44 protein-coding genes, 1 tRNA gene and 1 pseudogene are annotated in these 57,671 nt (G+C 57.2%); 24 read left to right on the forward strand and 22 right to left on the reverse strand.

Features of this window, described 5'->3' with window-relative positions:
- Nucleotides 1-232: 232 nt before the first annotated feature.
- The gene (gene tsaD, locus B3759_RS01200; RefSeq protein ID WP_291362868.1) at nt 233-1,363 is read right to left on the reverse strand and encodes a tRNA (adenosine(37)-N6)-threonylcarbamoyltransferase complex transferase subunit TsaD; all 1,131 of its coding nucleotides are present in this window, start codon (nt 1,361-1,363) and stop codon (nt 233-235) included.
- A 41-nt stretch (nt 1,364-1,404) separates the two neighbouring features.
- On the opposite strand from tsaD, the gene hemC reads away from it, so the two are divergent.
- The 7 genes from hemC to B3759_RS01235 all read left to right on the forward strand — a co-directional run bounded on the left by hemC (nt 1,405) and on the right by B3759_RS01235 (nt 11,888).
- Nucleotides 1,405-2,475 (forward strand): hydroxymethylbilane synthase, encoded by a 1,071-nt coding sequence (hemC, locus tag B3759_RS01205; protein WP_291362870.1) that lies wholly within the window; start codon nt 1,405-1,407, stop codon nt 2,473-2,475.
- Between the two features lie 10 nt (nt 2,476-2,485).
- Entirely contained in the window at nt 2,486-3,220 is a 735-nt protein-coding gene (locus B3759_RS01210) for a uroporphyrinogen-III synthase (protein WP_291362873.1), read from the forward strand.
- Nucleotides 3,221-3,251: 31 nt separating this feature from the next.
- On the forward strand, nt 3,252-4,499 hold the full coding sequence (locus B3759_RS01215; RefSeq protein ID WP_291362875.1) for a class I SAM-dependent methyltransferase: 1,248 nt from the start codon (nt 3,252-3,254) through the stop codon (nt 4,497-4,499).
- A gap of 487 nt (nt 4,500-4,986) precedes the next feature.
- The gene (locus B3759_RS01220) at nt 4,987-6,066 is read left to right on the forward strand and encodes a TolC family protein (RefSeq protein ID WP_291362877.1); all 1,080 of its coding nucleotides are present in this window, start codon (nt 4,987-4,989) and stop codon (nt 6,064-6,066) included.
- Nucleotides 6,063-7,244, forward strand: a complete 1,182-nt coding sequence (locus tag B3759_RS01225; RefSeq protein WP_291362879.1) for an efflux RND transporter periplasmic adaptor subunit — start codon at nt 6,063-6,065, stop codon at nt 7,242-7,244. Before B3759_RS01220 ends, B3759_RS01225 begins: the two co-directional genes overlap by 4 nt.
- Nucleotides 7,245-7,248: 4 nt before the next feature.
- A complete protein-coding gene (locus tag B3759_RS01230) occupies nt 7,249-10,329 on the forward strand; it encodes an efflux RND transporter permease subunit (protein ID WP_291362881.1) in 3,081 nt (1,026 codons plus the stop codon).
- 371 nt (nt 10,330-10,700) lie between these two features.
- Entirely contained in the window at nt 10,701-11,888 is a 1,188-nt protein-coding gene (locus B3759_RS01235; protein WP_291362883.1) for a Fic family protein, read from the forward strand.
- 180 nt (nt 11,889-12,068) lie between these two features.
- On the opposite strand, the gene B3759_RS01240 is transcribed toward B3759_RS01235, so the two are convergent.
- Nucleotides 12,069-14,012 (reverse strand): hypothetical protein, encoded by a 1,944-nt coding sequence (locus tag B3759_RS01240; protein ID WP_291362884.1) that lies wholly within the window; start codon nt 14,010-14,012, stop codon nt 12,069-12,071.
- Nucleotides 14,013-14,613: 601 nt separating this feature from the next.
- On the opposite strand from B3759_RS01240, the gene B3759_RS01245 reads away from it, so the two are divergent.
- The 12 genes from B3759_RS01245 to B3759_RS01300 all read left to right on the forward strand — a co-directional run bounded on the left by B3759_RS01245 (nt 14,614) and on the right by B3759_RS01300 (nt 27,043).
- Complete coding sequence (locus tag B3759_RS01245) at nt 14,614-15,354, forward strand: tetratricopeptide repeat protein (RefSeq protein ID WP_291362885.1); 741 nt, start codon at nt 14,614-14,616, stop codon at nt 15,352-15,354.
- Between the two features lie 141 nt (nt 15,355-15,495).
- The gene (locus B3759_RS01250) at nt 15,496-16,818 is read left to right on the forward strand and encodes an ammonium transporter (protein WP_291362886.1); all 1,323 of its coding nucleotides are present in this window, start codon (nt 15,496-15,498) and stop codon (nt 16,816-16,818) included.
- 226 nt (nt 16,819-17,044) lie between these two features.
- Entirely contained in the window at nt 17,045-18,640 is a 1,596-nt protein-coding gene (locus B3759_RS01255) for a gamma-glutamyltransferase family protein (protein WP_291362887.1), read from the forward strand.
- Between the two features lie 5 nt (nt 18,641-18,645).
- Nucleotides 18,646-19,950: an allantoate amidohydrolase gene (locus B3759_RS01260; RefSeq protein ID WP_291362888.1), complete on the forward strand. Its 1,305-nt coding sequence runs from the start codon at nt 18,646-18,648 to the stop codon at nt 19,948-19,950.
- Nucleotides 19,947-21,209 (forward strand): pyridoxal-phosphate-dependent aminotransferase family protein, encoded by a 1,263-nt coding sequence (locus B3759_RS01265; protein WP_291362889.1) that lies wholly within the window; start codon nt 19,947-19,949, stop codon nt 21,207-21,209. The genes B3759_RS01260 and B3759_RS01265 overlap by 4 nt, the downstream gene beginning before the upstream one ends.
- Nucleotides 21,206-22,120 (forward strand): allantoinase PuuE, encoded by a 915-nt coding sequence (gene puuE, locus B3759_RS01270; RefSeq protein WP_291362890.1) that lies wholly within the window; start codon nt 21,206-21,208, stop codon nt 22,118-22,120. The genes B3759_RS01265 and puuE overlap by 4 nt, the downstream gene beginning before the upstream one ends.
- A complete protein-coding gene (uraD, locus tag B3759_RS01275; protein WP_291362891.1) occupies nt 22,117-22,644 on the forward strand; it encodes a 2-oxo-4-hydroxy-4-carboxy-5-ureidoimidazoline decarboxylase in 528 nt (175 codons plus the stop codon). The genes puuE and uraD overlap by 4 nt, the downstream gene beginning before the upstream one ends.
- The gene (gene uraH, locus B3759_RS01280; RefSeq protein ID WP_291362892.1) at nt 22,641-22,994 is read left to right on the forward strand and encodes a hydroxyisourate hydrolase; all 354 of its coding nucleotides are present in this window, start codon (nt 22,641-22,643) and stop codon (nt 22,992-22,994) included. Before uraD ends, uraH begins: the two co-directional genes overlap by 4 nt.
- A gap of 199 nt (nt 22,995-23,193) precedes the next feature.
- Nucleotides 23,194-23,976: a hypothetical protein gene (locus tag B3759_RS01285; RefSeq protein WP_291362893.1), complete on the forward strand. Its 783-nt coding sequence runs from the start codon at nt 23,194-23,196 to the stop codon at nt 23,974-23,976.
- A 94-nt stretch (nt 23,977-24,070) separates the two neighbouring features.
- Complete coding sequence (locus B3759_RS01290; RefSeq protein WP_291362894.1) at nt 24,071-24,784, forward strand: nucleoside triphosphate hydrolase; 714 nt, start codon at nt 24,071-24,073, stop codon at nt 24,782-24,784.
- On the forward strand, nt 24,781-25,536 hold the full coding sequence (locus B3759_RS01295; protein WP_291362895.1) for a hypothetical protein: 756 nt from the start codon (nt 24,781-24,783) through the stop codon (nt 25,534-25,536). Before B3759_RS01290 ends, B3759_RS01295 begins: the two co-directional genes overlap by 4 nt.
- 133 nt (nt 25,537-25,669) lie before the next feature.
- Nucleotides 25,670-27,043: a lipopolysaccharide biosynthesis protein gene (locus B3759_RS01300; RefSeq protein WP_291362896.1), complete on the forward strand. Its 1,374-nt coding sequence runs from the start codon at nt 25,670-25,672 to the stop codon at nt 27,041-27,043.
- Nucleotides 27,044-27,128: 85 nt separating this feature from the next.
- On the opposite strand, the gene B3759_RS01305 is transcribed toward B3759_RS01300, so the two are convergent.
- The 9 genes from B3759_RS01305 to B3759_RS01345 all read right to left on the reverse strand — a co-directional run bounded on the left by B3759_RS01305 (nt 27,129) and on the right by B3759_RS01345 (nt 37,699).
- On the reverse strand, nt 27,129-27,506 hold the full coding sequence (locus B3759_RS01305; protein WP_291362897.1) for a hypothetical protein: 378 nt from the start codon (nt 27,504-27,506) through the stop codon (nt 27,129-27,131).
- A 150-nt stretch (nt 27,507-27,656) separates the two neighbouring features.
- Nucleotides 27,657-28,658 carry a ribonucleotide-diphosphate reductase subunit beta gene (locus tag B3759_RS01310; RefSeq protein ID WP_291362898.1) on the reverse strand — a complete coding sequence of 334 codons (1,002 nt, stop codon included), beginning with the start codon at nt 28,656-28,658 and terminating at the stop codon, nt 27,657-27,659.
- A 213-nt stretch (nt 28,659-28,871) separates the two neighbouring features.
- Nucleotides 28,872-30,773 carry a ribonucleoside-diphosphate reductase subunit alpha gene (locus B3759_RS01315; RefSeq protein ID WP_291363235.1) on the reverse strand — a complete coding sequence of 634 codons (1,902 nt, stop codon included), beginning with the start codon at nt 30,771-30,773 and terminating at the stop codon, nt 28,872-28,874.
- Nucleotides 30,774-31,097: 324 nt separating this feature from the next.
- Nucleotides 31,098-32,099, reverse strand: coding sequence for a Gfo/Idh/MocA family protein (locus tag B3759_RS01320; RefSeq protein WP_291362899.1), 1,002 nt, complete (start codon nt 32,097-32,099; stop codon nt 31,098-31,100).
- Between the two features lie 214 nt (nt 32,100-32,313).
- Nucleotides 32,314-33,252 carry an ABC transporter permease gene (locus tag B3759_RS01325; RefSeq protein ID WP_291362900.1) on the reverse strand — a complete coding sequence of 313 codons (939 nt, stop codon included), beginning with the start codon at nt 33,250-33,252 and terminating at the stop codon, nt 32,314-32,316.
- Complete coding sequence (locus B3759_RS01330) at nt 33,249-34,316, reverse strand: ABC transporter permease (protein WP_291362901.1); 1,068 nt, start codon at nt 34,314-34,316, stop codon at nt 33,249-33,251. Before B3759_RS01330 ends, B3759_RS01325 begins: the two co-directional genes overlap by 4 nt.
- The gene (locus tag B3759_RS01335; protein ID WP_291362902.1) at nt 34,313-35,890 is read right to left on the reverse strand and encodes an ABC transporter ATP-binding protein; all 1,578 of its coding nucleotides are present in this window, start codon (nt 35,888-35,890) and stop codon (nt 34,313-34,315) included. The genes B3759_RS01330 and B3759_RS01335 overlap by 4 nt, the downstream gene beginning before the upstream one ends.
- Nucleotides 35,883-37,025: a BMP family ABC transporter substrate-binding protein gene (locus tag B3759_RS01340; RefSeq protein WP_408736432.1), complete on the reverse strand. Its 1,143-nt coding sequence runs from the start codon at nt 37,023-37,025 to the stop codon at nt 35,883-35,885. The genes B3759_RS01335 and B3759_RS01340 overlap by 8 nt, the downstream gene beginning before the upstream one ends.
- A 98-nt stretch (nt 37,026-37,123) precedes the next feature.
- A complete protein-coding gene (locus B3759_RS01345; RefSeq protein WP_291362903.1) occupies nt 37,124-37,699 on the reverse strand; it encodes a nicotinamidase in 576 nt (191 codons plus the stop codon).
- Nucleotides 37,700-37,829: 130 nt separating this feature from the next.
- On the opposite strand from B3759_RS01345, the gene B3759_RS01350 reads away from it, so the two are divergent.
- Complete coding sequence (locus B3759_RS01350) at nt 37,830-38,618, forward strand: YdcF family protein (protein ID WP_291362905.1); 789 nt, start codon at nt 37,830-37,832, stop codon at nt 38,616-38,618.
- Nucleotides 38,618-39,856, forward strand: a complete 1,239-nt coding sequence (locus B3759_RS01355) for a DUF2075 domain-containing protein (protein ID WP_291362907.1) — start codon at nt 38,618-38,620, stop codon at nt 39,854-39,856. Before B3759_RS01350 ends, B3759_RS01355 begins: the two co-directional genes overlap by 1 nt.
- A 15-nt stretch (nt 39,857-39,871) precedes the next feature.
- On the opposite strand, the gene B3759_RS01360 is transcribed toward B3759_RS01355, so the two are convergent.
- Nucleotides 39,872-40,885: an ABC transporter substrate-binding protein gene (locus B3759_RS01360; RefSeq protein ID WP_291362909.1), complete on the reverse strand. Its 1,014-nt coding sequence runs from the start codon at nt 40,883-40,885 to the stop codon at nt 39,872-39,874.
- A gap of 176 nt (nt 40,886-41,061) precedes the next feature.
- On the opposite strand from B3759_RS01360, the gene B3759_RS01365 reads away from it, so the two are divergent.
- A tRNA-Asn gene (locus B3759_RS01365) sits at nt 41,062-41,137 on the forward strand.
- Between the two features lie 120 nt (nt 41,138-41,257).
- On the opposite strand, the gene B3759_RS01370 is transcribed toward B3759_RS01365, so the two are convergent.
- On the reverse strand, nt 41,258-41,440 hold the full coding sequence (locus tag B3759_RS01370; protein WP_291362911.1) for a hypothetical protein: 183 nt from the start codon (nt 41,438-41,440) through the stop codon (nt 41,258-41,260).
- A gap of 211 nt (nt 41,441-41,651) precedes the next feature.
- Here B3759_RS01370 and B3759_RS01375 point away from each other — a divergent pair, with 211 nt between their 5' ends.
- Entirely contained in the window at nt 41,652-42,062 is a 411-nt protein-coding gene (locus B3759_RS01375) for a hypothetical protein (protein ID WP_291362913.1), read from the forward strand.
- A 129-nt stretch (nt 42,063-42,191) separates the two neighbouring features.
- Here B3759_RS01375 and B3759_RS01380 read toward each other — a convergent pair whose 3' ends face one another.
- The 5 genes and pseudogenes from B3759_RS01380 to B3759_RS01400 form a co-directional block, all read right to left on the reverse strand.
- A complete protein-coding gene (locus B3759_RS01380) occupies nt 42,192-42,971 on the reverse strand; it encodes a hypothetical protein (RefSeq protein ID WP_291362915.1) in 780 nt (259 codons plus the stop codon).
- A 9-nt stretch (nt 42,972-42,980) separates the two neighbouring features.
- Nucleotides 42,981-43,511, reverse strand: coding sequence for a Panacea domain-containing protein (locus B3759_RS01385; protein WP_291362917.1), 531 nt, complete (start codon nt 43,509-43,511; stop codon nt 42,981-42,983).
- 172 nt (nt 43,512-43,683) lie between these two features.
- Nucleotides 43,684-43,941: pseudogene (locus tag B3759_RS01390) on the reverse strand (integrase); the annotation flags it as partial.
- Nucleotides 43,942-43,983: 42 nt separating this feature from the next.
- Nucleotides 43,984-44,202, reverse strand: coding sequence for a hypothetical protein (locus tag B3759_RS01395; protein ID WP_291362919.1), 219 nt, complete (start codon nt 44,200-44,202; stop codon nt 43,984-43,986).
- 363 nt (nt 44,203-44,565) lie between these two features.
- Nucleotides 44,566-45,768, reverse strand: a complete 1,203-nt coding sequence (locus B3759_RS01400; RefSeq protein ID WP_291362921.1) for a glycosyl transferase family 2 — start codon at nt 45,766-45,768, stop codon at nt 44,566-44,568.
- A 421-nt stretch (nt 45,769-46,189) separates the two neighbouring features.
- Here B3759_RS01400 and B3759_RS01405 point away from each other — a divergent pair, with 421 nt between their 5' ends.
- Nucleotides 46,190-48,085, forward strand: coding sequence for a superinfection immunity protein (locus tag B3759_RS01405; protein WP_291362922.1), 1,896 nt, complete (start codon nt 46,190-46,192; stop codon nt 48,083-48,085).
- Between the two features lie 88 nt (nt 48,086-48,173).
- Here B3759_RS01405 and B3759_RS01410 read toward each other — a convergent pair whose 3' ends face one another.
- The 4 genes from B3759_RS01410 to B3759_RS01425 all read right to left on the reverse strand — a co-directional run bounded on the left by B3759_RS01410 (nt 48,174) and on the right by B3759_RS01425 (nt 57,525).
- Nucleotides 48,174-50,351: a beta-N-acetylhexosaminidase gene (locus B3759_RS01410; protein WP_349679281.1), complete on the reverse strand. Its 2,178-nt coding sequence runs from the start codon at nt 50,349-50,351 to the stop codon at nt 48,174-48,176.
- 69 nt (nt 50,352-50,420) lie between these two features.
- Nucleotides 50,421-51,431, reverse strand: coding sequence for an aldo/keto reductase (locus tag B3759_RS01415; RefSeq protein WP_291362925.1), 1,011 nt, complete (start codon nt 51,429-51,431; stop codon nt 50,421-50,423).
- 101 nt (nt 51,432-51,532) lie between these two features.
- Nucleotides 51,533-56,086 (reverse strand): glutamate synthase large subunit, encoded by a 4,554-nt coding sequence (gene gltB, locus B3759_RS01420; RefSeq protein ID WP_291362927.1) that lies wholly within the window; start codon nt 56,084-56,086, stop codon nt 51,533-51,535.
- Between the two features lie 5 nt (nt 56,087-56,091).
- Nucleotides 56,092-57,525: an NAD(P)-dependent oxidoreductase gene (locus tag B3759_RS01425; RefSeq protein WP_291362929.1), complete on the reverse strand. Its 1,434-nt coding sequence runs from the start codon at nt 57,523-57,525 to the stop codon at nt 56,092-56,094.
- Between the last annotated feature and the right edge of the window lie 146 nt (nt 57,526-57,671).

Consider the following 57,671-nt stretch of genomic DNA (forward strand, 5'->3'; position numbering starts at 1 on the left):
CGGTCTGGGCCCGTGCAGGAGCCAGACCGGCAGCGCCAAGCAGTACAACCACCGCGGCGCCTGTCAGAAATCGATTTTTCGTCATTTTTGCGTCCGTTAACCTCGGCAAGGCGTCGGACATAGCACACGACACCATAGCGACAAGCGATCTGCGTCAATTCTGTCGTGCTTATCGCCATTTATCAGAAGGAGCCTCTAAACAGTCATATTGAATGCACGGTTTAGAGACCCTTCAAACAGCTTCCCCCAGCACCGCAAATCGTTCCTGCATTTCAGACAGGGGCCAGCGTGGTCGCGGTCGCACAGCGCGGTCATCCGGCATGGGCAGACCGCGACGCGCCGCTTCATGACAGACTTCCAGCGCGGCCCACCCCACCATCACGGCATTATCCGTGCACAACCGCAGGGGCGGCGCTACAAACGGCACATCATGCTCAGCCGCGATACGGGTCAGAGACTTCCGCAGCACGCCGTTGGCCGCCACCCCGCCTGCCGCCACCAGCGTGGTCGGTGGCTTCATCATGGCGAAGGCGTGACGGACCCGATCCTCAATTACATCCGCGACGGCCTGCTGGAAGCTGGCAGACAGATCCGCCGCTACCGGGCGAGGAAGCGCTGTGTTGCCATAGGGTTCGATCTGACGGGCCAGCGCAGTTTTCAGGCCGGAGAAGGAGAAATCGCACCCTGCCCTGCCTTTTAGTGGACGTGGAAAAGCAAAGGCAGCCGGGTTGCCCTCTTTCGCCAGCGCTTCCAGTTGCGGGCCGCCCGGCCAGCCAAGACCGAGCATCTTGGCCACCTTGTCGAAAGCTTCTCCCGCCGCATCATCAATCGTGCCGCCGAGACGACGATACTGTCCGATCCCCTCCACCGCGAGACACTGGCAGTGGCCGCCGGAAACCAGAAGCAGCAGAAACGGGAAAGAAATATTTTTTTTCGAGACGCCGGGCAGCCTTGCTGACAGCGCATGGGCTTCGATGTGGTTGACCGCGATGAACGGTTTGTCGAGTGCGATCGCCAGCCCTTTGCCGAAGTTTGCGCCGACGATCAGCCCCCCGATCAGGCCGGGTCCGGTGCTGGCGGCGATGGCTCCCAGATCATGCAGGGCGAGGCCTGACGCCTGCACGGTTTTCCGCGCAAGATCGGGCAAAAGCGCCAGATGCGCGCGGGCCGCGATCTCGGGCACTACCCCCCCGAAAGCGGCGTGCGCCTCCTGCGAAATCACCTTCTCGGCCAGCACCTCACCCTCCGGTGAAAGAATGGCACACGCGGTCTCATCGCATGACGACTCGATGGCAAGAATTGGCCCTCTGGGATATAGAGCCTGTCCATCGGAAGCGTTTCTGTCGGTCCTGTCTGGCGTCACGTCACCTTTCCTTCATCCGGTGCTGGTAATAAACACGCCCAATGGTCTCCGCACAGCCATCACAAACGTCCCCGTCGCCGACCCTGCAGAAAATTGCAGCCGAGGCAGCCGCTCGCCAGAAGGCAGCGCCCCCGCAACATCGGCGGCAGCTTCCGCTGCGTGTCGGCACGCGTGGGTCGCCGCTCGCACTGTGGCAGACGCGCGCGTTCCTGACACGCCTGACGCGATTCTGTCCCGTCCTGCGCGACATGAACGCGTTTCAGGAGCACCTGATCAACACGACAGGCGATCAGGTCCAGAATCGCGCTCTGGCCGAAATTGGCGGCAAGGGGCTGTTCGCCAAGGAAATCCATGAAGCCCTGCTGGATGGGCGGATCGACTTCGCCGTGCACAGCCTCAAGGATCTTGAGACCACCCTTCCCCCCGGTCTCGTGCTGGCCTGCACCATGCGCCGCGAGGACGCCCGTGACGCGCTGATTCTGCGCCCCGGCTTCACGCCCGGCAACGATCCGAACGACCCCTATTCCGCTCTGCCTGAAGGTGCGCTGGTCGGCTGCGCCTCCGTCCGCCGTCAGGCGCAGATGCTGCATGTGCGCCCGGACCTGCGATTCGGCTTGCTACGCGGCAATGTGCAGACCCGCCTCGACAAGCTGGCGGCCCGTCAGTGCGATGCGACACTGCTGGCGCTCGCCGGACTGCGTCGTCTCGGCATGGAAGACCGCGCTTCCATCGTGCTGGAACCGTCCGTCATGGTGCCGTCAGCCGGACAGGGAATTGTCGGCGTTACGGTTCGTGAAAGCGATATCGAGCTGCGCGAACTGCTCTCGGCCATTGAAGACTATGAAGCCCGCGCGGTTTCGACAGCCGAACGCGCCCTGCTGGCCGAGTTGGATGGGTCCTGCCGCACGCCGATCGGCGGTTATGCCCGCCTGCTCTCGCCTTCAATCGGGGCAAAGAGCGAACTGCATCTCACCGGACTGGTCGCTTCTGAAGACGGCACGTTTCTGCTGCGTCGCGACATTGTCGGTCAGGCGTCGGATGCGGAACGGATGGGCCATGAACTCGGTCGCAGTCTCCGTGCGGACAGCCCCGCGTCGATCTTCACGGACTGACTCCACTGACATGAACAGGGACACGCCTCTCCCTCGCGGCGTCCTTGTGGTGCGTCCTGAGCCGGGTCTGACCGAGACATGCGAAATGCTGGAGCAGCTTGGCTGGCATTGCTGGGGGATGGAGTCGCTCGTGATCGCTCCCCGCACGCTCCCCACCCAGAGAGGGATTGCCGGTGTGCTCATCACCAGCAGCCAGTCGATTCCCGCTCTTTGCTCTGCTGTGGCCCACGACATTACGGTGTATGCCGTGGGCGACGCCACAGCAGACCGCGTCAAAAAACAGGGCTTCCAGACCGTCATCAGCGCCAGCGGCAATGCCGCGAAACTGGCGGAACTTGTCACGGAACGGCTTTCTCCGGCATCCGGCCCTCTTTTGCTGTTGTCTGGCGAGCATCAGGGCGTTGACCTTGCCGGAACGCTCCGCACCAGTGGATTTCGTATCCGTCGTCGTGTCGCCTACACCACCGCACCAGCGACAACATTGCCGTCCGATGCTCTTTCAGCCCTGCGCGAAGGGCAGATTGCAACAGTCATGGTATTTTCCGCCGCCAGCGCACGGGCTTTCTGCGCCGCCCTTGCCCAGACTGGCTGTGCCGCAGGCTCTCTGCGAGCCATTGCGATTTCACAAAACACGATGAAAGAACTGCGCAAAGCCGGCATCCAGACCGTTCTCACAGCGCAGTCGCCGGATATGGCCGCCATGCTCGACAGGCTGGGGCCTGCCCCCTCGCCTTCCTCTCATTGACCCGACAATCCGTGTCTCAGGAGACTTCATCATGACCAGCACCGATGCCCGTGATACGGAACTTGCCGCTCAATATGAGGCCTATCCTTATCCGGAACGCGATCCACGCGAGGAGACAAAGCGGCTGCTAATCGGCAGCCCCAGTCATCTGCGGGAAATCGATTACTGGGTTTTCGGCGCGCGTCGCCCCCGCTCGCAGCCTCTGCGTGCTCTTGTCGCCGGATGCGGCACCGGGGATGGCGCGATCATGCTCGCCACACAGATGGCCCGCAGCAATCGTCCAGGCGAAGTTGTCTGCGTGGACCGGTCCGAACATGCGTTGAAAATTGCAAAATCCCGCGCTGAAGCCCGCAACCTGAGCAATATCAGCTTCATTCAGGGCTCCCTCACCGATCCGGAAACACTGCCGAGCCAGTTTGATTACATCGACTGCTGCGGTGTTCTGCATCACCTACCTGCCCCACTGGAAACGCTGAAAGTCCTTGAACAGGCGCTGCTTCCCGGTGGTGGCATGGGACTGATGGTCTATGCGCCCTATGGTCGAACCGGCGTGTATATGGTTCAGGAAGCGCTCGAACGCCTCACGCCCTTTTCTGAATCACCATCGACACGGCTCGATATCGCCAAGCGGGTCATGCGCACACTTCCCGCCACGGCATGGCTGCGACAGAACGGCAATTTCGGTGATCACCTGACTGGCGGTGATGCTGGACTTTACGATCTGCTGCTCAATCCCCGCGACCGAGCCTATACGATCGGCGCATTTCTTGATCTGCTGACGGAAGCCGGTCTTGAACCATCCTGCCTGATGGAACCTGCCCGTTACGATCCCGCGCTGTTTCTGCCGGATCCGAAGTTGCGTGCCCGCGTGGAGAACCTGTCATGGCGGGAAAAAGCCGAGGTCGCGGAATCCCTGACAGGCAATATGGCGACGCATGTGGCCTATGTCGTACGAAACGGATCGCGCCCCACACCTCCGGATTTCTGTGATCCGGCGAGTGTGCCTGTCATGCGGGAAATACCGGGAGATGAGCTGGCAAAACAGATTCTCCCCAACAGCACGCTACCTTTTGCGTTCGGCACGCTAACGGTTCCCGTTCCGCTTCCCACTCAGGCACGAAGCATTCTCCCTCTGATTGATGGTGAGCGGACTGTGGGAGATATTGCCGCCATCATGCAGGAACGCGGTCTTTCAGAGCGGAAATTCTTCACGGTATGGGCAGAGCTTTTCTCAAGACTGGAAAGTCTGAACCGCGTTCTGCTGCTTCCTCCGCTCTGACAAACAGATACTTTTAACATCTGTTTACTCAGACTGAGGTATCAGAAAAACTGCCCACGGAACTCCTCTTCCCATCAGCATTTCCCGGGCGTGAAGCCAGAAGCCAACCGGGCCGGTCGCGGTTTTCAGGGGCAGCAAAATATAGAGATGGACACCCTGATCTGATTGCTTTTTTATATTGATTGCGCAATGTTCATCCTGTTTCTATAAAATATTTTTAATCTTTTAACCATTCCGTCGTGGGTGGCTGCACTCTATGCCTGTTTCAGTATCTTTGCTGTTCTGTGAGGGACTTTTTTTGTTTCCAGAGTGTGTCAGGCGTCTTTCGTTTTGTCTCTCGCTGATCCGCGTTCCTCGCGTTCGAACAGCGACGATATGCGGACTGTTTCTTGCCTCCGGTGTCCCTGCGCACGCAGAAACCCTGCGCGAAGCCATCCAGTCGGCCTGGACGATAGATCCGTCCCGCAAATCCATCTCGACGGACGCGATGTCCGCACACAAGCGCGCCTCGGCCGCACGGTCCTGGTTCCCTGACGGCCCGACCGTCTCCGGCCTGTACATGGACGATCATTTCATCGGCAGTCATGTCGGCTACACGACCTATCAGGGACAGATCAGCGTGCCCCTCTGGCTGCCGGGACAGGGTTCAGCCACGGAAGAAGCCGCGCTCGCCGATGAAAAGGTCGCCGCCCATCAGCAGCAGGTGCAAAGACTGGCCGTCGCCGTGCATGTGCTGGACCTCACCAGCGAAGGCTCCGTTCTCAGCGCCCGCATCAACAATCAGGAAATCGTCAGCGACGTGCTCGGCAGGACCATGTCGGACGTCGAGCGCGCCCTTCATGCAGGAGAAGTCTCCAACACGGATTACGAGGCAACGGTCACCGAAAAGGAAGACGTGGACGGTACGCTGGCGGAATCCCGACAGAGGCTTGAGAATATTCGCGCCGAACTGGAATCCCTGACCGGCACAGACACCCTTCCCGATCTTTCCGGCATTGACGGCCGGGGGCTGGGTCCAGTCGGCTCGCAACTTGACCCCGAGCATGATCCCCGTGTTCAGCTTGCGGAATCCGCCCTGAAACAGGCGCAGGCTTCCTATTCCGTCGCCCGCCACTCCTACATGCCCAACCCGTCGCTTGGGGTCATTCTCAGCCGACAGGAACAGTATCAGAGCCCTTGGGACACACAAATCGGCGTTGAATTTCAGGTGCCGCTGCCAAGCGAAGCCAGAAATGTTCCCATGGTCATGAAAGAGGTCCAGGCCGTCGGTCGGGCGGAGCGCGACGTCACGCAGGCGCATCGCCAGATCAAGGCCGAATATCGCCAGTTGCATAACCAGTTGACGACCTCCACCCAGATTCTTCAACATGCACGTCAGTTACGCGTCCACTCGGATCGTCGCGCCGCAGATCTTGCCGAAGCATGGCAGGTCGGCGAGATCCCGGTGATCGAGTATCTGCGTGCCAGACGAACTGCTCTTACAGCCGCTGAACGCTATGCCCAGGCAGACATTGTCATGCGAGCCACGATAGCCCGGATGATTCTTATGAGCGGAAATATTCCATGATCGAAACGAACAGGGTTTTCTCCCCTTCTTTTGTGTCAGTTCTGCTCAGCACCCTGCTCGCCTGTTCCGCATTTCTGCCTTCCGCCCATGCCGCGCCGCCTCTCCCAACAGTCACGATTTCCGATGAAGCGCTTGCCGCAGAGGATATCCACACGGCAGTCGCCCATCCAGGAGCCCTGCCGCATCACATGGATGTTCCGGCCTATATCGTCGCCGACGCCCGGAAGGTGGCGCATATCCGCCCCGTCGGCGGCGGACGTGTTCTTGATGTGGCGGTGGTCGCCGGACAGATGGTGACCAAGGGCCAGCCCCTGCTCACTTATGAGAACTTTACGCTGAACGACGACACGCAACAGCGCCTGTCTGCGGAGGCCGCCCTCCAGGAAGCCCGCGCCAGACGTGAGAATGCCCGCCAGCTTTATGATCGCGCCCGCACCCTGAAGGGGGGCGCGGTTTCGGTAGGAGAACTGGAGCGACGGGGCGCTGCCTTGCGGGAGGCGGATGCGCTCGTGCATGGCCGGGAAGCCGTACTTCGGAGTATGGCCGAACATCTCCGCCGCTATCAGTCCAGTATGGAACATCCCGATGAAGGGAAATCAGTCGTCGTGTCTCCAATCAGCGGCATTGTCACGAGCATTAATGTCGCCACCGGACAGGAAATGACTGCCAGCGGTGTCGCGCCGGTGGAAATCGAAAACCTGTCTCACGTCTGGATCGTCTCACAGGTCGATGAGGAGTCAGCGCCCCGTATCCGTCCCGGCGACCGCCAACTCACATGGCTTTCACCCGGTGAAGCCCCTCTTTCGTCACGCATTGACGTCATCGAAGGCCACGTCGATACAAAAACCCAGCACATTCTCGCTCGCAGCCTTGTTGAAAATCCGCAACAGCAGTTGCGCCCCGGCATGCTGGTAAAAACGCGTCTGTTCTCCTCCGACAAGGTCGAAGGCGTTCTGATCCCAAGCACGGCTCTTCAGACCTTCGCGGGATCGCCCTGCGTTTTCGTGCTGACTGCTCCCCATCGCTACAGTTTGCGCATTGTGAAGACCGGTCTCTCTCTTGAAGGACAGACCGTCATCACCGCAGGCCTGCAGGGTGGCGAAACCGTGGTGACACAGGGCAGCTTCACCCTGAAATCACAGGCCATCCTTGCTCCTTCCGCCGAGGCCAACGGCTGACCTTATGAAGCTTCTGCACTGGCTGATCGAAAAGCGCCTTTTCCTTTTCTGTATCGTCACACTTCTTATGGTGGCCGGACTGGCAGACATCAGGAGTCTGCCGGTGGAACCGGTTCCGGATATCTCGCCGCGTCAGGTGCTGGTGTCCGTGCAAGCGCCCGGCCTGCCGACGGAGGAGGTTGAAAAACTCGTCACCTCGCCTGTGGAGAAAGCCCTGTCCGGCGTTGTCGGCCTGACCAGCATGCGCTCCGTATCGCGCACCGGCGTGGCCGTTCTCTATCTCCAGTTCGACGATTCCACCGACATCTACCGCGCCCGTGAACTGGTCTCGCAGCGCCTGCCTGAAGCCCGCGACAGCGTGTCCGTGCATGGTCTGTCCATCGACATGGGACCGATGTCCACCGGCATGGGCGAAATCCTCCACTTACAGATTCGCGGTCGGGACCAGTCGCTTGAAGATCTGAACCGCCTAATGGTCTGGAACGTGGTGCCGCGCCTGCGCCTCGTTCCGGGTGTGGTGGACGTCAACATCAACGGCGGCGCTTCGGAAACCTACGAAGTCGCGCTCAATCCAATGGCCATGCGGCGTTATGGCGTATCTGTTTCGGACGCTTTCGACGCCGTCGATACCGGCAATGAAGCTGCCGGTGGCGCTTGGATCGAGCATAATGACGAACAGCACATCATTGTCGGCCGTTCGCTGATCGATGATCTGGCGGAACTGGGTGAGGTACAGGTCCGCAGCGGCCCGAATGGTGAAGTCGTTCATCTGCGCGACATCGGCATCGTGCGGAAGGGCAGCCGTCCGCGCATGGGCGGCGTCACCCGCGACGGACAGGGCGAGATTGTCAGCGCCGTCGTGCTGCTCCGTGAAGGTGCGAGTGCGCGGGCGACATTGAGCGATCTGAAGACCGAACTGCCGAAAATTCAGGCGTCCCTGCCCATTGGCGTCACGCTGGAACCCTATTACGGGCGGGAAAGTCTGACAGAGAAAACAATTGATACGGTCAGGGAAAACCTCTCACTCGGCGCCATTCTGGTTCTGGTTGTCCTGCTGCTGGTGATCGGAGACTGGCGGGCCTCTCTGGTTATCATCTCCGTGATCCCCTTCTCGCTTGTCGCAGCCATGGTGGGCATGCGGCATCTGGGCATCTCCGCCAACCTGCTCTCCCTCGGCGCGATCGACTTCGGCATGGTTGTCGATAGTTCGCTCGTCATTGTCGAGAACGTGCTGCACCGACGCCGTTACGACACGCCACTCCCGACGACCATCCTGTCCACCGTACGCTCCGTCATCCGCCCGGTCACCTTCGCTGTACTCATCATCGCCATGGTGTATCTGCCGGTCCTCACGCTTCAGGGCGTGGAAGGGCGGATGTTCACCCCGATGGCGGAAACGGTCATTCTGGCGCTGATCGCCTCCCTTGTTTATTCGCTGGTCTGCATTCCGGCTCTCTGTGTTTTTCTGGGACGCGGCAAAAAGCCCGACGCGCACGCACAGGACACACACGGAGACCATCACACCCGCTTCATCGCCTTCATGTGGCGTCTTTTCCAGCCTGCCTCCCGCTACTGCATGACGCATACGAAACAGGTCATGTCCGTGGCGGTCATTTTCCTGATCCTCTCCGTGTTTGTCGCCAGCCGTCTGGGCGGCGAGTTCATTCCCCAGCTTCAGGAAGGTGATCTGGTCGTCACCTCCACACGCCTTCCCGGCATTTCCCTTGATGCGTCCCTGAAGGCCGTGCAGGCCATCGAGAGGACACTCCGTTCCTTCCCGGACGTGCGCACGGTTGTGAGTAATACCGGCACGTCGGCTATCCCGACCGATCCACAGGGTGGAGAGCAGAGCGACACCTATGTGCTGCTCAAGCCTCATTCCGAATGGAAAACCGCCAGCACGCAGGAAGGTCTGGTCAAGGCTTTCAACGACGCGTTGCAGAAGAACAATCCCGGCTCGCTGTTCAACTGGAGCCAGCCGATCCAGATGCGCATGGACGACCTGCTTTCCGGTGTGCGGTCACAGATTGCAATCGGCATCTATGGTCCGGACATGACCGTTTTGTCGAAGCTGGCGACGCAGGTCTCCGACGTGGTCGCCAAAGTCCCCGGAGCAGCAGACGTCGCGCCGCAGGATGTTGGCACCATCCCGTATCTTCATATCGACGTTGATCGCACCATGGCGGGACGACTCAACACGGAAACCTCGTCGGTCATGGATGTGGTGGAGGCGCTCGGAGGCCATTTCGGTCCGCCCGTTTCCGTCGATGACGCGCTGATCCCCACAGAGGTGCGCTTTGCGGAAGATGCTCGGGAAAATATTGAAGATATCCGAGCCCTCCCCGTCATCACGCGCGACGACCGCACCGTCAATCTCTCTCAGGTCGCGCATATTGTGCTGACGGATGGACCGCCGACGATCCGCCGCGATCAGGGGCTACGCCGTACCATGGTGCAGGCCAATGTTCGCGGGCGGGATCTAAGTTCTTTCGTCAAAGCCGCTCAGGACGCTGTGGCGAAGAATATCAAGCTGGCTCCGGGTTATCGCATGGAATGGAATGGCCAGTTCAGAAATCTTCAGACAGCGGTGGCCCGTCTAGAAATTGTCGTGCCGATCATGCTCGGGCTGATCTTCCTGCTTCTCATGATGGCGCTTGGACAACTGGGACTGGCGGCGCTTGTGTTCGTCAATCTGCCATTCGCCGCAACGGGCGGTATTCTCGCGCTGTATTTGCGTGGCATGCCTTTCAGCATTTCCGCCGGGATCGGCTTTATCGCTTTGTTTGGTGTGGCCACCATGAACGGTCTCGTGCTGGTGTCCTACATTCACGATCTGAGAAAAGAGGGCTTCCTCCCCTTTGACGCTGCTGTCGAGGCCGTTCGTGAACGTTTCCGGCCCGTCATGGCTACGGCGACCGTCGCCTGTCTGGGCTTCTTCCCCATGGCGTTTTCCATGAGCGAAGGCGCGGAAGTTGAAAAGCCGCTAGCAACGGTTGTTATCGGTGGACTTGTGTCCTGCACGATGCTGACATTGCTGGTTCTGCCGTCGCTTTATGCTTGGCTTTACAGGAACAAGGCTAAATAGTGTCATATATATGACATATATTATTTATGTGTTTATTTATTAATATAAATGAACGATTTTTAAAATAAGTCATAACTATAGAAAATACATCTTCTTTGCTTTCCTTTCGACATTTTAATCTGGTCGCGCCCCATCGGAAAGCGTACAATATTGATTTAAAATCCGGTCCCTGAAGTGCGACCAGGATAGAACTGGCAGTTTTTAACCAGCCTTCCGCTAAAAAGCCGACCTCGCCACAAACACCCCAGAGTGTGTTGACCGGCTCTGGGTGTGTTCATTCTCGCAGGCAAAGCAAAACTCACGTCCCTATGACCGATCTTTCCGCCATGTTAGGATGTGAGTAAGTCGAAGCATGCCGTGTCGAGGGTTCTTTGTCCATTCATCAAATTTCGACAACTATTTTGCTGACAAATTGGGAAAAAGGCTCAAGCGATGCTGAGCGCCTTTGCGCAGATTTGTTGCGAATAGACGCCTTCGAAAATATTGATCCTCAGCAACCTCTCGGAGGGCCCGATGGCGGCAAAGATATCCTCTGTACTAAAGACGAAAAAACATTTGTTGCAGCAGTATATTTTCCGCGCGAACCTGTAAGCATTACAGCGATATCGAACAAGTTTTCTTTGGACTTACAAGCATCGCTCAAACACAACCGGAGCGGCTTCATTTTCTTAACAAACCAACATCTAACAGTTGGGGAACGCACTGAACTCGAAAGGATCGCCGCGGCTAACGGCAAGCGTTGTCTCATCTATCATCGTGAACGTCTTCGCGTAATGTTGGACACTCCCGCGGGCTATGGCCTTCGCCTTCGGCATTTGCACATACCGATGAGTAATGAAGAGCAAACAGCCTTCTTCGCAGCATCAGGGCAAAATTTCACGGATGAACTTAAGGCACAGACGCGAGCCATAGAATCTCTTGCGTATCGTATTGATCAATTTAGACAGCAAGGACAGGAGTTTTTCCTCCAAACGGTTGCTGTAATCGCCAGTGCTGTGCGAAACGAACACACTGATGTCCAAGCGATGTTGGCGGCAGCTGCTGCTGCGAGTTTTCAGCGAGCTGTAGAAGATCCCAGGGAAGCAGTGAGCGCACATCTTACTCCGTCTCTGCTTCGCTACGTACATCGATTAATACTGTCATCGGATTTGGCCTATGCGGGCAAATTTCGGGAAACACAAGTATGGCTGGTGGATGCAAATGGCGAACCAAGTCCCGGCCCCGAGCGCCCTGCATGGGATAGGGTTCCGTCCTTAATTCGTGAACTACTCGACCAATGGAATCGCGATTTTTCCAGTTTACTGGAAGACAATAATAGGGCGATCACATCTATTGCACGTTTCTTTCAACAACTGCTTTGGATCCACCCCTTTGTAGATGGTAATACACGCTTGGCGCAGGCCATTCTCGCACTACAAGCTCGTGAGTTGCTGGGCCTGCTGGCAGATCCAATTCTAGATCGTGGTACGGCATACTATATTGCGCTTCAGGAAGCCGATACTGGCAACTTGACTGCCCTTGAAGATCTAATCAAAAGCGCCGTCAGAGACGCCCGCTAGGCTCGATAACATTAAGTTACGGCAGATTTGGAGATCGTTCATATGAACATCTGGTTGACTGACGATCCTGCCCAATAGCCGACTTTCTGGTTCGCCGCTAAAGCAGACATCAGCCGCTCGCAATCGGAAGCAGATCAACACCCGAGCCGCCCCGAAAGGCAGCCCGGGCAAACTGTCTGCTTAAGCAGCAAACAGCTTCTCGGAATCATGAGCCGTCACAATCGGCGTCGTCACGTCGGAAGTCGTGTTCAGCAGCGCCCCAGCACTCACCGCCACATGCTCGGTCGGCAGAACTGAACCCGCCGCTGCCACCAGAGTGGCCGCACTGCTGCCCGTCGCCGATTGCGCGAAATCAGAGACAACCGAAGCCTGAACCTCTTTACCGCTCGCAATAGATGCAAGAGATGCAGAGGAACTGGTCAGAGAAGACGCCGCTTCAATATGGCTCAGCACCACGTCCTTGCCATCGCTCAGACCAATGGTCAGGGTATAGCTGCCATCACCATTCTTGCTGTAAACTTCGGATGTCGCACTCACACCCTCATTCGGGTTGATAAGAAACTGCGTGTTTGCAGTTACACCGGAGAAAGTCGTCTGAATATTCTGAAGATTTCCGCTCAGAACAATCGCGTCGCTCGTCCCGTCAACATTCACCGTGCTCGTATTGCCATACAGCGAGGCATACCAAGTGCTGTCATCCTTCAGATTGATCGTCGGAAGATCGACTTCCTGCGCGGATAAAGCGGAACCGAAAGTCGAATGATCCAGCGTCAGCGTGCCACCACCCGCAAGATGGTTGCTGTCCACAATAACATTGCTGGTATTGTCTTCGATCGTCAGTGTTCCATCAATCGCACTGACACCGCCCAGTCCGACTTTCGCCGCCGTGTCGATCACCAGTGAGCCCTGGTCACGAACTTCAAGACCTGCCGTTGAGAACACATAGCTTTCAGGATTTTCACCCGCTGCCGCGCTGATCGTCAGCGTGGCGCTGTCATTTACCGACAGGCTGACAAACTGGGCTGAATCCGCCTGAGAGACAACAACATCAGATGTCCCGCCCACAGTCCCCTGCAAACAGCTGTCACTTTGCGGGATCACACCGGCAGACCAGTTGGCGGAATCAGACCAGTCGCCGGAAGCCGCCGTATAACGATCATTGGCGGTGCTGCTGTGATCCACCACGCCAGCCCCGGTGGTCACGTCATCTCCCGTGTTCGCTGCCGTAGCCGCCGTGTTCTGCAACGCTTCATGGATCGCGGAGGTGCTGTAATCAGGAGTCGTCGCAGCCGCGTTGCTGTCCGTCAGAGTGTAGTTACCATCAGCCGTTTCCCCGATCGAAACCGCCCCCGGCTTAAATCCGTCAGCCGGAACAATGTCGTTCGCCGTCAGCGTGGTGCCGTTCGACAGCGCAATGATCATGCTGTACGTGCCGTCGCCATTCGACGACATCGTCGCCGCCGTCGGATGAACACCATCTTCCGAGGCAATCTCGATCCGCGCATTTTCCGAAAAACCAATGATCTTCGTAGCAACAGTCGGATCGTTGGATGGCAGAACGAGCGTATTCACCGATGCCGGATCGAATGTCACCGAATGTCCCGATGCAGCCCAGCGTGTATAAAGCGTGCTGCCGCCCTGCAACGTGATATCCATATCCGGGATATGCACCAGCGCCTCAGGCGATCCAAGCGTCGCATTGATCAGATTCAGCGTGCCGGTGCCGTTCAGCGAATTTCCGTCCAGAACAACATTGTTGTCGTTGTTCATAATCGTGACCGTGCCACCCCGGATCTGCGTGTACAGCCCAAGATCGACAGCGGACGGTGTGTCGATAATCAGAGAACCAGTCTCGGCAACCTCAATCGAATGGGTTGCAAAAACATAACCTGTGTCGGCCGTGCCGCCGTCAGCCGTAATTTTCAGTGTGCCATTGTCGCCAATGCTCACGGAACTGATCTGGCTGTAGGAAACACCGCCAGCCACCGCCACAACCGGCGTACCATCCCATCCGGTAATGTCAGCACTCTGACAGGTTTTGCTATGGGGAACATCGCCATTGGACCAGTTCGAGGCAGAGTAAAAATCTCCCTCTGCCGCGCCATTCCAGTAAGTGGTTGTCATAATCGAGCAGACCTTCTGATATGCGATCTGTCGTAAAACCCCGAAAGCTTCCGGATAAAAAAGGAAGTGGGTTGGTAATGACAGGATCGCCGGATGTGTTGCGAAATATTTCTTTTCGCAACGCAGAGTAGATGCCATTAAAATACAGTTAATCAAGTTAAATTATAAAAATTAATCTGGATTTTATTTTATTTATTGGAATATTATAAAATAATATACAAAATTATATTATGTAAATGAGTAATATTCATCTGGTAAATATTACGGTTCTAGCTCTCCCCGAGACACGAAACATTTTCTCGTTCATCCCGGATATAAACTCTGCCGGAAGTCCGCATCAGAAAATCTCACTACCCGAACCGTTCTCATAAATGATAAAATTTCCTCAGGTCCCTTTTATAGAAAGAAAACAGCACTCCATCAGGACCCGGTGCACCGGAAGGAGCAGAATACCTTCCAGGCAGATACAGGAAAACCAAGCCCCGGATAGCCACCCCGATACTCCCGCTACCTGTTCATAAGACAGCGAGCAAAGACCTGAATTCTTGCTCTCACCACCTACGCGATGCTACTGAGAGGCCTTCGCAACAAGAGTCCCGCCATGATCTCCCGCCTGCTTCCGGGGAAACGTCCTGCCGAGCGCACCCCTCTTCCGGCCCATATTGAACAGATCCGTCTTGAAGCCCTGAAAGGCGACCCTCTCGCCCAGACGCAGTGGGGACAGGCCCTTCTCAGCAGCACTTTCATGCAGAGCGACCCGATGGCAGCCGTCGGATGGTTTAAAATCGCGGCCAGTGCCGGTTTTGGACCAGCCAGCAACATGCTTGGGCGTTGCTATCACTTTGGTCACGGAGTGGAGAAAGATCTGGCGCAGGCGGCTGTCCATTACGAAAAAGCTGCCTCTCTCGGCGATGAATGGGGGCGTTATAATCTGGGCATCCTTGCTCTGAGAGGACTTGGTATGCCCGTAGATCGCCCACGGGCATTCGCCCTATTCAAGGAAGCTGCCCACAACGGTCACGCCAAATCCATGAACCTCTATGCCCGCTTTCTTGAAGAAGGATGGGAAGTGCCGCAGGACCGACAGGCAGCGCTAGCCTGGTACAGGCGCTCAGCAGAACAGGGCGACTATCGCGGACAGCATAATTACGCGACGGCGCTGGCTGAAGCCGACCTTGTCGAGGAAGCCCTCTCATGGTGGCGGAAGGCCGTGCAGGACAAGGATGTCACGCCGGATATTCTTCAGGCGATGAAACGCTCCCTGACGGCGCTTGATAAGAACGGAGACGATGCTCTTCTTGCGGATGTTGATCGCAAGCTCGACGTTTTTCTGAAGAAATGAGTGTGTCCTTCCTGTAGCCTGATCTTTGGAACCCATCCGGTCCAGCGACGCTTGAGCCTGACAGTCACCCGTTGCGCATAGAGCCTTTGCGTTACAGAAAGCTCCATACCGGACAGTCCGGCGCTTCATAAAGGTTCACTCATGTTTCCTGAACAGGTTTCGACGGCCAATATTCTGTCCGCATTCATCTATGTCGTCAGCGCCGTCAGTGTGATCCTGGTGCTGATCGGCCTTGGTCTGGTCGATGCCGGTCTGGTCCGAAAAAACAATGTCCTGCATTGCTGGGTGCAGAAAATAACGACCTGCATGATCGGTGGTCTCGCCACGTTCTTTGTGGGGGACGCCATCTGGCAGTGGCAATTCTATACCGCCTTCGGCACGCCACATCCGTTCTTGCAGGCCTTTATTGACTGGTGGCCCGGAAGTGCCGCCATGAGCACGCCCGCTCTGGCGCAGGACCCGAAACTGGTTCCCGGTGCTGATACGCAGCAGGTCTTCTCGGTCTTCTTCGTAACCTTCGCCATGGCGACCGTCGCTCTCATTCACAGCGGAACGGTGGAGCGGATACGCAGCGCACCTCTTTATGTCATGTCACTTGCAACAGGTCTCATCTTCTGCCCGCTCGCAGCGTATCTGACATGGGGGCCGCTTTCGCCTCTCACCAATAATGGTCTGCATGATTTTGAAGGAGCCGTCGCGCTTTACGTCTTTACCGGCACATGGACGCTGGTGACGGCATGGCGGATGGGACCGCGAGCCGGTGTGTTTATCCCCGACCCTGAAGGGGTGCAGCCGAAACCGAGCAATTACGGCAATATCGCCTCCGGGGCGCTGTTCGTTTTCATGGCGATCCCGCTCATTGCCCTTGGCTCGACATGGATTACACCGGGGAAGACTGTTTACGGCATCACCATGGTCCCGACCGGACTGGGTATCGTGCTGAAAAACGTGTTCCTCGCCCTGCTCGGCGGCGGTGTCAGCGGGGCCGCTCTGGCAGCGCTTCTGAGAGAACCGGTCTGGGTGTTTTTCGGTCCCATCGCCGGGGCTGTCATGACCGGTACCGTTTTTGACGTTGCCGGTTCTATGGAAAGCCTTGCCTTTGGCGTGATCGGGCCGATCCTTGCCGTGATTGTGTCCCGTGCGCTCGTGCATCTGCGCATTGATGAGCCGAAAGTGGCGCCGCTTGCCTTTGGTCCCGGTATCGTCGGTTCACTGGTGGGCGGTTTCCTGCACTGGAGGACTGGAACCGGCGGTTTTACCGATCTGCCTGCGCCCTATGCGCTCGATCATGCCCATATCACGCCGCTCTTTCAGTTGATTGGCATCATCACCGTAATCCTGCTGTCTGCTGTGCCCGCCTATGTCATCTGTCGCGTTTTTGAAGCCACCTCCGGACTTCGCATCTCTCGCGAGTGCGAAAGAAACGGTATGGACGTGACCTACTGGGGGCACGACAAGGACTGAGCTTCTGGCTGGGACGATTGTCGTATCAGCCGATACCGGAATAACGGCAATGACGTTTCGGCGTCGAAAAAAACTGCCTATTCCGGTGTGACTGCAATGAAATGGCAGGCTTACTGCTGAATGCATGCGCGGCATCCCTGACGACAACTGGCAAAAAGAGGTTTTTCAAGTTACATCTGGTCCTACGAAAAACTGATCCATAGACAACAGGAAAGGTGGCTGCAGGATGCTGCATACGGCCCGTTCATTGCGCGGCATGGTTACCGCACCGCATCATCTGGCGTCACAGGCAGGCCTTGCCATTCTTCGTGATGGCGGCTCGGCTCTTGAGGCCGTCGTGGCGACCGCCGCAGCCCTCGCCGTCGTCTATCCTCATATGACTTCCATCGGCGGCGACGCCTTCTGGCTCATCACATGGCCCGACGGACGTACCGAGACCATCGACGCCTGCGGAGCCGCCGCTGCGGCCGCCGATCTGAACCTGTATCGCAAGGCGGGTCACAAGACCGTGCCATGGCGTGGACCGCTGGCCGCCAATACGGTCGCAGGCACCCTGTCCGGCTGGGCAAAGGCGCTGGAACTGGCAGAAAAAGCCAACGGGTCGGTGCTGCCGTTGCAACAGATCCTTGCCGAAGCCATTCACCATGCCGAAGCCGGTGTTCCTGTCACAGCGGGCGGAGCCGCGCTGGCCCGTGAGAAATCCACTGAACTCGCACCTGTATCGGGCTATGCCGCCATCTTCGAACCCGAAGGCCGTCCGCTGGAAGAAGGCGACATTCTTCGCAATCCGGCCCTCGGCGCGACCCTCCGCGAACTGGCTGTGTCTGGCCTTCAGGATTTCTATACCGGCTCCGTCGCGCGCCGTATCGCTGCCGATCTTGCCTGCGCGGGCAGTCCGGTCAGTGCGGAGGATCTCGCAACGCACCGGGCGCAGGTCCGTGTTCCGCTCTCCGTGCCCATCAAGGGCGCGACGCTCTACAATATGGCCCCGCCGACACAGGGCGTTGCATCCCTGCTCATCCTCGCACTCTTCGACAGACTGAAAGCCGATGAAGGTGAGAGTTTCGCGCATATTCACGGACTGATCGAAGCGACCAAGCAGGCCTTCCGTTACCGCGACACGCATGTGGGCGACCCGGCCTATATGACCGTGGAAGCACAGCATCTGCTGGACGATCCAGCCGCACTGGACGCCATGGCCGCCGCCATTGATCCGCAGCGCGCCGCCCCGTGGCCGCACCCGTCACAGGCGGGCGATACCGTGTGGATGGGCGCGGTCGATGCGAACGGTGTAGGCGTGAGCATGATCCAGAGCACCTATTTCGAATTCGGCTCCGGCGTCGTGCTGCCGCAAACCGGCATCGTCTGGCAGAATCGTGGAGCCAGTTTCCGTCTTGAAGAAGATGGCTGGAACGCGCTCCGGCCCGGTCGCAAGCCGTTCCATACCCTGAACCCGGCTGCAGCCCGCTTCGATGATGGACGCGTGATGGTCTACGGCACGATGGGCGGCGAAGGACAGCCGCAGACGCAGGCCGCCGTGTTCTCGCGCTATGCCCGTTACGACATGGGTCTTCAGGCCGCCGTCACCGCGCCGCGCTGGCTGCTGGGGCGCACATGGGGACAGGAAAGCGTGACCCTGAAATATGAGGACCGGTTCGCACCAGAACTGATCGCGCAACTGGGCGCAGCAGGACACGCCATTGAGCGGGTCGCGCCTTTCACGTCCATGATGGGACATGCCGGAGCATTGGTCCGCCATCCGAATGGCGTGATTGAAGGGGCGACCGATCCACGCAGCGATGGCGGGGTCGCGGCATGGTGAGGACCATGACGGACGACTCTGGCGCGGCGGCTGGCGAACGCGCCGTCGCCCGCTGTGATGTGCTCGGCGTTTCCCCTTTCAGCGATGAAATCGATCTGCTTTATCGCCCATGGCTTGGTCCGGGGTTCATCGCCACGGTGGAAGCCATCTCGAACTGGATGCGTCAGGCGGGCATGACGGTAAGGCAGGACGCCGCCACCAACCTGATCGGTCGTTATGAAGGTACCATGCCGGACGCGCCCGCGCTGCTGTTCGGCTCGCATCTGGACTCGGTGCGGGATGGCGGGCGCTATGACGGTATGCTCGGCGTCATCGCGGCGCTGGAAGTGGTCGCCGGATTTCATGAAAGAGGCGAACGCTTTCCCTTCGCCATCGAGATTGTCGGTTTCGGCGATGAGGAAGGCTCACGCTTTCCCATCACCATGCTGACCACCCGCTCCATCGCCGGTGTTCTGGAAGAAGATGACCCTGTCGCGGCTTTTGCCGAACTTCGTGACGGCAACGGTCTCACGGTCGAACAGGCTCTGGCCCGCGTGGGACTGACGCCGCGCGGCATGGCGGCGGCCAGACGCCCAAAAGACAGCGTTCTGGCCTATGTCGAGGCGCATATCGAGCAGGGGCCGGTTCTGGAAGCCGAAGGACGGGCGCTCGGTGTGGTGAGCGGCATTGCCGCGCAAAGGCGTTTCGAGATCAGGGTGCATGGCATGGCCGGTCATGCCGGCACCATGGCGATGTCGCTGCGACAGGATGCGCTGACGGCAGCGGCGGAAATGGTTTTGGCCATCGAGCGCATCGGCATGGCGGGCGGGGATCGTGATGGGCTTGTGGCCACGGTCGGCCTGTTGCGCACATGGCCCGGCGTGGCAAATGTCGTGCCGGGTGATGTCACCTTTACCATCGATGCCCGCGCCGGAACCATCGCGACACGCGACAGGGCTGTGAATGAAATTCTTGCGGCCCTGAAAGACATTGCTGAACGTCGCGGTGTCGAGATCGAGATCATCCCGCGCGAGAATCTTGATCCCTCCCCCTGTGATCCGCATCTCATGACGCTGATGGAAACAGCCGTTCAGGACGTGACCGGCGAGCCTGCACGCGTATTGGTCAGCGGCGCGGGCCATGACGCGATGATCATGTCGCGGCTGGCGCCGATGGCAATGCTGTTCATCCGCTGCGAGAAAGGCATCAGCCACAACCCGGCGGAAGCCGTGCTACCCGCCGACGTGGGCGAGGCCGTTACCGCCCTGACCCGTTTTGTCCGCCTCTTCGCCGACGATTACAGCAAGACCCAAGGGAGACATTCCGCATGACCGTGCCAGTTTTCGGCCAGATCGATCCGCCGCAGCGTCTGTTGATGGGGCCGGGGCCGGTCAATGTGCATCCGCGTGTGCTGCGGGCGATGAGCGCGGACATGCTCGGGCAGTTCGATCCCGAGATGACGACCTACATGAACGAGACGATGGAACTCTATCGCGAAGTGTTCATGACGCGGAACCGCTGGACGTTCCTGATCGACGGCACGGCGCGGGCGGGTATCGAGGCGGCGCTGGTCTCGCTGCTGGAACCCGGCATGACGGTGCTGATCGTGCGTGCCGGACGGTTCGGTCTTTTGCTGTCCGAAATCGCGGAACGGATCGGCGCGGACATCCGCACGATTGATCTGGAATGGGGTGAGGTCGCTTCACTGGACGCCATCGAGGCCGCCTTCAAGGAACACAAGCCGCGTGTCTTCGCCTGTATCCACGGCGACACCTCCACCACAACGGCGCAGCCGCTTGAAGGTCTGGGCGAACTCTGCCGCAAATATGACGTGCTGTCCTATGTCGATGCGACCGCCACTCTCGGCGGCATGCCGGTGGATGTGGACGGCTGCGGCCTGGACATCGTCACGGCCGGACTTCAGAAGTGCATGGGAGGGCCGCCGGGCTCCTCACCCATCACGATTTCCGACCGCGCTGCCGAGCATATCTTCAGCCGTCGTCACGTGGAAAAAGGTATTCGCGGCGCGGATGCCGACGATGGGTATGGAGCGCGGATCAGCTCCAACTACTTCGATCTGGCCATGGTCATGGATTACTGGTCGGAGAAGCGTCTGAACCACCATACCGAAGCAACGACCATGCTCTACGGCGCACGTGAGTGCGGACGCGTGATGCTGGAAGAGGGGCTGAAAAACCGCTTCGACCGTCATCGTGCTGCCGGAGCCGCCATGACGGCGGGACTTCGGGCGCTTGGGCTGAAAGTGTTCGGGCATGACGAATACCGCATGACGAACGTGACCGGCGTGTGGATTCCGGATGGTGTGAATGGTGAGGCGGTACGTCGCCGGATGCGCGAGGATTTCGAGATCGAGATCGGCACGGCGTTCGGGCCGCTGGCCGGAAAGATCTGGCGGATTGGCGCGATGGGTTACAACGCCATGAAGCACAAGGTACTGCTGACGCTCGGCGCACTGGAAAGCGTTCTGGCTGCGGAAGGCTATGCCACCCCACGAGGCGCGGGTGTGGATGCCGCACTGATCGCATGGAACAAGGTGCTTCCAGATGCCCTGAAAGCGCACGACGCATGAGCGCTTATCCCCGCGACATGGTGGGTTACGGCGGGAACCCGCCGGACCCGGAATGGCCCGGCAAGGCCCGTGTGGCCGTGCAGTTCGTCATCAATTATGAGGAAGGGGCTGAAAACTCGGTCCTGCATGGTGACGCTGGATCAGAAGCCTTCCTGTCCGAAATGGTCGGCGCACGCTCCATTCCCGACGCCCGGGCGATGGCGATGGAAAGCCTCTACGAATACGGCTCCCGCGCCGGATTCTGGCGTCTGCATCGTCTGTTCACGGAACGCGAGCTGCCGGTCACGGTCTTCGGCGTCGCCGAAGCGATGGCGCGCAATCCGGAAGCCGTGTTCGCCATGATGAAGGCGGACTGGGAAATCGCCTCGCATGGTCTGCGGTGGATCGATTATCAGGACGTGCCTGAAGAAGTTGAGCGTCACCATATCCAGCGTGCGATTGCGCTCCAGCAGGCGCTGACGGGCAAGCGTCCGCTGGGCTGGTATCAGGGCCGCACCAGCCCGAACACGGCGCGACTGATCGCCGAAGAAGGCGGCTTTGTCTACGACGCCGATTCCTACGCCGACGACCTCCCCTATTATGACCACACATGGGAATCCGTAACGGGAAAGCCCCAGTTGATCGTGCCTTATACGCTCGACGTGAACGACATGAAGATCGTGGCGTATAACGGCTTTTCAGAGGGCGAGGAGTTCTTCCGCTATCTGCGCGATACATTCGATCAGCTGTGGGAGGAAGGAGCCACTCATCCCCGGATGATGTCCGTCGGGCTTCATTGCCGCATTGCCGGACGGCCGGGACGGGCGCGGGCCGTGGCGCGGTTCCTTGACCATGTGAGGCAGCATGACCGGGTCTGGGTCGCGCGACGCATCGATATCGCCCGTCACTGGCTCAAGGTCTTTCCGGAATGAACTCTGTCTTTGCCCATATCAATGCGTTGAATCAGGACGACTTCACCACACTGTTCGGCGCGCTTTACGAACATTCGCCCTGGATCGCGCAGCAAGCATGGAAGGCGCGGCCTTTTCAGGATGAGGACGCGCTGCTTGCCGCCTTCCGGGATGTGGTTGCGAAAGCGCCGTCTGCCGCCCAGATGCTGCTGATCCGTGAGCATCCCGAACTGGCGCGTAAGGTCGGGGTTGATGACACACTGACCGCGGCCTCGCAGAACGAGCAGTCTTCCGCCGGGCTTGATCGTCTGACACCAGCCGAACATGCCCGCTTCACGGCGAGCAATGAAGTCTATCGGGCAAAATTCGATATGCCCTTCATCATCTGCGTCCGGCTCAGCGAGAAAGACCATATTCTCAATGAGATGGAGCGTCGGACGCGCAACACTGCCGATGAAGAACGCCGGGCCGCACTGGCGGAAATCGACAAGATCGCCGCCATACGCTGCCGCGATGTTCTGAAGACACTGGAGACGAAAGCATGAGCAGTCTTTCAACCCACGTTCTGGATCAGGTCAGCGGTCGGCCTGCCGCCGGCATGTCGGTCACGCTCTGGCGGGGTGAGACCATCCTGTTCGCAGGCGTCACCAACGAGGACGGACGCTGCCCGGAACTAAAATCGCTCGGTGAACTGGAGCCCGGCTCTTACCGGCTGGAGTTTGCGGTCGCCCCCTATTTCCGCCAGGAAGGTGTTACGCTGAGTGAGCCGCCATTTCTCGATACCGTGCCGATCGTCTTCGGGATTGCAGCCCCTCGCGAAGGCAAGACGGGCAGCCATTATCACGTGCCTCTTCTGGTCGCGCCGTTTGCCTATTCAACCTACAGGGGCAGCTGATCCTCTCCTGAAGCTCAGGGCTTAGTCCACTCAAACGTTCTTCGCAGACAGCGCCACGTCGCCCCCGCGACGTGCTTCTGATTGCACGGTGACACCCATCTTAATCTTGGCGTTTCCGACCAAATTACGCGATGATGCAAAGTCCGGCGTTCTGACGTAAAGGGACGCCAGAAATGTCTTCCGGAGCGTTTGTCTGACAATGTCTCTTGCTATTCCCGACTGGATGCCACTCTGGGCGCAGGTTCTGCTGCTCGGTCTTGGAATCATTGTCATCGTAGCGTTTCTACTGATGCCTTTCGCCGTTTACGGTGTGAAAGGACGGCTGTCTGAAATCGCATTGCAGCTTGAGGATGCGAGGGCCGATCTCCGCGTTCTGACCATGCGTGTCGGCGCGCTCGTTCCGGAGCAGACGGCAGCGCGCAGGAAACCGGAGGCATCGGCGCCACAGGAAGAGTGGATTCCGCCTGCTGCAGCACCGACTTCCTCTCCGGAATTTCAGCCTGTCTCCGCGCCACGCCCCCGTGCGACCGGAATGGCTCCCTCCCCACTCCTGCCTCCGGATGTTGTTCAACCCGCTCAGGACACTGCTCCGCGCACACCTGTCACGCCTGCGGAAGATCTTCCCAAGGAAGCACCTGCGCCGGTTGAAAAACCTTTTTCCGTGCGGCGGGAACGGACGTCTCCATCCTTCGGCTCGACCTCTCCCCTGCGTGCTTCCGACGCCTACGAACCCGGTCCGCCGCGCCCGCCAGAACTCCGTGCAACCCGTGTGGAACGGGAGGCTCCCGCTGCCCCGCCTGTGGACCGATCAGTGGGACGGATGCCGTGGCACAACGCAGGTCGCCCAGAGGAACCCACCTTCTCACGGCAGTCACCGCCTCCCACCCGGACCGGCGACATACCTCCGGCTGACGGCAGAACGGAGCCGGTATTACGCTGGCCTTCACGTCCGTCAGAACAGCCTCCACACAGCGACAGATGACGGCCGATATTTTTCTGTTACACGGTCATATGTATAATTGATGACAGACAGTGCCGCTCATCCTGAGCCGCATCAAAGGACGTACCGCTCCCTTATGGCTATCTCAGGCCCCATCATCGCTGTCGTCGGTTCGGATGGCAGCGGGAAATCGACCGTCGGCACAGCGTTGCTGGCATGGATGCGCGAGACGCAGCCGACCGCCCTCTGCCATCTTGGAAAACAGAGCGGAGAACTGGGCCGCAAGATCGCCCGCCTCCCGTTCGTGGGCAAGAAAGCAGACCGCAGAATCGTCAAGGTCACCAGCAGCGCCCGCCAGAATCGCAGGATCAGATTCTTCCCGGCTCTGGTCATGTTCGCGCTCTCCATGCGCCGCGTCATCCGCTTTCGCCGTATGCTCCGACTGCACCGGCAGGGTGTCTGCATTCTCACAGACCGCTATCCGCAGGTCGCCGTGCCGGGACCGATGGACGGACCGAGCCTGACCTTTTCTCCACGCAACAGTGCTGTCGTGCAGTTCCTGACGATGCAGGAACGGGGTCTCTATGACTGGATGGCAAGCACCGTTCCGGATCTGGTGATCCGTCTGAATGTCGATCTTGAAACAGCCGTATCCCGCAAGCCCGACCACCGCCTCACCTCGCTTGAACGCAAGATTGCGGATGTTCCAAAACTGAGCTTCAACGGTGCGCCCATTCTGGATCTGGATGCGACAGAACCACTGAATGTCGTGCTGGAAAAGGCCAAAAGCGCCATCACGGAAGCTCTTATCCGGCATCGGGCGCAAGCCTCGGATGGACAGACAGCATGATGAGCCAGACCAACAGCGGTTCGCAGCCTTATGCTGCCCCACGGTCAGCCCGCGCCCAAAAGGCATCGCTCGCGCCGCTCGTGGCCCTGATTGGTTGCGACGGTGCTGGCAAAACTGCCATTTCCAATGAACTCGCAGCACAGCTCAATCAGGTCCGACCCACCCAGACCTTCTATCTTGGTCTGGGCTCCGGTGATCTGGGCCGCAAGATCGGCACCATTCCGCTGATCGGACCGGCTCTGGAGAAACTGCTGACCGGCAAGGCCAAGAAGACCCGCTCCAAAGGCGAGAAAATCCCCGGTCTGGTGACCGCACTTGTCGTGTATGGGTTCTCGCTGCTCCGGTATCGTCGTTTTCTGAAAATGCAGAATGCCCGGAAGCACGGTATCGCAGTCATCACAGACCGTTATCCCCAGACCGAGATCCCGGCATTCTATGATGGTCCCGGCCTGTCCGCCGGTCGTCCCGGCAGTCGCCTTGTCGCGGCGCTCGCCCGGAGTGAACTGCGGCTCTACCAGAAGATGGCCGCCATTAAACCGAACCTTGTGATCAAGCTGGATGTCGATCCGCAAACGGCTCTCAGCCGGAAACCGGATCATGATCTGGCGACGCTCACCGCGAAAGTGGCCGCCACCCAGAAGCTGACCTTTGGAGGCGCACCGATCGTGACGATCGACGCCCGCTCGCCCTATGCGCAGGTCAAGGAAGAGGTGACGAAGCTGTGTCGTCCCCTTGTTCTCGGCGCGCCCTGAACAGGTCGTCAGACAGAGAGGAACGGCGTTTCCTGTTGCGTCTGCGATCTTCACCCGTCATGAAGCACGGCAATACCGGGTTTACAGCGCACCCGGTTCGGAATGAAGCAGGATATCGTTCGGATCATTGGCTGTGAAAAACTGGTTTAATGACGGGATATTACGGTCCGTCGTCAAAAAAGCAGGACAACTTGCTTCCACCAAACTGCTTGGCGGCATCATCGGCCTTCTGGGACTGGTCTGCACAGGACGCGGCCTGAGCGCCGAGTTGTTTGGCACGGTGATGTTGATTCACGCCTACGCGCTGGGGGCGTCTGCGCTGACGAAATCCCAGAGCTGGCAGATGATCATCCGTTATGGCGCGCCCGCCCTGACCCGTGGCGACACCCTGCCCGCGCGCCTCGCCATCCGCTTCGCCTGTGCGATTGACGCCGTCGCGGGTGTAATCGGCATGATCGGCGCCATGTTGGCCCTGTTCTTTTTCGGCACGAAATTTGGCGTGAAGCAGGAGCATATTCCGCTCGCCATCGCCTATTGCACGCTGATCCCCACCATGTCCTGCGCCACACCCGCCGGAGCATTGCGCCTGCTGGATCGCTTTGACCTGCTCAGCATTCAGCAGATCGCCACACCGCTGATACGTTCGCTGGGCGCTGTTCTGGCGTGGATTTCCGGGCTGGGCATGCCTGCCTATCTGCTGTCGTGGTATATCGCGGACATTGCAGGCGATCTCGTGCTGTGGGGCATGGCTGTGGTTGTGCTTGACCGTCACAGAATGCTTGACGCCCTGCGTCCGAGCCTTTTTGCCGCTCCGCGCAAGTTGCCGAAAGTCTGGAGCTTCATCTGGACCACTAACCTGAACACCACGTTGGCTGTCGGCAAAGAGCCAATCAGTAACGTGATTGTCGGTGGCATGTTGGGACCAGCGGCGGTCGGCATCTACAAGATCGCCACATCAGTTATCAATTCCGCGACCAAGCCCGCCACACTGATGGAAAAAGGGTTTTATCCGGAAATCATGCGGCTTGATCCGCACACGACACGCCCCTGGAAGCTGGCGCTGAAGACCGGATTTCTAGCCGGCTGTATCGGGCTGGCTGTCGCTCTGGCGATCATGCTGCTCGGCCATCCTGTTGTCTCGCTTTTCGGCAAGAAATATCGGGAGTCAGCCAGTCTTCTTATCATGATGGCCCCTGCGCTGGTCATCACTCTTAGCGCCTTCCCGATGGAATCCCTGCTCTATATGGCGGGTCGTCCGAAGGCGTTGTTCTATTCCCATATTGTCGGCACAGGCGCTTACATCGCAGCACTGGTCTATATGACCCAGAATTTCGGATTATACGGTGCTGGTGCTGCCTTCATTGTAGGGCCGCTCCTGCTTTCGCTCTGTGCGCTGGTCCCGACCGTCTACTGCTTCTTCAACCGCCGTTCGATCGTCCCTCCGACGCCCATTCAGCTTGCTGCCGATGACGCCGGGATGGAAGAAGAGGCTCTTGCTGAAAACTGAGAGAGTTTTTGGGGAAGCTTTTTAAAAAGAGCAGCACCCAAAAACTTTCTCTATGACTTCAGATCAAAAACCGGTCCATTTCCATTCAGGAAATGTCTGAACAGGTCTGGTCTGTTCCCGGTCGCAGCAACATCGCCCGAAGACTTTCGAAGCGCACCTGATCGAGCGGAGACGGCATTTCCAATGCACGATGCTCCAATTCCCAGACCCGCTCAAACCCCAGAACCAGTTGCTCCAGCAACCGACGTCCTGATGCGCCTTGGTGTTCATTGCGTCCGATCATGACGCGCTCTGCCAGTTCAAGAAGACCACGCGCAACATCGAACTCGCCGTAATCGCAAGCAAAATGGGCATCCACCAGCAGGCGACGCGTGAGAGTGCGTCCGTTGCGGCTCGTTCTTTCCCTGTCATCCGCTACTGATCCGGTTTCCGCCAGATCATCACATCTGCGTCCGTAATCCATTTGCGCAATGCTGTCCGCATGGTTTCAAAATTGCGGGTATGAATACCCTTGCAAATCATAAAAATCTTTAGAGAATACTGCCTTTTTGGAAAAAGGCAGTATCCAGAAACTTTTATGACTCATGGTCTGAAAGCTGTCACAAAACAGCCTTCAGCCGAAAACGTCCGTTTCGAACGCCTCTTCCCAGGTTCCTGCCGTCGAAGCCCGGCTATATTCCGTCGCCCGGTTCTCGAAAAAGTTCGTGTGTTCGACAGCATTGAGCATATCATCCACCCACGGCAGCGGGTTCCGCTCAAGACCACCATAAATCGGGTCAAGACCAATCTGTCCCAGACGGCGATCCGCGATAAAGCGAATGTACGCCTTGACCTGATCAGCATCCAGACCTTCCACAGGACCAGCTTCAAACGCCAGATCAATGAAGGCGTCTTCGTGCTCGACGATGGTCTCGCAGATTTCGGTGATTTCGCTCTTGAGCCGATCCGTCCAGATCTCCGGATTTTCGTGAACGAATGTCCGGAACAGACGCGCGACAGACAGACAGTGCAGCGTCTCGTCCCTGACCGACCAGCTAACAATCTGCCCCATGCCCTTGAGCTTGTTGAAACGTGGGAAGTTCAACAGGATGGCAAAGGAAGCAAAAAGCTGAAGCCCTTCGGTAAAAGCTCCGAAAGCAGCAAGGGTTTTTGCGATTTCATGCTTATTGTCGACCGAGAAGGTCTGCATGTAATCGTATTTGTCCTTCATCTCCTTGTATTTCAGGAACATGGAATACTCGCTTTCGGGCATTCCAATCGTATCAAGGAGATGGCTGTAGGCGGCGATGTGGATCGTCTCGATATTCGAGAACGCCGACAACATCATGAGCACTTCAGTCGGTTTGAAAACCTGACTGTATTTCTTCATGTAACAGTTATTCACTTCCACATCGGACTGCGTGAAGAAGCGGAAAATCTGTGTAACCAGATGACGCTCGCCGTCGTTGAGAACGCGATGCCAATCCTTCACGTCATCAGCCAGCGGCACTTCTTCAGGCAGCCAGTGAACGCGCTGCTGCGTGAGCCAGGCGTCGTAAGCCCACGGATAGCGGAACGGCTTGTAGACCGGATTGGCGGTCAGAAGATCGAGTTTCTCATGTTCCTGCGTCGTCATCACGGCACCTGCTGTCTGGAAGGATGATCGGAAAGAAGCGCAACGGCATTTCAGCTAGAACTGATAACGCTACAGCGGCTGAATTTCCAGAAATATAAAATAAAAAGCCTTTATCTCACCGACGCTTTTCTCATCCGCGAAAGAACATCAAAAACGGGTGCAAGCGGCTTTCGCTCACACCCGTTCAGACGGCGTGCTAGGTTCCGTCTTACCTTACTGGCAGGACAGGCATTCCTCATAATTACTCGGTCCTGCCGCACCACTCTCTGCCTGAGGCTTCAGATCCATCTCATGCTTCTGTGAGACGTTGCTCACCGTGTCGGCACGCTGGATGGACAGGGAGCGACAGTAATAGAGCGATTTGACGCCCTTTTTCCATGCTTGGAAATGAATCTGGTGCAGATCGCGCTTATGGACATTCGCAGGCAGGAACAGGTTTACGGACTGTGCCTGACAGATGAACGGCGCCCGGTCAGCCGCATGTTCGACCACCCAGCGCTGATCGAGTTCGAAAGCGGTCTTGTAGACGTCTTTCTCATCCTGCGTGAGGAAATCGAGGTGCTGCACGCTGCCCTGATTCAGAGTGATCGATGACCAGACATCGTCTGTATCCTGCCCTTTCTCAATCAGCAGCTTTTTCAGATGCCGGTTACGGACAGAGAACGATCCAGACAATGTCTTCTGCAGGAAGACATTCGCCGTGATCGGTTCGATACCGGGGCTGGCATTACCTGCGATAATGGAGATTGACGCCGTCGGCGCGATAGCCAGCTTGTTTGAGAAGCGCTCCTCAAACCCATATTCGGCGGCATCAGGGCAAGGCCCGCGAGTCTTGGCCAGCGCCTTGGACGCCGCATCTGCCTGCTCACGAATCTGCTTGAAAATCTTGCGATTCCAGACTTTCGCGATGACGCTTTCGAAGGGAACTTTTCGTGCCTGCAGGAAGGAATGGAAGCCCATCACACCAAGACCAACGGAACGCTCACGCATCGCAGCATAGGCGGCGCGATGCATTTCCTTCGGCGCACGGTCGATGAAGTCCTGCAGCACGTTGTCCAGGAACAGCATCACATCTTCGATGAACTGCGGATTGTCGTGCCAGTCATCCCACGTCTCGAGATTGAGCGAGGACAGGCAGCACACCGCAGTGCGATCCTTGCCATGATGATCAATGCCCGTCGGTAGCGTGATTTCGGAACACAGGTTGGAGGTCTTGACCTCCAGACCAGCCAGCTTCTGGTGCTCCGGACGGGCATTATTCACATGGTCGGAATAGACGATGTAAGGCTCGCCCTGCTCCATGCGAGCGGTCAGGATACGAATCCACAGCGACCGCGCCGACACCTTACGGATGACCGTATGATCCTTGGGAGACAGAAGCGCCCACTGGTCATCAGCTTCCACGGCGCGCATGAACGCATCCGTGACAAGCACACCGTGATGAAGATTGAGGGCCTTACGGTTCGGATCACCACCGGTAGGGCGACGAATCTCGATGAATTCCTCGATCTCCGGATGCCAGACCGGCAGATACACCGCAGCGGAACCGCGACGCAGCGAACCCTGAGAAATCGCGAGCGTCAGACTGTCCATCACCCGGATGAACGGGATGACGCCCGATGTCTTGCCGTTACGGCCGACATTCTCGCCAATGGAGCGCAGATTGCCCCAGTAGGAACCAATGCCGCCGCCACGGGACGCCAGCCACACATTCTCGTTCCAGAGGCCGACAATGCCATCAAGGCTGTCCGAGGCTTCGTTCAGGAAGCAGGAAATCGGCAATCCACGACTTGTGCCACCGTTCGACAGAACGGGCGTTGCCGGCATGAACCAGTGACGGGAAATGTAGTCATAGAGTCGCTGTGCATGAGCAGCATCCGCCCCGTAATAGGACGCGACGCGGGCAAAGAGATCCTGATAGCCCTCATCCGGCAGGAGATAACGGTTATCCAGTGTGGCGCGACCGAAGTCGGTCAGCAGCGCATCACGGGAACGATCCACGCGAACAGGATGATGGCCGGGAAGCTGCACGATATCGTCCAGCATATCGGGCTCGAAGAGAGAACCTTCATCCTCGGAATGGTTGGCGGGGAAACCGGAGAGGGTGTCAGACATGTCTGTAGTCAGGCTCACTCAGGTTGCTCCGTGCACTCAGGCAATTTTAGTAGAATCAAGGACACGGACATTTCGTCCCGCGTTATGGGGACACAATATGCTGTATGCAGACCAACTGCTAGCACAAGATGTAGGGCAAAAGCACAAAAAAAGTATTGACGAACCAAACCCGGCGGCTTTCCGCCAAACAAAACTGGAGTGCCCATTTCAAGGCAATTTCGTTCTTTTTTTGTTCTTAAAATCAGTTCGATGCAAGCCTTTCCTTACAGAAACCTTATGGCGTCCGAAAGGCCTGTTTCGTGGTCGCTTTTCTTTCTCCCATTCTCAGGAAGAAAGATCACCGATCAGGCCCGAGAGTTCCATTCTCTGCCGCGATTCTGCGATGCCATCCCCTACCGCCAGAGCCGCTTCCAGTGCGCGACGCCCGGCATGCGCATCCACCTTCACAGGAGCGCCATCCAGACAGGAGGCTGCGAAGGCTCGATGTTCGGCTTCCAGAGAATCGTGCTCTTTCCACGACGCCGCCTCCCGTCGGAAGCCCCCGGTCCCCGGCAACGGCATCCCCTTCTCGCGCCCGATCATCACCAGTTCACGCTTTCCGAAGTCGGCGGACAGATAGCCTTCCGCAGAAAACAGCCGCATCTTGCGCTCGGTCTTGAGGGAAATCCGGCTGGCCGTGATGGTCGCTACGCAGCCATTCTCGAATCGCACCCGGGCATTGGCGATGTCTTCGTGCTCGGAACTGACGGCCGCACCGATCGCATCGACCTGCGCGATGGGGCTGTCGACAATCGCCAGAATCAGATCGAGATCGTGAATCATCAGATCAAGAATCACCGACACATCCGTGCCGCGAGGCTTGAACGGCGCAATGCGGGTGGCCTCTATATAGAGAGGACGCTTGATTCGCGCCGTGATGGCCTCGTATTCCGCCGAGTAGCGAAGCAGATGTCCGACCTGCAGCACCTTTCCAGCATTACGAGCCAGCGTGACCAGTTCGTCGGCTTCTTCCAGAGTCGCCGCCATCGGCTTCTCGACCAGCACATGCTTCCCTGCCCGGAGCGCCTGCATGGCCAGAGTGAAATGTAACTCAGCCGGTGCCGCGATGATCACGGCCTCGACCTGAGACAGCAGTTTATCGAGATCATCGAACGCTTTTGTGTTGGCTTCCTTGGCCAGCGTTTCGGCTTTCATCTGGTCCGGATCGAACAGTCCTACCAGCGTCTCTCTAGGCGCTGCGGCTGATTTCAGGGCGTGAAACCGTCCGAAATGTCCACACCCTACAAGCCCTACCCGTAGCGTGGAGGAAGAGTCGCCCTGAACCATGGATTTACCCCTGAACCTATTGCTGGGTGGCAAGCAAGCACGGGAAACCGCTGAGGGGAACACCCCACCCCGTCATACCGGCATGACCATTCGGCAGGGGGGCACTTCTTTGGAAAAGGGTCTCTCCCACTTAACGGACCGCAACAGATAAAAATTTTTGGGTATCGCCTTTTTCCAAAAAGGCGACGTTCTCTTAAGCTTTTTGGAAAAAGCTTCACCGCACGCTCCGGAAGTAAGGCAGCCCCAGAGCCGCAGGAGCCTCTCCGCCGCGACGACGCTTCCTTCTGAACACGGCAGGCAACATGATAAAGGCCAACGTTCCTAGATAGGGCAGCATGTTCAGGACCGGTGCGGCAATGGGCCATCCCCTTGCCTGCCCCAGAAATCCGATGGCGCTGATGAGACCGAAGAGCAGCCCTCCTGCCGCCGCATTGAACGGCCTGAAACCGGCAAAAATGACCAGAGCGAGCGCAATCCAGCCGCGTCCGGCCACCATACCTTCCGACCAGCTCGGAATGACCGCCAGACTGAGATAGGCCCCTGCCGCGCCAGCCAGAGCCGCGCCGAGCGTGACATACCAGAATCGGATCGCGCGAACCGGAATCCCCGCTGCGTCGGCTGCGGCAGGGTTTTCACCCACGGCGCGCATGTTCAGGCCGTGACGTGTGTGAAACAGCACATAGTGACAGGCCGCTGGCACCAGAATGTAGGCAGGAACGATCAGCAGATTCTGCGCGAAAAAGGCTGGACCAATGATCGGCAATGCCGACAGGACAGGAATCGACACGGGCGCAAACGTCACGGGGACCGGCGTCCCCGCCACCGAGTGACCGATCACGGCGGACAGACCGACCCCGAGAAAGGTCACCGCCAGCCCGCACAGAACCTGACTCGCCTGCACAAGGACCGCTGCACAGGCGAACGCCATTCCCCCCAGCGCTCCGGCAGCAGTCGCCGCCAGCAGGGCCAGCCAGGGATTGCCGGTTGAAACCGCCGTCAGAACAGCCGTGGCGGCGCCAACCGAAATCAGCCCTTCCACGCCGAGATTGGTCACTCCCACGCGCTCGGCCATGACTTCGCCCACGGATGCGATGGCCAGAACGCCGCCAGACAGAACGGCGGTCGTCAGAAGAGCTGTCAGCATCTCGATCATGAGGCGCTCCTTGCCGTCCGTCCCGTGGTGGCCGGTGCGACGACCCGATAATGTGCACACTCATCGGCAATGGCCACGAGCAGCAACACCAGCCCCGTGATGGCCAACACCACCGTCGCCGCGATTTGCTGGGTCTGGAGCACGATTCCCACATCGAGAATCAACGCCATGAGGAAGGCGGCGGGAATCACCGCGAGGCAGGACCCACGCGCCAGCACAGCGACCACGATTCCGAGGTAACCGAAATTGTCCGCCATGCCGCCCTGCAGGCGATGGACCGTCCCGGCCACTTCGAACATACCCGCCAGCGCCGCCAGTGCGCCGGACAGAAGCATGGCCGAAATGATCCTCACTTTGACCGGCATACCGGCATACCGGGCCATGCCCGCGCTGGCCCCGCTGATTCGCACTTCATAGCCCCACCGCGTGGAGGACATGATCAGGGCGAGACCACCCACGATCAGAAGCGCCACGGGGAAACCCCAATGCACGACGCCCCATAGATCCGGGATGCTCACAGACAGACGTTCCGTTGAGGCCAATGCCCCGGTCACACGGTCACGCCACGGACCGGTCGCCAGCCAGTAGACCAGCAGACTCGCCACAAAATTCAGAAGCAGGGTGGTGATGATTTCATTCACATTGGCGAAGGCGCGAGCCAGTGCAGGCAGAAGAATCCAGACCATCCCGCACAGCATCGCCACGAGCGCCATCAGTGGCAGAATCAGAATCGCCGGACCGTGAACGAACAGCCCCACTCCGGCTGCACCTGCCGCACCGAGATAGAACTGCCCTTCCCCGCCGATATTCCATAGCCCCATGCGCCGGGTCACCGTCACTGCGCTGCCGGTCAGCAGCAGCGGCGACATGAAAAGTGCGAGGTCTTCCAGTCCGAACCGTGAGCCAATGGTGGACATCAACACCAGACGCGCCAGTTCGCCGACATTCCGCCCGGACATCGCCAGCAACAGGCTGACCGTGACGACCGCGATCAGCAGCGCTGCACATCGGCAGAGAAGAATCCTCTGGGCCGAGGCTGTCGGGAAACGCTGAAACCGGCTCATGATAACGCCTCCGCAGGGGCCGAATCGGGACTGGTTCGCCCCCCCATCAGCAGACCGATCTGTTCGATGTCGGCGGTCGCGGACTCTACAACCGCCATCAGGCGTCCTCCACAGAGAACACCGACCCTGTCGGACAGGCTGAGCAGTTCCCCGAGATCTTCCGAGACAATCACCACCGCCACAGCTTCATCCCGCAAATCAGCGAAATAACGATGCATGGAAGCAATCGCACCAATATCGAGACCACGGCTGGGATAGGCCGCCACCAGCAGTCGCCGGGCGATCCGTATTTCCCGACGCGCGACAAGGCGCTGCTGATTGCCTCCGGAAAGATTGCGCACAGGCATGGCGAAATCCGGAATACGCACCTCCGCCACGTCGGCGATCGTCTCGGCAAGCGCGCGAGCGGCTGCGGCTCGATAGAGAACACCGCTTCCAACCGGTGGCCGGTCATATTCCCGCACCGCCATATTGTCCGTGATCCCGAGAGACGGCGCCAATGCGCTGTTCAGGCGATCCTGCGGAATATGTCCCACACCGGCTTTTGCGAAGGCCGCAGCCCCGGATGGCGCGGCTTGTCCGTCCAGCAGAACCAGTCCCGCCGACGGTGTGATCAGCCCTGTCAGAATCTCCGTCAGCTCGCGCTGGCCATTTCCGGCAACGCCCGCCACTCCGAAAATCTCACCACCGAAAATATCAACCGTCACATCGGAAAGCGTCGCGACATTCTGCTCATTGCGGACCGTCACCTCGCGCAGACTGACAACCGGCGTCGCACTGATCGGGGCGGCCTCCGGGGAGCGGGCGTGCAGATCCTGCCGCTGGATGTCATGCCCCACCATGGTCGCCGCCAGCATGCCCGGTGAGCAGTCGGCCGTCTCCCACGTTCCCACATTCCGTCCGGCCCGCAGGACCGTCACCCGGTCCGTAATCTCTATCACTTCATCGAGTTTGTGACTGATGATGATCACGGCGTTGCCTTTTGCCCGGAAGGCCCGCAGCGCCGTGAACAGTTCCCGCGTTTCCTGCGGTGTCAGAACGGCGGTCGGTTCATCGAGAATGAGCAGCCGTGCCTCACGGGACAGAACGCGCAGAATTTCCACGCGCTGCTGCTCTCCGGCGGAGAGGGTTTCCACCCGAGCGGCAGGGTCAACCGGAAAGCCAAAGCGTTCCGACAGTTCGCGTGTCCGCGCTTCCAATACCGCACGGGAGGTGCGTTTGGGCGTCTCGCTCCAGCCGAGATGGATGTTTTCCGCCACAGTGAAGGCCGGGACCAGCTTGAAATGCTGATGCACCATACCGATCCCTGCTCGGATGGCATCCTGCGGTGTCGCAAACTCCGCGCCATAACCGTCAAGAATGATCTCGCCCGCATCCGCCTGATAAATGCCCGTCACGACATTCATCAGGGTCGATTTTCCCGCGCCGTTTTCACCCAGAAGCCCGAGGATTTCTCCCGGGCGCACATCCAGATTGACGTCCTCGTTGGCGATCACGCCCGGAAAGTATTTGGACACACCAAGCAGTTGCAGAACCGGTGGTGTGCCGCTCCGATTTTTCACAGGATCAACCAAGGCCCGTCATCCCCTGCACGCCCCAGTCCCACTGGTAGATTGCCATGTCGTCCATGGTCGTGCCCGCCGGAATACGGATGGTGCCGTTATTATCGCGGATCGGCCCCTGAAAAGGCGAATATCCGGCAAGTATCCGATCACGCATCGCATCCGCCTGTGTTCTGATGTTTTCGGGAACCGTCTGTCCCCATGCATCACGGTCAACGCCATGCGCCAGGGTGAGAAAGTTCCCGGCGGCTTTCCATGTGCCGTTCAGCCGCGCCCGGATCTGCTCAACATAGAAAGAGGCGAAATCCAGCACCACGCCACTGACATAAGCATTGGGACCGAAACGACGCATATCGAGATTCCACATGGCCGCTTTCAGACCACGACTTTCCGCGACCCGTAGATAGGCCGGTTCGTCCGTGATCCCGCACAGAAAGTCACATCCACTGTCTGCAAGAGCACTGGCGGCCTGTGTGGCGGCCTGCGGATCAAACCATGAATTGATGGACACCGCCTGCATCGTACAGGCCGGATTGACCGACTGTGCGCCAAGAAGCGTGGCGTTTGCGCTGGCGAAAACGGATGGGATCGGAAACGTCCCGACATAGCCAAGCTTGTTTGTTTTTGTCAGAAGACCGGCAGCGATGCCGATGATGTAGCTCGGATACCAGTGCGTGATGTAATACCAGCCGAGATTACCAGTAACGGACGTGCCGTCACATTCCAGAAACGCCACATTAGGCGCGCGGTCGGCCACATCCTTGATGAAATCGCCATAATTCGAGGTGCCGAACACCATATTCGCACCTTCCGCCACAAACTGACGAAAAATACGGGTGGCGTCAGCGGAATAGGGCACGCTCTCCACATAGACCGTGTGCAGTTTTGGAAACGCCTTCTGGACAGCCTGCACGCCTCTGTCGTGAGCAGTACTCCACCCGCCATCCGTGATCGGGCCTGTATGCCCGAATGCCACCAGAGCGTCTTCTTCCCTGACTGGAAGCAGGGTAGCAACTGGCGCTGCGGCATTTGCGGCAAAAGGATCAAGCAACTTCCCGGCCGCAAGAGCGCTGGCCCCTTTCAGGAATCTGCGGCGTCCGGGCAAAAGCAGCGCATTTTTATGAAGAACCGGGAAGGTGCGCGTCACTCTGAGCCATTCCTCTTCTGGACACCCTGTGACGTCACAAAGTCCCCTCACCTCGTTTCGAAACCGTTTTATCAGATTTATTGAGGTCGTTGCGCCGGTCAAGACAGATCGGATGATTCGGTCAATAAAATACCGGCGTTTTCAATTTTGCTTACAGCCTCGTCCAACAGCGCGATGCTGCGGCAGGCATCAAGAACTATCACACTTTCAAACCCGGCCGCCTGCGCGTCGATGGCTGTGTATGTAACGCAGTAATCCAGCGCCAGACCCGTTACAAAGACACGCCTGATCTTCCGGTTCATCAGCCAGTCCTGCAGGATCGTGCGGGTCACTCCGTCGTTTTCAAGAAAGGCTGAGTAGCTGTCCACAGACAGCGACTGTCCCTTGCGAAGTTCCAGACTGACAGCCCTGCGATCAAGCGCCTCCGCCAGATCCGCCCCGGATGTATCCGCAACACAGTGTCGGGGCCATTCTCCACCCTGCTCCTCAAAGGAACAATGCTCAGAGGGATGCCAGTCCTGCGTCGTGACGATCGCACCGAAGGGGAGCGTCATCAACTGATTGATCACCGGAATCACGGCGTCCCCATTCTCGACGGCAAGCGCGCCACCCGGAAGAAAATCATTCTGAACATCGACGACCAGCAGGGCGTCGGCGGAAGAAATCTTTATCATTCCGCAATGATAACGCACATCGCCCTGCGTGTCTTTCTTCTTCTGTTGAATGACTGTTCGTTGCCCGCTTCAACATTGAGGACTATGGCTTCACGGAATACTGATCGTCTGCACAGATCCGGAGCCCGCGATGTTCATCATCGGCAAAATTCTGACCATGATCATGATGCCGACAGCTCTGCTTGTCGAAATCCTCCTTATCGGGCTTCTCCTTCGTCGCTTTCTGTTTGGTCGCGCTCTGGTCACGTTTGCCGCAGCAGCTTTTGCAATCTGCCTGTTCTTTCCAGTGGATCAGTGGGCGATCAGGCCGATTGAAGATCGCTTTCCGCAGGTCAGAACACCGCCCGAGCATGTCGATGGGATCATTGTTCTGGGTGGCTCGATAGACTGTCTGACCAGTCAGGATCGCCAGACCCCCGTTACAGGCGCGGCCGGTGACCGCCTGACCACGTTCGTGGCGCTCGCCCGGCGTTATCCTGACGCCAAACTCGTCTTCACAGGTGGTTCCGGGGACATTGAGCAGGGCATCACCAACGAAGCAAAATGGGTGCGTCTCATCTTTGAAAGTCTCGGCCTGTCTGATGATCGCGTGATCTATGAAAATCGTTCACGCACAACACGCGAAAACGCCACAGACAGTTTCGCTCTGGTGCATCCAAAACCTGATGAGACATGGATTCTGGTCACCTCCGCCAGCCACATGCCCCGCTCCGTCGGCGTCTTTCGCAAGGCCGGATGGCGGGTACTCCCCTGGCCGGTCGGTTATGTGTCCCGCGATCACATCCACAATTACTCCCTCTCATTGGGAAACCGTTTCGCGATACTGGACTGGGCTGCACATGAATGGATCGGCATGGCGGCTTACCGACTGCGCGGCTGGACAGATACGTTTTTCCCAAAGCCTGAAAAGACGGACTGATGACACCTGCTTCCAAAACATCCGTATCTGATGACAGCACGGCGTCGATCGCGCGCCTTTCTCCGACATTCCGTCTGACAGACACGCAGAAGCATCTTGTCGATGACATTATCAGCTTCTGTCGGAAGCATATTCATGACAGGCAAGCTGTCCTGATTCTGGAAGGTGATGCCGGAACAGGAAAAAGTCTTGTTCTGAACACAGCCTTTTCACGGATTCAGGAAGAAGCGAAAAGCCGTGACAGCACACTTCCGCTGCATGGAACCAGCAACACGCTTCTCGTCAATCATCCAGAAATGATCAAGCTGTATAGAAATATTGCAGCTGATATCCCTGCACTTCGCAAGAAGGATTATGAACGCCCGACCAGTTTCATCAACACCCTGCACAAGACCGCTGGACAGGCCGACATTGTTTTCATCGATGAAGCCCACCTTCTGCTGACCCGCAGCGATCCCTACAATCACTTTCGTCAATCGAACCAACTTGCAGAAATCCTCAAACTGGCGCGCGTGGTTGTCATGGTGTTCGATCCTCGTCAGACCCTGAAATTCAAGGGATACTGGGATGATGCTCATCTTCGGACGCTTTTGCAGGGCATCCCCACCGAGACGATCCATCTGACAGACCAGTTCCGTGTGCAGGCCCACCCGGATGTCATGCGTTGGATCAGGGCTTTCTGTGATGGAAAACTACTACCCTTACCTGAAAAGCAGGATTTCGATTTCCGCATCTACGATGATGCAGAAACGATGTATCAAGACATCCGCGAATGCGACCATCGCTGTGGCCTGTCGCGCATTCTGGCCACCTATGACTTTCCCTATACGCTAAACGGGACTGATCACTTCGTGCAGACAGGCTCTTTCCGTCTTCGGTGGGACAGAAATCAGCCATCCCATCCGCTACCATGGGCGGAGCGGCCTGACTCGATTGATGAAGTTGGCTCAGTCTACACCGTGCAGGGGTTCGATCTGAATTATGCGGGCGTTATCCTCGGTCCGTCTGTCTCCTACGACAAAACGACGGATCGAATCATTCTTGATCCCACGTTTTACGAAGACAGCGCCGCTTTCATCGGACGCGGGAGTTTTGGTGACACAGACACGGCCAAACGCCATGTCATGGCCAACGTCCTGTTCGTCATTCTCACACGCGCCCGTAAAGGCCTGTTTCTTTATGCGCACGACGAAGCACTGAGAGCCCGACTGCATACTCTCTGGGGCAATCGGACCTGACGGCTGTTACCTTTCTCAGACGTGCAGGACGTTCTGACAAATGGAGCGGGAAAAAGCGCCTGAATCGAGTTCATTCGGCAACAGATCAATCAGTTTCAGTTCATCGGCATATTGCGCCATCTGGTCTCGCAACCAGTGACCCAGCAAATGAACCGGAGCGGGTTCATGTGCCAGCATGTGTTTGACGTCATCATCGTTCATGTCAGGCATGTGCGCTGAGAGAAGCGTGGCCGTTTCATCGCGATGCTTTTCGATCCAGCGACAGGCATCCCGCAAGGCCAGAACAACAGCCAGCGCGCCCTTTGGGTCTTCCGAAAGGAAATGGTTGGAAAGTCCAAAAACCTTGTTCACCCGCTGAGCGTAATTCCCTGTTGTCGATCCGGCGAGTTCGGCCAGAAAAGACTGATTCTCTGACAAAAGCTGCCAGCCATCAGGATCGTGCAGCACAACACCGTCTACTTCCCGACCATCGAGAGCCTGATCGATTCTGTCCTCCGAAACCGGTTGCCACAGCACCTCGGAAGGATTGATGCCCTTTCGCCTCAGCAGGACAGAGAAAAAGCGCTGATCCGCTGCGTCCTCGTTTAAAACAGCAATCTTTTTGCCGACCACACTGTCGATTTTTGTGATCCCAATATTTTTTCGGACCAGAAGTCTGAACGTGCCCGCACTGAGGCCGGCGACCAGTTTTGCCGGAACACCAGCATGCAACCGGGGAAGCCATGAGAGAGCTGCGGCAGCCGCGCCGACAACTTCTCCACGGGAGAGAGCATCAATCGCCTGATGACCTGTGATGCAGGGGCGCGCTGTAATTTCAAGATTGTAATGGCTGAAAAAGCCACGTTCCTGCGCCACAATAAACACGGGATCATCTTCCGGCGATGGCCATGCAAGAACGAGGCTTCTGGACTGTCCGTCAGGTTCCTGAAGAGCCTTCCTGGGATGAGTAAAGCGCCATCCCAGTCCACCCAGCACACAGGTTCCGGCCACCGCACCAGCCGCCGCCAGCATATTCCGCCGGCTGCTCATACTGCTTTTGTTCCCGGGTTTTCTATCCATCTACCAGGCCTTCTTCCCTGCGGCTCGTTCACTGCCGGAACCTAGCTGCCCAGAGGCTGTGACAATGTCAAAGCCGCATGAAAAAAATCCTCACAAGAGGGGTTTACGACGGTTTCAGGGTTGGCTATACGATCGCCAACAACTGGTCCCGAATAGCTCAGTTGGTAGAGCAAGCGACTGTTAATCGCTGGGTCGTAGGTTCGAGTCCTACTTCGGGAACCACTTGTTATTATTTCTCCTTATAAAAAAATAATTACAGCGTCCTAGCGAATGTTCGCCCTGTATGTTGCCCTCTTGCGGACAGACATTCAGAGCGCCGTTCTGAGGTCTGGAGAGACGTTTTTAGCCTGCTCCGACGGCATCCTCATCCGGTCGGGTCGATACTTTCGCCAGCCATATCTCCGCCGGATCGTGCGCCCTCAGCATTGTCGCCAGTAGCGAAGCAGACACTGCTGGCCACTCTAGACAGCCAGCGCCGTGGGCCAGCACCAACTCATCGTGAATATCTCCACGCCACGCTTCCATCGTCTCGTTACCGTGCGGGCCTTTTTCATTCCCCCAACACCAACAATGCAATGGTCTATAGAATTACCATTCAGCTACTCGGCATCGACCAGTCACTCACTGACACCGCCACTGTTACGAAGGCAGCTCTTTTATACACCATTGCACCGTTTGTGCTGGTGGGCCTCTTTGTGGGAACAAAAACGGGAGCGTTGATGAAAGACATGACAGTATGACCAGCAAGATGAGGACCGCTCAGGCAGGTGTCGCCTTTGCTACGTGGCAGCTTACGCGACGAGATTGGGAAGTGCTGCCGGTGCCAGATGCTCCGAAACGATCCACGTTACTTCAGATCAAGAAGGAAAGCTTTGCCGGGGAATTGCTCATTCAGTCCCGCGCATTCAGCGGCCTGAATGCCGTAAGTCTCGGAGAAGGAATCGTGGATCCAAATTCGCTTCCCTTCGACTGGCTGATCATCTCCACCAATATTCGTTCCGACACTCCTACTTGTTTTCTTCTTAACCGGCAGGACGTGCTTGAGACTATGAAACGCGACCCAAATGGACCGCTCTTCTGGATCGATCCACTTCGGTACAAGCTGTCGCGCTTTCAGGACCGGTGGGACGAGATAGGACTGAGCTGAGGTGCATACCAATCCAAGGTAGGGTCAAGATCTCTTTGGACAGGTGATGCTACCCATCACCTGCAGGGCATAATACTCAAAAAGCATCACTCATCAGCATGCCGGACCGCCCGGAAAAATTGATAAATATTAATCGGCATTCGAATTGTCGTTTGAAAATTTTTGTTCTTCTTTTTGTGATGATAGATATAAAACTCCATATTGATAGATGTCTAAATGGCAGGAAGCGTGTCCATCTTTAATTAATTTTTCTGATTTAGCCAATTCATCAGAATCAATATTAATATATATCATATGCTTATCGGAATTATATATTTCAGATATTGTACTTTTGAATGTGCAAGAGGAAGTACATGTCGACGTACTCATTGCATAATTTATTCGAGATAAAAGCATAGAGTAATTATCCTCTAATATGTGCGTCTTATTTATTGCATATCCAAATCTACCACTAGGTTGTATATTATGTTTAGGATCAAGCAATATAATATTAAAAATCCAATTCTCGTCAAAAAATCCTACAACCCGTCCTTTTCCTGTTGATATTTGAAACTGAAAAATCTTATATTCATCTTGGTTGTTGATATATTCTGGTGGCACCCAATCCAATTTTTGGAGCGAAATTGGAATATTTTTAGCGCCCCAATTTATAGGATGAAACCGCCAAGCATCTTTTTTCTCTCTTTCATTAATAAGGTCTTCAACCTTTTCTGAAGAGAGCTTAGACAGACATGTCAAGAGAGAAGCAAACCATGACTTCTCCTCTTGAGATATACCAAAATGTTTTATTTGCTTGAAATATCTCAAGGAAAACGCCCAAAACCGTTCCTCTAAGGCCACTTTAACTGGGGGAAGAGGCTTGGTTTTGGAGTCAATTAATGGTTTAGGGATTTTCTTTCTACGCGACATCGAAGCATTCTACTTCAACATACTCCGATATGTCTCTTTCATGCACTTTTCATCCAACTCTACTTCACACCGAGCTGAAGAAGGGAGACGTCCTCGAGCTGAAAGCCATGGCGCTTCTGTATGAGTTAAACGTTCCAACTGCGCACCTGAGAACTCACCGTAATTCTCAAGAACCTCGTCAATATGCTCGCGCTCGACATCTGTTAATTGATCGTTACAATCCGGGTAGAGCACGTCCTTAACAGAAATATGAGAATATAATAACTTAGTTCCCTTAAAACGATCATAAATATGTCGATTTACGGGACCATGAACCCAAGCTTGGAACTTGCCGTTAAACATTGGCTTGTCATGCAATGCCAAATGCCAAGCCTGCACATAATACAACAATTTTTGTATTTTGAGCAGGCTGGGGCGATCACTTGCCTCGTCTAATTTTGTGATTATATAATCACAAACCAGATCGATTTTATTGATCGATCCCATTATAATATCCTCCACACGTACAATTCGCATTAAGCGAATTTTTTCTTCTATCATAATATCCGCAGCCTACAAAATAGCAATTCAGTGAATCTGGAAGCACGAGATATGCCTTGCAATAATGTTTATTTACCGATTTCGTTCAATTTATTTAAATTTTAGTAAGCGCTATGCAACCACAGATATGCCATGTCTCCATCATCACCAACCACTTCTCGAACAGATCTCCTCATCGATAAGCGGCTTCCACCTTGTTGCTGATGGCTTGCGTCAGCGCCATCTCAGCCACTTCGCTGGGATAACCCGTTTCTTCGGCTGCCCAATCGCGGAAAGTGGATCACAGGCCATGCACGGTGACGTCCTTCGTACTTGCTGCAATATGAAGCGCCTTGGATAGAGCCACGTCCAACAATAGTTTGCCCCATTTCTGGCCGAGAAACACCAGATCGCCAGCCCGCTCATCACATAAAGGGAGGACTTCCCGCAGACCGTGCAAACAGATTGGAAACTCCGCAGGATAAACCGATATTCAGCGGCTGGCAGACATCTCCCGATCCTGGCCCTTTCTCCGCCGGGGCTTGCCTGTAAGCGGATTGATCCTGACCTCTCTTACCTTCTTTGTCGTATCCGGCACGACATGGCAGTCGATACCCTCAGCCCGTCTTGCAGCGGCAAAACTCTCCGCATGGGATAATTGGGCAGCCTGATAGAGAATGGTCTCTCCAATCATCACTTTATGCCGTTTCACGGGCTTCTCCTGCATGGACGAATAGACGCTCGGATTATTCCTCTTCTCCTGACGTCATTTTACCGATTTCAAACTGTCGTCACGAGAACGAATACCCTGAGTCTTTGCATTGCAGCTTTCAGGAAAAGTTTCACATTGCTCGCTGATGTTACCAGATAACCAGGGACGGTCTATTCCCACCAGAAATAGGCAGGATGCAATCAGGCCAATCCATCATGAGCGTGCTCCTACCTTTGCAATCGAAAGTTTCGACTATCAATCACCTGAAAAAATGGCTCGAAAAAAGTGCTTATCCGCCATCCTGAATGACAAAGGAAAAAGCATCACAAGCGGAAGGCAGTTAAAAGCCCTTAGAACCGGACACTAAGTAGCGACAGCACCAAGTAGTTTTCCAAACATCACTGGAGACCATCGACTGAAATCGAAACAATCTCTGTCAGGATCTTTGCTGTTTATGATCCGGCTCCACAAATCTCCCATGTAACCATGACGGTCGAGACAGTCGTGGACGTCGTGACAGTATCCATTGGAAAGAAAGGCCATCACTGCGGCCCTCTGCATGGGCGTCAAGGACGGAGCGGTGGAGAGTTCGTCCGGAGAGCCGGCCGACAAACCATCCAGCATCGAGCGCCCATAAGTAAGGACGCACTTGCCATCAAGCAGGCCCATCATCCCGACAGAGGATGAAATTGTGAGAACCGCTTCCACAAAAGGCAGAAGAGGTTCTGATGCGCCCACACTCAACTCTTCCGGGATAGGTCGAAAATTCGGAAATTCACGGGCAATCGCGGCTTCCATTTCCGGAGGCAGACGCCAAAGCGGATGATAGGTTGCTACTGCCAGCCACTCAGAGGGAAGATCGGAGAGCCACCGCATGAGAAGCGCATCAAGCGGAATGGTTTCATAGGCGCCTTCATAAGTCAGCCAGTCGGGAGGCTGGAAGGCCAGAAGTGCGACAGGACGTCCCTCTTCCCTGATACCGGCTAACCACCGATCCAGCCCGCGCGTTTTGGCAGCCTCAATGCATTGATCACGAACATTATGCTGCCAGAGTGCGAGAACCTCATCAGCGTCTGCTTTCGGCAGAATGGTGTTTCGCAGACGTGAAGCGTCTTTACGCAGGAGATTGGCGGTCTGATGACCGCTCGGATCAAAGAAAAAGGCTGATTGACCAGTTATGCGCGGCAAAGGAGCCATTTCACTGAACACATGACGTTTGTCGTGAAATACAGCCTCGATATAGCGGTTCTGCGCATAGCTCAGGATCAGATCCGGATTGAAGCTCTCACGAATTTCTTCAAAAACATCCACAAGGGCCTGATTAAAAGGCGGAATGGATGCCGGAGCATACAGATCTCTTACATAGCGGTATCGGTCACCTCCGAACGCCTCAAGCACACGCCGGGGACTGACTTCGATCTGCAGCGTTGCTGTTTCGGGTCCGGTTCCGCGAAAGAAATCACAGAGCCACGGGCTGGTCGCTATGGCGAAGTTAAACCGGCCACCACCCGCAGCATTTTCCATTCTGACAAATTGCGCGACCCAGCTGACCCACACGCTGAGCATCTGCGGGTCATTTCTGAAGCACGCTGGCTCCACATAAAACAGGATGTTTTTCATGATGTGTGGAACTACAATTGTGCAAAACGAAGCATGGCATGTGCCTTACGAAAGAGACAATCCTGCTTGGTATGTCATTTTGGTGAAGAGGCCGTTACCATGTCCCACTACTGCAATGACAGAAACCAAGCCGGAAAGTGCACAGCGCCTGTCCGAAAAACAGCACTTTCTTGAGCACGCCTCATCGCACCCGTCAGCGTTCAAACAGTGATGTGTTACCTGTCAGATCAATAGGTGAACGCTCCTCCTCGTATTTCCCGACAGTATTCGTCACGCCGTCGCTCTTCCTCCAGATCAGTGGATTGATGGCTTCAAATCACTGAAGTCTGCGCCTAATCTCTCTGCAAACTGAAGGGAACAGGCTTCAATGAAGACCCTGATCACAAAAAGTCTTTTGGCTATGATGTGCGGTCTGTCGGCGGGAGCCGTTACCGCGCAGGCTCGGGAAAGCGGATCTCCGCTTGCTCACGCGGCGATTGATGAGCACGAACATATCGCTCTGTCTAACGGCGGACTGGATGCCTCCGTCGATCTGGTGGAGAAACCTGATTGCAGCGTCCCCACCCTTCTGAGTGGCAATGATGCGCTGGTTTCAGGAGCCTGTCGCATGGCTGTGCTCACCCTGAAAGACAGCACCCATCCAGATCGACCGGCCTTCACCACGCTGCTGACTCCCTACAGTCGGGACGGCAGTGATGTCCGTGACCTTCAGCTTGATCTGCGCCATCTGGATGCCGCCTCCCCGCTCCCTCAGGCCGTTGTTTCGGTCTACACTGGAGGCGCTCACTGCTGCGCCCTGACATCCGTTGTCGGGATGACGAAAAACGGTACGTGGAGTGCGACACGGACCTCTGAACTCTCCGGAGAAGATCGGCCGTTTTTTGCCGATATTGACAAGGATGGCGCTCAGGAAATCGTCATCGGCGATAGCAGTTTTCTCTATACTTTTGCGTCCCACGCAGGGTCTTACACACCGGCGATCGTTTATCGCTACACCGACGGGCGTCTTGTGGACATCACGACGGACAGCGTGTCCCGACCCTATCTGGAACAGAGTCTCAAAGAAAACGAAGGCTTCTGGGTTCAGCAAAATCGCAGTGAACCCAACGGTTTTCTTGCCTATTACGTCGCTACCAAAGCCAATATGGGCCAGTTCCAGGCGGGATGGTCCTACATGCTGCCGCGCTATGACCATGAAATTGACGCGGCATTTTCTCTTTCCCGCTGCGCTCTCGGAGGACGGCTGGAAGCAGAATGCACCGCCGATGAGCAGGCTCCCCTTCCTTTCCCGCAGGCACTGGCCGGTTTTCTGGTCGCCGGCAATTACGTCACATCCGAACAGGCTCTGGCTACCGCACCGGAAGCGGAAGCCGCGATCAGGGCAGCAGACCATTACAGTCCTGACTTCTCCTGTCGCACTCCGCCCCAGAAAAACGGCGTAGCCATCATGCTGTGCGAAAACAGTCAGGCTGCTGAACACGAACTTCAGTTCGATCAGGTCTATTACGCCCTGCGGCAACTCGTCGGTCCTGCTGGCTGGCGTGCGCTCAAGCAGGAAATCATTCTGGCTGAAAATACTGTTGACCAGCAATGCGGTCTTCCGGTTCCGGGCGAAGCAGACCAGACACTGCCGTCAAACGCCATCAGCTGTTACGCAACAGGCATGGACGCCCTGTCGGAGCAATATCGCAAAAAACTGTCCGGCCCTGCTCTGGAAGAGTCAAAACGACCGATCGACCAGCATATCGCCCTACAAAGACGCCTGATAAAGCTTGGATACTTGCCGGCAGGCTCAACGGCTGACGGTGTGTATGGTGAATCCACACGCACTGCCATTGCAGCGTGGCAGCGTGACACCGGTCGTCCGGACGTTTCGTCTTTCCTGTCTGACGCCGACGCAGCCGTAATTCTGGGCGCACCGGCTCCTGTCGCGGAAACCACCAGACCTACTGAAGCAGTATCGGAAAAGACTGCGCCTCCTCCTCCGGAAGTCGCTCCGTCCGCGCCTGTTCAGTCTGCAAAAGGCACGTTCCAACTGTTTGGACTGTCAGGCATCACAGCCCTGCTAGCTATAGCGGCCGGGATTGCACTGTATTTCGTGCCGTTCGTGATTGCCTGTGTTCGTGACACAGTGCGGAAACCTGCGGTCTTTGTCGTTAATCTATTCTTCGGCTGGACTGGTCTGGGATGGATTGCAGCACTGGTCATGGCGTTGACATTTATACGTATGAACACAGAGTATTCCGCAAGAAATCACCACTGAAGTCACTACAGGACCGCCCGGTCGCGGCGGTCCTGATCCTTTTGCACATGGCCCAACACAGTGTGTTCAGACGCATCCAACAACAGGGTCAGTGGACAGTCGATACACTGTCGACCAGCGCCCTTATTCCCGGCACGATATCAATCAGCAGACCGCCCGCTGGTTGAGGCAGAGGCGGAGACAGCAATTGCCACGATGAAGCTGCGAATGTCTCCTGCTGCTGGTCCAGAAGTTTTTCAATCTGCTTTCTTCTGGCTGTATCAATCGTTCCATCAAGCGCTTCGATGCCCGCCTCCGCCAATGCGGACAGTTGTTGCGAGACAGAACGTATCATTTCCAGCGCGGCAACGTCTCCGATCGTCTTTTCAAACTGACCATCATTGGCGGCCCATTTTTCAAGATCGCGGCGCAGTTCCAGCGCGACCGCATGATCACCGTGCGCATAGGCTTCCGCGAGTTGATTAAACTGCATTGCCGAAAAAGAATCTGGCTCCGCCATGGCGACCGGCCATGTGAGAAGCCCTTCTCCCGCCTTCTTGATCATTCTGTTGATTGTGTAATTCCTGACCGGACTGGTCACCTGCAACACCGTATCAAGCGTGTGCATGCTGGCAGCCGGATACCGTGACAGCATCTGTTCGTGATCCTGCTGTGTCGTGGTCAGAGCCAGCCTGTTCAACTGTGCGGCGACATGCGGCAAACGGCGCTCCATATCCGCGACATCCGTCACAGTTTCAGGCGACCACAGACGTTCTGCAATCACGGCGGCACGGGGCCAGACTCTCTGATTCAGCATCTGTTCTGAAACCGCTTCCGTCCACAGAACTGCCTCACCACCCAGAATATACTGCTTTTGCCGGGCGCTCAGAGGCGGAAGGCTGGGATCAAGCGCGAACGCATCCGCCAGTCTGAAATGAATCTGCCGAGCGTGTTCCAGTTCTGCCCCCGCCAGACCACTCGCCATCAGATCATAGGGATCAACCCGATAATACTCACGCGCAGGTCTCAGAAGATCGAGATAATATCCTGAGGAGACAAGAGTCGGATGCAGCTTGGCTGTTGCTGCACTGATCCATTTCGAAGAGCGCCAGACATCGGCAACAACGGATTGTGGAACAGGTGCGGACAGCACCTCATCCCATCCGATCATTGTCTTTCCCTGCCCAGCCAGAAAAGCCTGTATTTTCGCTGTAAATTCTCCCTGAAGCGCTGAGGCGTCAGGATAGTTGTGGGCTTTCATGTAGCTGGCGATCTGTGGATTGCCTGTCCACTGAGAGGCGACCACCTCATCGCCACCCGCATGGAAATAGGCATCCGGAAAGAGATATATCATTTCTACAAAAAGCTTTTCTACAAAATCGATCGTTTCCGATTTGGTGGGATCAAGAGCCGGATTGTTGGCGTTACTACCCGCGATGCAGGCCGAACCACCTGTGCAAGCGGCATTGGCAGCAGGCAGCGGTTGCGCTTCGAGTTGCGGATACGCTTCCAGCACAGCTAGCGCGTGACCCGGCACATCAAACTCCGGCACAACGCGAATACCCCGTTCAGCGGCATACGCGACAAGATCGCGAATCTCGTCCTGCGTATAATACTGCCCATGTGAAGAGACAGTCTGTAGCCGGGGGAAAAGCTGGCTTTCCACACGGAAAGCAGATCCATCACTCAAATGAAGATGGAGCACATTCAGTTTTGTCAGCTCCATTGCATCGATCTGACGCTTGAGCGTAGGCACGGACATAAAATGCCGCGCCACATCGATCATCAGTCCTCGCCAACGGAAGCGCGGAGCATCGCTGATCGTCACATCACGGAATGACACGCTATCTGGCGTTGATCCCGCCAATTGCACCAGCGTTGCAAAACCATGCAGCACCCCCGCAGGACCTTCCGCACTCAGTGCGATTTTTCCCTGATGGATTGTGAGTTGATAATTTTCCCGCTCACCGATTGCCAGGTAAGCGGGATCATCCTTGCTGCGGATTTCCAGAGAACAGGTCGTCTGTTTTTTATCAGAGCGCGAGGCCAAGTGCAGGGAATGCAACAGGCGTTCGCTGGCCCGCTCCAGCATGGGACTATGTGCGCCGTGCCAGTTGATCTTTATCTGGTCACAGGTTGTCTCTTCGTTACCTTGCCACGAAATAGTGGACGGGATCGGCATCAAGTCAGGAGAACTGGCTGCCTGCGCGTAAGAGCGTGGCAGCATGCAGAGGGAAGAGGCACAAGCCAAAAAGAGGATTGCGCGTAGGCGGTTTCTTTTTGTCATAACGTGCTCTTCTACCCTTCTGTCGGCTTGTCCTACGAAACAGCTCTCTTCAAGTTTGATGAAGTTATCTCAGGAGGTTTTTCCTGACACCGTCTTTTCGCTGTCCAGCACTGCCATCTGCTTTGGGTCATACCGCTCTCCCGCTGCAGCTCCCTTGGGAACTGCCTGTTCAATGGCCGCAAGGTCGGCTGATGTCAGTGTGAGATCAAGGGCGCCAAGAGCTTCTGAAAGCCGGTCACGCCTGCGCGCGCCGATTAATGGCACAATGTCATCACCCTGTGCCGCGACCCATGCGATGGCCAACTGAGCGACGGTGGTGTTTCTGGCTTTTGCAATTTCGCGCAACGTTTCAACGAGAGCCAGATTCTGCTCGACGTTGCCTTCCTGAAAGCGTGGACTATGCACGCGAAAATCACCGGGCGTTCTGGCCGTCTGCCAGTGTCCACTGATCAGGCCACGCGCAAGCACGCCATACGCAGTAATGCCGATCCCGAGTTCACGACAGGTCGGAAGGATGCTGTCTTCGATGCCGCGCGAAATCAGGGAATATTCTATCTGAAGATCACAGATCGGATGGACCGATGCCGCACGCCGGATGGTTTCCGGTCCGACTTCCGAAAGCCCGATGTGCCGCACATAACCAGCCTGCACCATGTCCGCGATAGCGCCGATTGTCTCTTCAACAGGAACTGCGGGATCAAGCCGGGCGGGTCGGTAAATATCGATATGATCAAGACCGAGCCGTTGCAGCGTATAGGCCAGAAAATTCTTCATGGCGGCAGGCCGGGCATCGTAAGCGCCCCAGTTTCCGGCCGGATCACGCATAGCGCCAAACTTGACGCTGACGAGGAATCTGTCGCGCGCGACGCCTTTGAGCGCCTCTCCGATCAGCATCTCGTTATGGCCCATGCCATAGAAGTCACCGGTATCGAGCAGCGTAACGCCCGCGTCTAGTGCGGCATGAATGGTGGCGATACTCTCAGTCCGATCGGCAGGACCATACATGCCGGACATGCTCATGCAGCCAAGCCCGATCTCGGAAACTTCAGGACCGTTCTTGCCAAGTCGTCGTAATTTCATAGCGGGCGATCTTTCTCTTGTCTGAACGAAGGTCTTTTCAGGCTGCAAATAAAAACGGGCAGTCCTGAGACTGCCCGCTGGAAACAATCCTGTACGTAAGATCAGGCGGAAATCGCCACCTGTTCCGGTGCCGCAAACCCGATGATCTTTGCATAATCTTTCGGAACCACCTGCCAGAAGCGCGGCAGGACTTCCTCCCATTTATGCAGCAGCATCGCAGCATACGAAGACTGGGTTTCGGTCGCATGCGCCTCGACAAGAGCGCGAAGTTTTTCTTCCCACTTCTTCTGATCGACACGCACCCAGAACACGTTGTCCGGGTTGACCTTCTGTTCGAACGATCCGTCCTCGTCGTAGACGAAGGCCATGCCGCCCGTGAAGCCAGCGCCAAAGTTGTCGCCAGAGTCACCAAGGATCACAACCGTTCCACCCGTCATGTATTCACAGGCGTTGGAACCACAGCCTTCAACCACAGCGGTCGCACCGGAGTTACGCACGGCGAAACGCTCACCGGCGAGACCTGCGGCATACAGCGTGCCCGCCGTTGCGCCATACAGGACCGTGTTGCCGACAATCGCGTTTTCATTCGATGCCAGCACGCTGGATGCCGAAGGACGCACGACGATGGTCGCACCGGACAGACCCTTGCCGACATAGTCGTTGGCGTCGCCATGTACTTCCAGCTTCAAACCCTGCACGGCGAACGCGCCGAGCGACTGACCGGCAGAACCACGCAGACGCACCGTCAGGTGACCCGGCGCCAGCGTGGCCATGCCATACTGCCGCACGATCATGGAGGAGATGCGTGTGCCGATGGCGCGCATGGTGTTCTGCACGTTGTACTGAAGCTGCATCTTCTCGCCGTGATCGAATAGCGGACGGGCATCCGCGATCATCTGTGCGTCGAGCGTGTCGGGCACCTCGTTCCGGCCCTCAAGCGTGCAGTAGCGCGCATGTGGGCCGGGGTCGGCCTGAACCAGAAGCGGGTTCAGATCAAGATCATCGAGATACTCGGAACCACGCGAAACCTGATGCAGTAGATCCGTGCGGCCGATCACCTCGTTCAGCGTCTTGAAACCGAGTGATGCGAGGATATTCCTGACATCTTCAGCAATGAACGAGAACAGGCTGATGACCTTCTCTGGCGTGCCTTCGAACTTGGCGCGCATGGCCGGGTCCTGCGAACAGACACCCACCGGGCAGGTGTTCGAGTGGCACTGACGCACCATGATGCAGCCCATCGCCACGAGGCTCGCCGTGCCGATGCCGAACTCTTCCGCACCGAGCATGGCGGCAATCACCACGTCCCTACCCGTCTTGATGCCACCATCGGTGCGCAGCGTGACGCGATGACGCAGACGGTTGAGCATCAGCACCTGATGCGCCTCCGCCAGACCAAGCTCCCACGGCAGACCGGCATATTTTACGGAAGACAGCGGGCTGGCGCCCGTGCCGCCGGAATGACCGGAAATCAGGATCGCATCGGCTTTCGCCTTCGCCACACCTGCCGCGATGGTGCCGATACCCGAACGGGCTACCAGCTTCACGGTAACACGCGCATCCGGGTTGATCTGCTTCAGGTCATAGATGAGCTGCGCAAGATCCTCGATCGAGTAAATGTCGTGATGCGGTGGCGGGGAGATCAGCGTCACACCCGGCGTTGCATGACGCAGCTTGGCGATCAGTTCCGTGACCTTGAAGCCCGGAAGCTGTCCGCCCTCACCCGGTTTCGCACCCTGCGCAACCTTGATCTCAAGCTCGCGGCAATCGTTCAGATACTGCGCCGTGACGCCGAAGCGACCGGACGCGACCTGCTTGATGGCTGAGGACGCATTGTCACCATTCGGGCGCGGCTTGGCGCGAGCCGGATCCTCACCACCCTCGCCGGAATCGGACTTCGCGCCGATACGGTTCATGGCGATGGAAAGCGTCTCATGCGCTTCCGGGCTGAGCGCACCGAGCGAGATGGCCGGCGCGATCAGGCGCTTGCGCAACTGCGTGATGCTTTCGACCGATTCCACCGGAATGGCTTCACGGTCGCTCTTGAAGTCGAGCAGATCACGCAGCGCCACCGGCGGCTGACGACGCACGGCATCGGCATAACGCTGATAGATCGAGAAGCTGTCTGTTCCGACAGCTGTCTGGAGCATGTGGATCAGCGTGCCGTCGAAGGCATGCGTCTCACCACTCCGGCGCAGCTTGTAGAGACCACCAACCGGCAGGACAGCAGCCGAAGTGTCCCAGGCCTGCTCGTGGAAGCTCAGGATGTTCTTGGCGATGCCGCCAAGCCCGATGCCCGAGATGCGCGAGGCCATACCAGGGAAGAACTCGGCGACCAGCGCGCGGGACAGGCCGACGGCCTCGAAATTGCAGCCACCACGATAGGACGCCATGATCGAGATGCCCATCTTGGACATGATCTTGAGCAGGCCCTTGTCGATGGCCTTGCGATAGCGCTCGACCGCGGTGCGCAGAGACATATCGCCACAGAGGCCACGACGGATACGATCCGCGATGCTTTCCTGTGCGAGATACGGGTTCACCGTTGTCGCGCCGACACCGAGCGTCACGGCCACGGCATGCACGTCCAGCACGTCCGAGGTCCGGACGTTCAGCGAGGTGAATGTCCGCAGCGAGTTGCGCACCAGATGCGTATGCACGGCGGCAACGGCGAGGATGGTCGGAATACCGGCGCGCTCGGCGGACTGGTTCTCGTCAGTCAGGAATACATGCGAGCAGCCTTCCCGGACACGCTCTTCAGCCTCCCGACGGATACGGGCAATGGCCTCACGGAGACCGGTCTCGCCTTCCGCTGCTATGAAGGTTGTATCAATGCTTCCGCCGCGGTCGCCACAGAACTTGCGAAGCGCCTCGAACTCACCGCTGGTCAGGATCGGACTGGGAAGCTGGAGCAGATCGCACTGATCTTCCGTCTCCTCCAGAATATTACCGAGATTGCCCAGTCGCGTGAGCAGGCTCATCACCCGTGTTTCACGCAGTGAGTCGATCGGAGGGTTCGTAACCTGACTGAATCCCTGACGGAAATAATGCGCCAGCCCGCGATACCGCTCGGAGAGAACCGCCAGCGGCGTGTCATCGCCCATGGAGCCGACAGCCTCGCTCGCCGTCTCGACCATCGGCTGGAGAATGTGCTCGAGTTCTTCAAGCGTGTTGCCGACAGACAGCTGACGGCGGCGCAGCTCTTCCGGCTGATACATAACGGGCTCGACGACATCGTCGCGCACCAGCGAACCGATCTTCTGGATCTTCTTGACCCACTGACCGAAGTCCTGACGGCCCGCCAGAAGGTCGAGCAGTTCGTCATTGCCATAGAGTTTGGCATTGTCGAGATCGACGCCGAGCATCTCGCCCGGACCAAGGCGGCCACGGCTGACGACGGCCGCTTCCGGCACCTTCACCATACCGGCTTCGGAACCGATGATCAGAAGATCACTTTTTGTCTGGGTGTAACGCAGCGGACGCAGGCCGGAGCGGTCCAGACCGGCGATGATCCAGCGCCCGTCTGTCGCGCACAGGGCGGCAGGTCCGTCCCACGGCTCCATGACGGCATTGCAGTAGGCAAACATGTCGCGATGCGACGCCTTCATGCGGGAATGCGCGCCAACACTGGCCGGGATCATCAGCGCCTTGACCGCAGGCGCATCACGTCCAGCGTGGGTTAGCAGTTCAAAGACGTTGTCGAGTGTCGCCGTATCGGAACCACCGACCTGCACCACCGGCTTGATGTCGTTCATGAACGGATCAAGCTCGGGATCGGCCAGTCGTGTTTCGTGGCTGCGCATCCAGTTCGCGTTGCCGGAGATTGTGTTGATCTCGCCGTTATGGGCGACGCGACGGAAAGGCTGCGCCAGCTTCCATGTCGGGAACGTATTGGTCGAATAACGCTGATGATAGATCGCGAACCGGCTGACAAAACGCTCGTCCAGCAGATCTGGGTAAAAATCCGTCAGGTTTTCAGCAAGGAACATGCCCTTGTAGATCAGTGAGCGGCAGGACAGCGAGCAGATATAAAGATCAACCTGATCTGCAATGGCGGACTTTTCGATCCGACGACGGATTACATACAGGTCACGCTCGAAATCCGCTTCAGAGCGGTCCGTTTTGCCTCGGATGATGATCTGTTCGATTTCAGGCCGTGTCGCATTGGCTTTTTCACCAATGCACGAGGTATCGATCGGCACCTGACGCCAGCCATAGATGCTGTAGCCAAATTTAAGGATTTCCGTCTCGATGATCTGACGGCAGCGTTCCTGCGCGGCGAGGTCGGTCTTAGGAAGAAACACCTGCCCCACGGCCAGAGGCACGCCAGCATCGCGCTCTGCCTGCGGCACACCGATGGCGTCGGCGAAGAAGTCCTGCGGGATCTCGACATGGATACCCGCACCATCGCCCGTCTTGCCATCAGCATCGACAGCGCCGCGATGCCAGATCGCCTTCAGCGCCTCGATGCCAGCCTCGACAACGTCACGACGCTTGCGGCCATCCAGTGCGGCGACAAGGCCCACACCGCAGGAATCGCGCTCGTCCGCCGGGTCATACAGGCCGTTCTGTAGCGCCTCGCTGTTGCGCTCCCAGTTGGCGACAAAAGCCTCGCCGCTTTCGCTGGCGGAGGAGAAACCTTCAAATGAGTCCATTGTCATTACTCCGCAGCCAGAGAAGAAGAACGGGCGGCAATCCACTGATCGATCTGCGCCGCCGCATCACGCCCATCACGGATGGCCCACACGACGAGGCTCGCGCCGCGCACGATGTCGCCAGCGGCGAATACGCCCGGCACCGAAGTTTCGAAGCTGACACGATCAACCTGCAATGTACCCCAGCGTGAGGTCTTGAGATCATCCGCCTTCCACAGTTCAGGAAGTGGCTCGGGGTCGAAGCCAAGCGCCTTGATGACCATGTCGGCGTGGACCGTAAACAGGCCGTCGGGCTCCGCCTCAATCGACTGACGCCCGGAACCGTCCGGCAAACCGAGGCGCATCTTCTGCGCCCGCACACCGGTGACGGTCGTGTCGCCAAGAAAGCTTTCGGGAGCCGCCAGCCAGACAAATTCGACGCCCTCTTCCTCGGCGTTCTTCACTTCGCGCACGGAGCCCGGCATGTTCGCCTTGTCACGGCGGTAGAGACACTTCACGGACTTCGCGCCCTGACGAATGGCCGTGCGCACGCAGTCCATGGCCGTGTCGCCACCACCGATGACCACGACATCCTTGCCTGCGGCATCCAGTTCGCCTTCCGGCAGCGCATCACCCAACGAGCGACGGTTGGAGGCTGTCAGATAGTCCAGCGCCCGCACAATTCCGCCAAGCCCTGAACCCGGTCCGCCAATCTCACGCGATTTGTAGACGCCGGTCGCAACCAGCACGGCATTGTGCTTTTTGCGCAGTTCCTCGAACGCGATCTCACCTTCGCCCGCGCCAATACCCTGACCGAGATGGAAGATGACGCCCTGCTCCTCCAGAACCTTCTGGCGACGCAGCACAATGTCCTTTTCCAGCTTGAAGCCGGGGATGCCGTAGATCAGCAGGCCACCAACACGGTCGTGGCGATCATACACATGCACCTGATGACCGCTCGCCCGCAGACGTTCCGCTGCGGCCAGTCCCGCAGGGCCAGCGCCGATAATGCCGACGGAGCTTTCCAGCTCAACGACCGGCATGACAGGCTTCACCCAGCCGTTCTCGAACGCTGTATCGGTGATGTAGCGCTCGACGGCACCGATGGTGACGCTGTCGAAATCCTTCTCGATAACGCAGTTGCCTTCACAGAGCCGGTCCTGCGGGCAGATACGTCCGCAAATCTCGGGAAAGCTGTTGGTCGCCTGAGAGACGCTGTATGCCTCTTCCAGACGCCCGTCCGCCGCCAGCATCAACCAGTCAGGAATGTTGTTTCCCAGCGGACAATGAATGGAGCAGAACGGCACACCGCACTGGGAGCATCGACTGGACTGCGTGGCAGCCTGTTCCGGCGAGAATTCCTTATAGATCTCGTCGAAATCCTTACGCCTCTCGTCCGCGAGACGTTTGGGCGGCTGGGCCTGCGGGACAGAGACGAACGAGAGCATCTTTGCGGTCATGCGCTGGCTTCCTTAACCCGGCCGGTCACTCTGGGCGGGGCATACTGGCTAACTGGGAACCTTTTCCGTCGAGACACGACTGGTCATCCGGCATTTCCGGCAGGTCCTGAATTGCGATAGCGCAGGCGCGCACGCGACAAAAGACA

Source organism: Acetobacter sp. UBA5411 (assembly GCF_002409645.1).
In the GTDB taxonomy this organism is placed as follows: Bacteria; Pseudomonadota; Alphaproteobacteria; order Acetobacterales; family Acetobacteraceae; genus Acetobacter.

What these genes read in the sequence shown, in the direction of transcription:
- hemC (WP_291362870.1), top strand. Translation starts at nt 1,405, where the DNA reads ATGGTCTCCGCACAGCCATCACAAACGTCCCCGTCGCCGACCCTGCAG.
- B3759_RS01210 (WP_291362873.1), top strand. Translation starts at nt 2,486, where the DNA reads ATGAACAGGGACACGCCTCTCCCTCGCGGCGTCCTTGTGGTGCGTCCT.
- B3759_RS01215 (WP_291362875.1), top strand. Translation starts at nt 3,252, where the DNA reads ATGACCAGCACCGATGCCCGTGATACGGAACTTGCCGCTCAATATGAG.
- B3759_RS01220 (WP_291362877.1), top strand. Translation starts at nt 4,987, where the DNA reads ATGTCCGCACACAAGCGCGCCTCGGCCGCACGGTCCTGGTTCCCTGAC.
- B3759_RS01225 (WP_291362879.1), top strand. Translation starts at nt 6,063, where the DNA reads ATGATCGAAACGAACAGGGTTTTCTCCCCTTCTTTTGTGTCAGTTCTG.
- B3759_RS01230 (WP_291362881.1), top strand. Translation starts at nt 7,249, where the DNA reads ATGAAGCTTCTGCACTGGCTGATCGAAAAGCGCCTTTTCCTTTTCTGT.
- B3759_RS01240 (WP_291362884.1), bottom strand. Translation starts at nt 14,012, where the DNA reads ATGACAACCACTTACTGGAATGGCGCGGCAGAGGGAGATTTTTACTCT.
- B3759_RS01245 (WP_291362885.1), top strand. Translation starts at nt 14,614, where the DNA reads ATGATCTCCCGCCTGCTTCCGGGGAAACGTCCTGCCGAGCGCACCCCT.
- B3759_RS01250 (WP_291362886.1), top strand. Translation starts at nt 15,496, where the DNA reads ATGTTTCCTGAACAGGTTTCGACGGCCAATATTCTGTCCGCATTCATC.
- B3759_RS01255 (WP_291362887.1), top strand. Translation starts at nt 17,045, where the DNA reads ATGCTGCATACGGCCCGTTCATTGCGCGGCATGGTTACCGCACCGCAT.
- B3759_RS01260 (WP_291362888.1), top strand. Translation starts at nt 18,646, where the DNA reads ATGACGGACGACTCTGGCGCGGCGGCTGGCGAACGCGCCGTCGCCCGC.
- B3759_RS01265 (WP_291362889.1), top strand. Translation starts at nt 19,947, where the DNA reads ATGACCGTGCCAGTTTTCGGCCAGATCGATCCGCCGCAGCGTCTGTTG.
- puuE (WP_291362890.1), top strand. Translation starts at nt 21,206, where the DNA reads ATGAGCGCTTATCCCCGCGACATGGTGGGTTACGGCGGGAACCCGCCG.
- uraD (WP_291362891.1), top strand. Translation starts at nt 22,117, where the DNA reads ATGAACTCTGTCTTTGCCCATATCAATGCGTTGAATCAGGACGACTTC.
- uraH (WP_291362892.1), top strand. Translation starts at nt 22,641, where the DNA reads ATGAGCAGTCTTTCAACCCACGTTCTGGATCAGGTCAGCGGTCGGCCT.
- B3759_RS01285 (WP_291362893.1), top strand. Translation starts at nt 23,194, where the DNA reads ATGTCTCTTGCTATTCCCGACTGGATGCCACTCTGGGCGCAGGTTCTG.
- B3759_RS01290 (WP_291362894.1), top strand. Translation starts at nt 24,071, where the DNA reads ATGGCTATCTCAGGCCCCATCATCGCTGTCGTCGGTTCGGATGGCAGC.
- B3759_RS01295 (WP_291362895.1), top strand. Translation starts at nt 24,781, where the DNA reads ATGATGAGCCAGACCAACAGCGGTTCGCAGCCTTATGCTGCCCCACGG.
- B3759_RS01305 (WP_291362897.1), bottom strand. Translation starts at nt 27,506, where the DNA reads ATGGATTACGGACGCAGATGTGATGATCTGGCGGAAACCGGATCAGTA.
- B3759_RS01310 (WP_291362898.1), bottom strand. Translation starts at nt 28,658, where the DNA reads ATGACGACGCAGGAACATGAGAAACTCGATCTTCTGACCGCCAATCCG.
- B3759_RS01315 (WP_291363235.1), bottom strand. Translation starts at nt 30,773, where the DNA reads ATGTCTGACACCCTCTCCGGTTTCCCCGCCAACCATTCCGAGGATGAA.
- B3759_RS01320 (WP_291362899.1), bottom strand. Translation starts at nt 32,099, where the DNA reads ATGGTTCAGGGCGACTCTTCCTCCACGCTACGGGTAGGGCTTGTAGGG.
- B3759_RS01325 (WP_291362900.1), bottom strand. Translation starts at nt 33,252, where the DNA reads ATGATCGAGATGCTGACAGCTCTTCTGACGACCGCCGTTCTGTCTGGC.
- B3759_RS01330 (WP_291362901.1), bottom strand. Translation starts at nt 34,316, where the DNA reads ATGAGCCGGTTTCAGCGTTTCCCGACAGCCTCGGCCCAGAGGATTCTT.
- B3759_RS01345 (WP_291362903.1), bottom strand. Translation starts at nt 37,699, where the DNA reads ATGATAAAGATTTCTTCCGCCGACGCCCTGCTGGTCGTCGATGTTCAG.
- B3759_RS01350 (WP_291362905.1), top strand. Translation starts at nt 37,830, where the DNA reads ATGTTCATCATCGGCAAAATTCTGACCATGATCATGATGCCGACAGCT.
- B3759_RS01355 (WP_291362907.1), top strand. Translation starts at nt 38,618, where the DNA reads ATGACACCTGCTTCCAAAACATCCGTATCTGATGACAGCACGGCGTCG.
- B3759_RS01360 (WP_291362909.1), bottom strand. Translation starts at nt 40,885, where the DNA reads ATGAGCAGCCGGCGGAATATGCTGGCGGCGGCTGGTGCGGTGGCCGGA.
- B3759_RS01370 (WP_291362911.1), bottom strand. Translation starts at nt 41,440, where the DNA reads ATGGAAGCGTGGCGTGGAGATATTCACGATGAGTTGGTGCTGGCCCAC.
- B3759_RS01375 (WP_291362913.1), top strand. Translation starts at nt 41,652, where the DNA reads ATGACCAGCAAGATGAGGACCGCTCAGGCAGGTGTCGCCTTTGCTACG.
- B3759_RS01380 (WP_291362915.1), bottom strand. Translation starts at nt 42,971, where the DNA reads ATGTCGCGTAGAAAGAAAATCCCTAAACCATTAATTGACTCCAAAACC.
- B3759_RS01385 (WP_291362917.1), bottom strand. Translation starts at nt 43,511, where the DNA reads ATGATAGAAGAAAAAATTCGCTTAATGCGAATTGTACGTGTGGAGGAT.
- B3759_RS01400 (WP_291362921.1), bottom strand. Translation starts at nt 45,768, where the DNA reads ATGCTCAGCGTGTGGGTCAGCTGGGTCGCGCAATTTGTCAGAATGGAA.
- B3759_RS01405 (WP_291362922.1), top strand. Translation starts at nt 46,190, where the DNA reads ATGAAGACCCTGATCACAAAAAGTCTTTTGGCTATGATGTGCGGTCTG.
- B3759_RS01410 (WP_349679281.1), bottom strand. Translation starts at nt 50,351, where the DNA reads ATGACAAAAAGAAACCGCCTACGCGCAATCCTCTTTTTGGCTTGTGCC.
- B3759_RS01415 (WP_291362925.1), bottom strand. Translation starts at nt 51,431, where the DNA reads ATGAAATTACGACGACTTGGCAAGAACGGTCCTGAAGTTTCCGAGATC.
- gltB (WP_291362927.1), bottom strand. Translation starts at nt 56,086, where the DNA reads ATGGACTCATTTGAAGGTTTCTCCTCCGCCAGCGAAAGCGGCGAGGCT.
- B3759_RS01425 (WP_291362929.1), bottom strand. Translation starts at nt 57,525, where the DNA reads ATGACCGCAAAGATGCTCTCGTTCGTCTCTGTCCCGCAGGCCCAGCCG.